Source organism: Streptomyces sp. CB01249 (assembly GCF_001905735.1).
Classification (GTDB): domain Bacteria; phylum Actinomycetota; class Actinomycetes; order Streptomycetales; family Streptomycetaceae; genus Streptomyces.
On sequence record NZ_LISW01000006.1, the window covers coordinates 178,589 to 235,431 of the forward strand.

Below are 56,843 nucleotides of genomic sequence, written 5' to 3' on the forward strand. Positions count from 1 at the left end.
CGGGCCTGCTTCGACCGGTTCCAGGAGAAGTTCACCGAGCCGTACCCCTTCGACTCCTACGACCAGGCATTCGTCCCCGAGTTCAACGCCGGCGCCATGGAGAACCCCGGACTCGTCACCTTCCGCGACGAGTTCATCTACCGCTCCGCCGTCACCGACACCGAACGCCAGACCCGCGGCATGGTCATCGCCCACGAGATGGCCCACATGTGGTTCGGCGACCTCGTCACCCTCGCCTGGTGGGACGACATCTGGCTCAACGAGTCCTTCGCCGAGTACATGGGCTACCAGACCCTCGCCGAAGCCACCCGGTTCACCGACACCTGGGTCGACTTCGGCGTCGCCCGCAAGGGCTGGGGATACGACGCCGACCAGCGCCCCTCCACCCACCCCGTCGCCCCCGACCCGGCCGACGTCCCCGACACCGCCTCCGCGCTCCTCAACTTCGACGGCATCTCCTACGCCAAGGGCGCCTCCGCCCTGCGCCAGCTCGTCGCCTGGCTCGGCGAGAAGGACTTCCTCGCGGGCATCAACACCCACTTCGCCCGCCACAAGTTCGGCAACGCCACCCTCGCCGACTTCATCGACAACCTCGCCTCGGCCACCGACCGGGACGTCCACGCCTGGGCCGAACAGTGGCTCCGCACCACCGGCGTCGACACCCTCGCCGCGCACACCACCGAGGCCGACACCACCTGGTCGCTCACCGTCGACCACCGGGGCACCCGCCCCCACCGCATCAGCGTCGGCGTCTACGACCACAGCCTCGACACCCAGCACGGGCCCACCCCCCTCGTCCTGCGCGAACGCTTCGACGCCGGCATCCCCGAGGAAGCCCCCGTCACCCGCCCCGGCCGCCGCCCCGCCCTCGTCGTCCCCAACGACGAAGACCTCACCTACGCCAAGATCCGGCTCGACCCGCACTCCTGGAACACCGTCCTGGACAGCCTCTCCGGCATCCCCGACGCCCTCACCCGCGCCGTCGTCTGGAACGCCGCCCGCGACATGGTCCGCGACGGCGACCTCGCCCCCAGCACCTACCTCGAAGCCGCCCGCGCCCACCTCCCGTACGAGACCGACCTCGCCCTCCTCCAAGGCGTCCTCGCCTTCGCGGACACCCAGGTCGCCGGCCGCTACACCGCCCCCGAGGACCGGCCCGCCGCCCTCGCCACGATCACCTCCCTCTGCCGCGACCTCATCCGCCGCACCGAGGACGGCACCCACCCCGGACTGCGCCTCACCGCCGTCCGCCACCTCATCGACGCCGCCACCCAGCCCGACACCATCCAGGGCTGGCTCGCCGACGACACCGTCCCCGGCGGACCCGAACTCGACCCCGAACTCCGCTGGCGCATCCTCACCCGCCTCGCCGTCCTCGGCGCCACCGACGACGCCGCCATCGACGCCGCCCTGGAGGACGACCCCAGCGCCACCGGCCAGGAAGGCGCCGCCCGCTGCCGCGCCGCCCTCCCCACCCCCGAGGCCAAGGCCGCCGCCTGGGACGCGATGTTCCACGACGACAGCCTCTCCAACTACCTCTTCACGGCCACCGCCCAGGGCTTCTGGCAACCCGAACAGACCGACCTCGTACGGGCATACGTGCCCCGCTTCTACCCCGAGGCCGCCCAGCTCGCCGCCCGCCGCGGCGCCGCCATCGCCGAAGCCGCCGGGCGCTACGCCTTCCCCGCCCACGCCGTCGACGCCGACAGCCTCCGCACCGGCGAGGAAGCCCTGGCCGACCCCGCCCTCACCCCGGCCCTCCGCCGCAAGCTCATCGACCAGATCGACGACCTGCGCCGCGCCCTGCACGTACGCGACGCCAACTGACCCCACCCGCACCACCCGTGCCCGGCCCGCCCCTCACCACGAGGGGCGCGCCGGGCACGGCCATACCACCCCGGCCCCCGACACCGCGCCCCCATCCGCACCCCATCACCCTTTCGAGTTCAGATCACCCGGTCCCCGGCCGCGCCCCCCGAAACCCGGACAAGCTGGCACGCACACCTATGCCCGCCCCCGTCCCCGCGCGCCCGAAGGACCCCCGACCCATGCCCGTACCGCCCCTCGCCGGGTCCACCACCGGACCCGACGCCCTGCGCCCCCTCCTCGACACCGTCCTCACCGCCCTCACCGAAGGCGCCCGACGCCGCGACGGCCCCCTCCCCGCAGGCGGACCCGACACCGTCACCCCCCGCACCCGCACCGCCCTCACCCCCCTCATCCCGGACCAGGGCACCGGCGCCCACGACGCCCTCGCCACCCTCGTCCAAGCCCTCACCGAAGGCGCCGCCGACCCCGCCGACCCCCTCTGCGCCGCCCACCTCCACACCCCGCCCCTCGCCCTCGCGGCCGCCGCCGACCTCGCCGCCTCCGCCCTCAACCCCTCCATGGACTCCTGGGACCAGGCCCCCGCCGCCTCCACCCTCGAAGCCGACACCACCGCCGCACTCGCCGCCGAGGTCTACCCCGGCCACCCCGCACCCGACGCCCTCATCACCACCGGCGGCACCGAGGCCAACCAACTCGGCCTCCTCCTCGCCCGCGAACGCCACGGCCCCGTCCAGACCATCACCGGCGCCAACGCCCACCACAGCTTCACCCGCGCCGCCTGGCTCCTCGGCCTCCCCGAACCCCTCACCGTGCCCGCCCCCACCGGCACCATCGACCTCCACGCCCTCCACGACACCCTCGCCCGCAACCACGGACAGGGCCCCCTCCTCGTCACCGCCACCGCCGGCACCACCGACACCGGCCAGATCGACCCCCTCACCGACATCGCCGACCTCTGCGCCCACCACGGCGCCGAACTCCACATCGACGCGGCCTACGGCGGACCCCTCCTCTTCAGCCCCGCCCACCGCCCCCTCCTCGACGGCCTCGACCGCGCCGACAGCGTCACCCTCGACCTCCACAAACTCGGCTGGCAGCCCGCCTCCGCCGGCATCCTCGCCGTCCCCGACCGCCACCACCTCCACGCCCTCCACCACCAAGCCCCCTACCTCAACGCCGACGACGACACCGAAGCCGGCCTCCCCGACCTCCTCGGCCGCTCCCTGCGCACCACCCGCCGTCCCGACGTCCTCAAGATCGCCGTCACCCTCCGCGCCCTCGGCCGCACCGGACTCGCCGACCTCATCGACCGCACCTGCGCCGCCGCCCACACCCTCGCCGACCTCATCACCGCCACCCCCGGCCTCGAACTCCACCACCGCCCCACCATCAGCACCGTCCTCTTCCGCCCCACCGACGCCGACGACCACACCGTCGCCACCGTCCGCCGCACCCTCCTCACCCGAGGCCACGCCGTACTCGGCCGCACCCACACCCACGGCCGCCTCTGGCTCAAGGCCACCCTCCTCAACCCCCACACCACCCCCGACGACCTCCAACGCCTCCTCACCCTCGTCACCCACCTCACCGCCGAACTCAAGGAAGGCAGCACCCTCCGATGACCGCCGCCCCGGCCACCCCCGACCCCCTCCGCACCCACGACCTCGTCGGCATCGGCATCGGCCCCTTCAACCTCTCCCTCGCCGCCCTCGCCCACGGCCTCCCCACCCCCCTCACCACCGCCTTCTACGAACAGCGCCCCGCCTTCCACTGGCACCCCGGACTCCTCATCGAAGGCGCCACCCTCCAAGTCCCCTTCCTCGCCGACCTCGTCACCCTCGCCGACCCCACCAGCCCCTGGAGCTTCCTCAACTACCAACGCACCCAGGACCGCCTCTACCCCTTCTACTTCGCCGAGCGCTTCCACATCCACCGCGCCGAATACGACGCCTACTGCCGCTGGGTCAGCACACAACTCCCCGGACTCCACTTCGGCCACCAGGTCGACGCCATCCGCTGGGACCCCCAGAACGCCCGCTTCGACGTCGACCACACCCAGCTCGACGCCCACGGCGAAGCCGAATCACTCGGCCGCACCCACACCCGCCACATCGCCCTCGGCGTCGGCACCGAACCCCACATCCCCGAACCCCTCAAACCCCTCACCGACACCGGCAACGCCCCCGTCATCCACTCCGCCGACTACCTCCACCACCGCGACCGCCTCCTCCAGGCCCGCCACATCACCGTCATCGGCTCGGGACAGTCCGGCGCCGAGATCTTCCTCGACCTCCTCCGCGCCCGCCCCACCGGCAACGAAGGCCTCCACTGGCTCGCCCGCACCCCCGCCTTCGCACCCATGGAGTACTCGAAACTCGGCCTCGAACACTTCACCCCCGACTACACCCGCTACTTCCACGCCCTCCCCGAAACCGTCCGCGACACCCTCGTCCCCCAGCAATGGCAACTCCACAAGGGCATCGACCACGACACCATCGCCGCCATCCACGACGAGCTCTACCGCCGCACCCTCCACGGCGGCTGGCCCGACGCCACCCTCACCCCCGGCGTCAGCGTCCGCACCGCCGGACGCGTCGCCAACACCCGCGTCGAACTCCACCTCGAACACACCCAGCAATCCACCCGCACCCGCCTCACCACCGACGCCGTCGTCCTCGCCACCGGCTACCGCGAACGCCCCCTCGACACCCTCCTCCACCACCTCGCCCCCCACCTCCGCCGCGACACCGCAGGCCGCCCCCGCGTCGACGCCCACCACCGCCTCGACCTCGGCCCCGCCGTCACCGGCCACATCTACGTACAGAACGCCGAACGCCACACCCACGGCGTCGGCGCCCCCGACCTCGGCCTCGCCGCCTGGCGCAGCGCCACCATCCTCAACGACCTCACCGGCACCACCCCGTACCCCCTCCCCAAACGCACCGCCTTCACCACCTTCGGCCTCACCCAGCCCGCCATCCCCACCCAGCAACCCACCCTCGTCCCCCTCGCCCACCCCTGACCAAAAAAAGGCGGCCGCCCCACCTCCCCGACCAAGGGGAGGCGGAACGACCGCCCTCGCCGAACCCGCGCCTAGAACACCGGCACGCCGTCCCGCGTCAGCTTCCAGTCCACCGAAGCGAACTCCGCCGGATCCACCGAACCCTTCGCCTGCACCCAGGCGATGATCGTGTTCCGGATCTCCTCCGAATTCGCCCACAGCTGCTTCGCCGCCGGAACATGCGGGAAATTGCCGCCACCGCTCGCCCGGTAGTTGTTCACCGCCAGCACGAACTGCGCCTTCGGATCGATCGGCTTCCCCTCGAACGACAGATTCACGATCCGCGAACCCACCGGCTTCGCGATGTCGATCTCATACGTCAGACCCGACACCGCGTCGTAGTTGTAGTCCGGCGTGCTGTCCGCATTCGTCAGCTTCTCCGGATCCACCGGAGCACCCGCCGCCGTCTGCACGTAGTACTTCGCCGAGAACTCCAGGTACTCCAGGACCTGCGCACCCGTCACCAGACGCGCCTCCAGCGTGTTCTCGAACGGATACAGACCCGCCGCGTCCTTGATCGTCACGTTCCCGGCCGGAATCCGCGCCGTACGCGAGAAGCACGACGCCTGCGACAGCACCGGAAGCTCCGCGTACTCACCACCCGCCAGCGCCGCCTTCACCGTCTCCGCCTGCACGACGTTGATCAGATCGATGATCGGCTCGTCCTTCCACGCCGCCTCCGCCGTGGTCATCTCCGACGCCGCCGTACCGATCACCTGATTGACGTACGCCACGACCTTCTTGTGCTCGTCCGCCAACAGCCTCGTGATCTTCCGGTCCTCCGCCGCCGTGTTCGAGTTCAGCACCCGCGAACCGGCCTTCTCGACCACCCAGCGGCCCTTCTCCCACACCACCTCGAAGTCGAACAGCGTCAGCCGCTGCCCCCACTTCAACGGCTCCGAGAGCACGACCTTCTTCCCCGTCTCCTTGTTCTCCACGAAGTACTCGGGAATCTCCAGGTGCGCGTGACCCACCAGAATCGCGTCGATCCCCGGCACCTGCTCCGCCACCAGACCCGCCGCGTTCTCCACATACGGAATCTGGTCCCCGTACGACGACGTCCCGCTGTTCCCCGAATGCGCCGACACGATCACCACATCCGCGCCCATCGAACGCAGCCGCGGCACATACTTCGCCGCCTGCTCCTCCAGACCCGGGAACACCATCTTCCCGCTCACGTTCGCCTTGTCCCAGATCGCGATCCCCGGGTTCGTCAGCCCCAGAATCGCCACCTTCACATCACGCCCGTGCGGCGTCCGCAGCTTCTTGATCACATACGGCGCGAACGCCGGCCGCAACGTCTTCGCGTCCAGCGCGTTCGCCCCGAGCAGCGGGAAGTCACACTGCTCCTCGAACTTCCGCAGCACCGGAATCCCGTAGTTGAACTCGTGGTTCCCCAACGCCGCCGCGTCATAGCCGATCGCGTTCATCGCCTGCGCCATCGGATGCACCGGACCGCGCTTCGCCGTGATCGGGTCGATCTTCGCGTAGTAGTACGAAAGCTGCGTGCCCTGGATCGTGTCACCCGCGTCGATCATCAGGGTGTTGTGACGGCCCTTCTCACGCCGCACCTGCTCCACCAGCGTCGAGATCTTCGCCAGACCGACGTCGTTGTGGTCCTTGTCATCGAACTCGGCATCCGTGAAGTAGTCCCAGTTGAAGACGTTCCCGTGCAGGTCCGTCGTCCCCATCACGGTGAACGAGTACCGCTTCTGCGGACGCCCGTGACCATGACCGTGCCCACGCCCGTGCGCCTGGGCGGGCGACGCGCCGCCACCCACCACCACCGCACCCGCGCCGGCCGCGGCCGATGTCCCCAGGAACGTCCTTCGGTTCAGCGGCATCTCGTCTCCCACATTTCGGTTCACTTGGTGCGAAGTTCTGTCGTACGCCGTCCAACAACGCGCGTAGATAATCACCCACGCACCACCTCCGGCAACACCCCCGGCAGGTTTCCGTTCCATGACCACACATCGACAGGACGGCGTCCGCCCACGAACACCCCCACTGTCACACCCGGATGCCACAGTGGACCCATGACCGAGCCCGCGCAGCCCTTCGGCACCCCCGACCAGCCCCGCATCGCCGTCCGAGGCGAAGCCCGCCTCGAAGTCGACCCCGAAATCGCCCGCCTCTCCCTCACCGTCACCGCCCGCGGCAAGGACCGCCGCGCCGCCCTCGAAGACCTCACCCGGCGCAACGCCACCGTCCTCGAACTCGCCCGCACCTACGGAGACGCCGTCGAGAAGATCGAGACCGGCGCGCTCTCCATCCACCCCGAACTCGTCCACCGCGGCCGCGACGAGAAGATCCGCGCCTACCACGGACGCGTCTACATCACCGCCGTCCTCAACGACTTCACCGCACTCGGCGAATTCATCACCCGCGTCGGCGACCTGGAGATGACCCAGGTCAACGGACCCTGGTGGGCCCTGCGCCCCACCTCGCCCGCGCACGGCGAGGCCCGCCGCCAGGCCGTCCGCGAAGCCGTCCAGCGCGCCCGCGAGTACGCCGGAGCGCTCGGCTCGGAGCTCGCCGCCCTGGTCGAACTCGCCGACATAGGCGCGGAGAACGCCGCCCCGCCGGTCGCGTTCGCCAGGACCGGCGGCTACGGCGCCCCGCCCCAGGCGCCCGGTGCCGCCGCCGGAGGCCCGCCCGCCATCGACCTCGAACCGCAGCGGCAGACCGTGTACGCGCAGGTGAACGCCCGCTTCACCATGACCCCGCCGAAACTCTGAATTACCGCCCACGGGGACACCGGCGCGTGCTCATCCGAGCACGCCGCCGCACAATTCAACACTTGTCAATAACCCTTCATGCAAAGGTGGTTGGACAGTCATACAGAGCCAATTACCTACCCATAGGTAAGGTCTAGGCTCGAACCATGCGCCGAGCCAAAATCGTTTGCACCCTGGGACCCGCAACCGACTCATACGACCAGATCAAGGCCCTGGTAGAGGCGGGAATGGACATCGCCCGCCTCAACCTCAGCCACGGCAGTTACGCCGAACACGAAGAGCGCTATCAACGCGTGCGCAAAGCCTCCGACGAGGCGCACCGCAGCGTCGGAGTCCTCGCCGACCTTCAAGGCCCGAAGATCCGCCTCGGACGCTTCCGCGAAGGACCCGTACTCCTTGAACGCGGCGACGACTTCACCATCACCGTCGAGCCGATGGAGGGCGACCGCAACGGCTGCGGCACGACGTACGACGGCCTCGCCGCGGACGTCACCCCCGGTGAGCGCATCCTGATCGACGACGGCCGCGTCACCCTGGAGGTCATCGAGGTCGACGGCCCCCGCGTCCGCACCACCGTGGTCGAGGGCGGCATGGTCTCCGACCACAAGGGCCTCAACCTCCCCGGTGTCGCCGTCTCTGTCCCCGCGCTGTCCGAGAAGGACATCGAGGACCTGCGCTGGGCCATCCGCACGGGCGCCGACATCATCGCCCTCTCCTTCGTCCGCAGCGGCCGCGACATCGAGGACGTCCACCGCGTCATGGACGAGGAGGGCCGCCGCCTCCCCGTCATCGCCAAGGTCGAGAAGCCGCAAGCCGTCGAGAACATCGAGGACATCGTCGCCGCGTTCGACGGCATCATGGTCGCCCGCGGCGACCTGGGCGTCGAAATGCCGCTGGAGCAGGTGCCGATCGTCCAGAAGCGCGCGGTCAAGCTCGCCAAGCGCAACGCGAAGCCGGTCATCGTGGCGACGCAGATGCTCGACTCGATGATCGACAACTCCCGGCCCACCCGCGCCGAGGCGTCCGACGTCGCGAACGCGATCATCGACGGCACGGACGCGGTGATGCTCTCCGGCGAGACGAGCGTCGGCAAGTACGCGATCGAGACGGTCCGCACGATGGCCCGCATCGTGGAAGCGGCCGAGGAGGACATCCTCGCGAAGGGGCTGCCGCCGCTGACGGAGCGCAACAAGCCCCGCACCCAGGGCGGCGCGGTGGCCCGCGCGGCGGCGGAGATGGGCGACTTCCTCGGCGCGAAGTTCCTGGTGGCCTTCACGCAGAGCGGCGACACGGTGAAGCGGTTGTCGCGTTACCGCTCCCCGATCCCGCTTCTGGCCTTCACCCCGGACCCGGCGACGCGTTCGCAGCTCAACCTGACCTGGGGCGTCGAAACGTTCCTGGGTCCGCACGTGGACTCCACGGACGCGATGGTCGCCCAGGTGGACGAGGAGCTCCTGAAGATCGGCCGCTGCCAGAAGGGCGACGTCGTGGTCATCACGGCGGGCTCCCCGCCGGGTGTCGCGGGCTCCACGAATCTGGTGCGCGTGCACCACATCGGCGAGGACGACAGCCCGAAGTAGGGTTGTTCGCTCAGTATTTTGGCCCGACGTGTGCATCCATGAGGGCTACGGATGCCCGTCGGGCGACGGAGATGTTGAACGGGGCGCTGCCCCGGGCGAGCGTGGTCCACTCGACGCCTACGGCGGTGAGCGTGTCGCTGAAGAGCTTGCGGATGTCGTCCGATTTGTTGCTGAAGAAGTACCGGGGGTACTCGTAGCGCTTCCGTTCGCCTCCGACGAGGCGGGTGGTCCAGTTGGTGATGCGGCATCCGTCGGAGTGGAACAGGCCGCGGATGAACTCCCATCGGTGAGCATCGACGATGCTCTGTTGCCATGGTTCAAGAGCGATGGTGCGATCGTGCTTCCTGCCGACGCCGTGTTGGGGGAACAGGCACGGCCAGTGCTTGCTGAAGCAGGTGACGTTCTGACAACCCGGACGCTGCACGCGGAACACTTTGTTGGCGGGCCGAATGGCCTGCATGGCTTCGGCGCAGGCGTCGATGAGACCGGGCCAGGCGTCGGCACAAGCGATGCGAAGGAAGTACACGCCGCGCTTGGCCGAACTGATCCAGCCGTCTCCGAGGTAGAGGCCCAGTAGATACGAGTACGAGGCCGGATCTTCGGGCGGCCGGGGTGTCTCACCACACCGGGGACAGTCGCGACCGCGTGCGTATTCGAGGGGTTCTATTCGGACGAGCCAGGACCGGATGGCGGCTCGGGAAATGCCGGTCTGCTTGCTCACAGCGTTCAGGCTGAGACCCTGATCGAGGAGGTTCAGCGCGTGCCGGCGCGTCTCAATGTCGTACACATGGCCGAGCTTGAAGAAGTCTTCGGCCTCGGTGGCGGAATCGGCATCGGAGTCACACGATCATGTGAATCCGGGCCGTTCTCATGCGACCTTAGAATCGAAGGAAAAGTGCCCCAGGTGGGATTCGAACCCACACTTTCGGCTGTTTGAGAGCCGCCTCTCTAACCAGTTGGAGTACTGGGGCCTTAGAAAGGAAGGGCCGTGAGCGCCCTGTGTAGTGACACCATACCGTAGCTAGGTAGGCTCATGGAGAGCCGTATGCCCTGAACGAGGAGCCCCGTGACCACCCCCGAGTCGCCCCAGCCCGTCGCCGATGACGACAAGTCGCACGTTCCGCCGCTGACGACCCGTGTCGTCATCGCCGAGGACGAGGCACTCATCCGCCTCGACCTCAAAGAGATGCTCGAAGAGGAGGGGTACTCCGTCGTCGGGGAGGCCGGGGACGGGCAGCAGGCCGTGGAGCTGGCGCGGGAGCACAAGCCGGACCTGGTCATCCTCGATGTGAAGATGCCGGTCCTCGACGGGATCTCCGCCGCCGAGAAGATCGCCGAGGAGTCCATCGCCCCGGTCCTCATGCTCACCGCCTTCTCGCAGCGCGACCTCGTGGAGCGGGCCCGGGACGCCGGGGCCATGGCGTACCTCGTGAAGCCGTTCAGCAAGAGCGACGTCGTCCCGGCGATCGAGATGGCCGTGTCCCGGTTCTCCGAGCTGAAGGCCCTGGAGAACGAGGTCGCCGACCTCGCCCAGCGGCTGGAGACGCGGAAGCTGGTGGACCGGGCGAAGAGCATCCTCCAGACGGACTACGGGCTCTCCGAGCCGGAGGCGTTCCGGTGGATCCAGAAGACGTCCATGGACCGCCGGCTGTCGATGCAGCAGCTCGCCGAGGCCCTCATCGAGGACGCCGAGGAGAAGAAGAAGGCCGCCGAGTAGGCCCCGTACAGCACAGGAAAGGCCCGCGCCACCGAGGCGCGGGCCTTTCTCGTGCGCGTAAGGGCTCAGTCCTCGCCCAGGTACGCCTTGCGGACGGACTCGTCGTGGAGGAGGTCCGCCCCGGTGCCGGAGAGGACGATCTTGCCGATCTCCATGACGTGGCCCTGGTCCGCCAGTGACAGCGCGGCCTGGGCGTTCTGCTCGACCAGGAGGATCGTCGTACCGGAGGCACGGAGTTCCACGATGGTCTCCATGATCTTCTGCATCATGATCGGCGAGAGCCCCATGGAGGGCTCGTCCAGCATGAGCAGCTTGGGCTGGGACATCAGCGCCCTGCCCATGGCGAGCATCTGCTGCTCGCCGCCGGAGAGCGTCCCGGCGGCCTGCTTCCGGCGTTCCCCGAGGATGGGGAAGAGGTCGTAGGCGCGCTGGACGTCCTTCTCGATGCCCGCCTTGTCGTTGCGGAGGTACGCGCCGAGCAGCAGGTTCTCCGCGATCGTCAGCCGGGGGAAGATGTGGCGGCCCTCGGGGGAGTGGGCGAGGCCCAGGGAGACGATCTTGTGCGCGGGGATGTTGGTGAGCGGTTTGCCCTCGAAGAGGACGCGTCCGGCGAGGGGTTTGAGCAGCCCGGAGAGGGTGCGCAGGGTGGTGGTCTTGCCGGCGCCGTTGGTGCCGATGAGGGTGACCACCTGGCCGGCCTCGACGGTGAACGAGATGCCCTTGACGGCTTCGATCTTGCCGTAGGCGACGCGGAGGTCCTCGACCTCCAGCAGTGCGGTCATCGGTTGTCCTCCTCTTCCGTGCTCGTGGTGGTGGCGGCGCTCGCCTCGGCCTTCTCGACCTCGGCGACCTCGTCGGCGCCGGGGGCGCCTTCGAAGGGGGTGCCGAGGTAGGCGGCGATGACGCGCTCGTCGCTCTGGACCTCGGACGCGGTGCCCTCGACCAGCTTCTCGCCCTGGACGAGGCAGGCGACGCGGTCGCAGAGGTTGAAGATGAAGCGCATGTCGTGCTCGATGACGAGGACGGCGATGCCCTGGTCCCGGATCGCGAAGATGAGCTCTTCGGTGACGCGGGTCTCCTGCGGGTTCATGCCGGCGGTGGGCTCGTCCAGGAGGAGGAGTCCGGGGTCGCTGGCGAGGGCGCGGGCGATCTCCAGCTTGCGCTGGTCTCCGTAGGGGAGGTTGCGCGCGAGGTGGTCGGCCTTGTCCTGGAGGCCGATGAACTCCAGGAGCTCCATGGCGCGTTCGCGGCTGGAGTTCTCCGCGGCCCGGTAGCCGGGCAGGTGGAGCAGCGCCGACCAGAGGCCTTCCTTGGTCCGGGTGTGGCGTCCGACGAGGACGTTCTCCAGGACGGTCATGTTGGCGAAGAGCCGGATGTTCTGGAAGGTGCGGGCGATGCCGGCCTTGGTGACGAGGTGGGGCTTGGGCGGCAGGACGGTGCCCTTGTAGCTGACCTTGCCCTCGGTGGGGACGTACAGGCCGGTGAGGCAGTTGAAGAAGGTGGTCTTGCCGGCGCCGTTGGGGCCGATGAGGCCGACGATCTCGCCGCTGTTGACCTGGAGGTCGACGTCGCGGACGGCGGTGAGGCCGCCGAAGCGCATGGTGACCCCGCTGGCGTCCAGGACGGTCGTCCCGGTGGCGGTTTCGGTGGTGGTGGTCATGGTGTTACGCCCCCGCCTTGGCGATGCCGGCGTCCGTCTCGTCGGACTTCCGGGGTGTGGGCACGTCGAGCTGGTCGTTCTCGTGGAATTCGAGCTGCTTCCTGCGGTCGGCGACCAGGCCCTCGGGCCGGAAGCGCATCAGGAGGACGAGCGCGATCCCGAAGAGGAACAGCTGGTAGTCCTGCATGAACTGGAGCTTCGCCGGGATGAGGTAGAGCAGTGCGGCGCCGACGAAGGGTCCGCTGAGGGTTCCCATGCCGCCGAGGATGACGGCGGCGAGGAGGAACGCGGAGTTCGGCGGCACGGAGCCGGCGAACTGGTACTGCTCGGGCGTCACGGTGTAGTTGACGTGGGCCTGTACGGTGCCGGCGAGGCCGGCCAGCGTGGCGCCGAGGGCGAAGGCGAGCAGCTTGAGCCGGAAGGCGTTGATGCCCATGGCGGTGGCGGCGGTCTCGTCCTCGCGGATGGCGACCCAGGCGCGGCCGATGCGGGATTCCCCGGAGCGGCGGAAGACGAGCACGACGACGGCGGTGAAGACGAGCATCAGCAGGTAGTAGTTGGCCGGCCTGCTGAGGGTGAAGGGCCCGATGTCGTGGCTGAGGGCGAAGTCGATCCCGAACAGGTTGAGGTCCGGGATGCTGGGAATGCCCTGGGAGCCGTTGGTGAGGTCGGGGCCGCTGTTGCCGTTGAGGGCGTTGACGGTGACGCGGAAGATCTCTCCGAAGCCGAGGGTGACGATGGCGAGGTAGTCGCCGCGCAGCCGCAGGGTCGGGGCGCCAATGAGGACGCCGAAGATCATCGAGACGACCGCTCCGGTGAGGACGGCGGCCCAGAAGGGGAATTTGACGCCGATCGCGGAGAGGGGTGCGCCGGAGACGAGCGCGGCGGTGTAGGCGCCGACGCCGAGGAAGGCGACGTAGCCGAGGTCGAGGAGGCCGGCGAGGCCGACGACGACGTTGAGGCCCAGGGCGACGGTGGCGAAGATGAGGATGTTGACGCCGATGAGGGCGTACTCCGCGGTGTCCTGGGTGAAGGGGAAGCAGAGGGCCGCGACGAGGGCGGCCGCGAGGGTGACGTTGCGGTGCTTGGTGGTCAGCGCGGTGAGCCGGGCGATGAGTCCGGCGCGGTTGAGTGCGGTGACGGCGAAGCCCGCGGTGATGAGGAAGCCGATGAACTGTTCGGAGTCCTCGGTGGGGATGTCGATCCCGTAGGTGAAGACGTAGAGCCCGAGGCCGAAGGCGACCGCGATGATGATGATCTCGGCCCAGCCGGGGAGGGCCTTGGCGCGGGGCGCCGAGGGGGCGGCGAGGCTGTTGCGGAAGCGCTGCCAGGCGTTCGGCGCGGGGCCGTCGTCGGTGAGCGGGACGTCGTAGGGGAGGGCGAGGGAGGCGATGACGGCGACGAGTGCGCCGATGCCGCTGACCCAGGCTCCCGGTTCGAGGTTGACGACGCCGCCGAGCTCGTAGGAGATGGCGCCCATGGCGTAGCCGGTGGTGCCGAAGGTGGCGAGCGCCAGGAGGCGGACGGGGCTGTGGGTGCCGGCGGGGGAGAGCCAGCGCAGTCCGGGGATGCCGTAGCCGGTGAGGGCGAAGAGCAGGGTGAGGATCGCGCCGGTGAGGGTGAGGACCTGGAGGCCGCCGGGGTAGCCGGTGACGGTGAGGTCGCCGGGGAACTCGGAGGTCCAGGTCCAGGGGAGGAACGTGCCGGCGAGGGCGGCCGCGGCGCCGGCGAAGGTGGCGATGCGGGCGGCGGGGGCGGGGAGGGGGAGCAGTGCGGTGGTCATCCGTATCACGCCCTGTCCGCGACGCGTTCGCCGAGCAGGCCCTGGGGCCGCAGCAGCAGGACGATGATGAGGAGGGCGAAGGCCCACACGTCCTTCCAGGCGCCGCCGCCGAAGAGCTCCATGCCGGGGACGTCGCTCATGTAGCCGGTGGCGAGGGATTCGGCGACGCCGAGGACGACGCCGCCGAGCATGGCGCCGTAGATGTTGCCGATGCCGCCGAGGACGGCGGCGGTGAACGCCTTGAGGCCCATGAGGAAGCCCATGCGGAAGCCGATCTGGCCGTTCTTGAGCCCGTAGGCGACGGCGGCGACGGCGGCGAACGCGGCACCGATGGCGAAGGCCATGACGATGATGCGGTCGGTGTTGATGCCCATGAGCTTGGCGGTGTCGGGGTCCTGCGAGGTGGCCTGCATGCCGCGGCCGGCCCGGGTCTTGGAGACGAAGAGCCCGAGGGCGATCATGCAGACGGGGGCGGAGATGAGGACGAAGAGGTCACCGCGCTGGACGTGGGCACCGAAGAGTTCGAAGGCGTTGCCCTTGAACTGCGGGAACGGGTGGTCCTTGGTGGCGTCGGGGTACCACTTCCAGATGGCCTGCTGGAGCGCCAGGGAGAGCCCGATCGCGGTGATCAGCGGGGCGAGCCGGGGGGCGTTGCGCAGGGGCCGGTACGCGAAGCGTTCGGCGGCGACGCTGACGGCGACGGAGCATATGACGCCGCCGATGATCATGAGGGGGACGATAGCGAGGAGGTTGGAGCCGGCCGGCATCCAGAGGTACACGGTGAGAGCTCCGAAGCCTCCGATCATGAAGATCTCGCCGTGGGCGAAGTTGATGAGCTGGATGATTCCGTAGACCATCGTGTAGCCGATCGCGATGAGTCCGTACATCGCGCCGAGGATGAGTCCATTGGCCAGCTGTTGCGGCAGTTCGTGCACCGCAGGGCCTCCGTGGAGTGGTTCGGATATGGCACCGCGCGGGAGTGCTCGTAGCGCTCCCGCGCGGTCTGGGGTCGGTCGGGGCGTGCCCGGGAGTTACGGCTTGTAGGCCTCGCTGAGCTTGGAGACCCACTTGCCGCCGTCGACCTGGTAGGCGGTCATCATGGTGTTGGTGGTGTCGCCGAACTCGTCGAAGGAGACCGGACCGGTGACGCCGTCGAACTTGACCTTGCTCATGGCGGCGAGCACCTTGGCGCGGGCGTCGTCGGGGAGCTTGCCGTCGTTCTCGGAGACGGCGAGCTTGACGGCCTCGATGATGGCCCAGGTGGCGTCGTAGGTGCCGCCCCCGTAGGCCTCGTAGGCGTCCTTGTAGCCGGCGGTCTTGTAGTCCGCGATGAACTTCTTGGCGGAGTCGAGCTCCTCGACGGGCTTGCCGACGGAGGTCGCGATGTCGCCCTGGGACTTCTTGTTGAGCTTGATGAAGTCGGCGCTGTACATGCCGTCGCCGCCCATGAGCGGGATCTGGACGCTGTCCTTGAGCTGCTGGCTCAGGGGTGCGCCGGCGGGGTACTCACCGCCGTAGTAGACGGCCTTGGCGCCGGACTTCTTGACCTTGGTGACGACGGCGTTGAAGTCGCGGTCGTCGGGGTTGACGTGGTCGGAGCCCACGATCTTGCCGCCGAGGTCGGTGAAGGTCGCCTTGAAGGAGGCGGCGAGACCGGCGCCGTAGGGCTTCTGGTCGTCGATGAGGTAGACCTGCTTGATCTTCGCGTTGTTGTACAGGTACTTCGCGGCGAAGGCGCCCTGGATCTGGTCCGTGGTGGCGGTGCGGAAGTAGGTGGCGAAGGGGCGCTTCTTGTCGCCGGTCTTCCAGTTGTCGCCCTGGGTCAGCTCGGTGCCGGTGTTGGCGGGGGAGACCTGGGTGAGGCCGGCGTCGTTGAGCGGCTTCTGCATCGACTGGGCGACGCCGGAGTTCAGCGGGCCGACGACACCGACGACCTTCTTGTTGTCGATGAACTTCGTGGCGTTCTGCTGGCCGACGGAGGGCTGGGCCTGGTCGTCGAGCGGCTGCACCTCGAAGGTGATGCCGGGGACCGTCTTGTCCTTGTTCGCCGTTTTGGCGGCGAGGTCGGCGGAGTTCTTGATGCCGAGGCCGAGGGCGGAGAGGTCACCGGTGAGCGGTGCGTCGACGCCGATGACGACGGTCGTGTTGCCGCTGCCGCTGTTGCCGTCGCTCTTGTTGTCGTCGTCGCGCGACCCGCAGGCGGTGAGCGTCAGTGCACCGGTGGTGAGCACTGTGGTGAGGATGAGCAAAGAACGGTGTCGCACGAAAGGTCCTTTCCCTGGCGCGGCCTCCTCGCTTGAGGTGCCGTGTCGTTCGCCGGGCCGTACTGGGTTGGTACAGGGCCGTGCTTGCAGACGCGCCCGGCGGCGCGGTGACTGGCCGTGACTCTAAGGGCAGTGGTGGGGGTCGGGAGGGGTGCCGGCCAAGGATGTGACTGTCTTGTTATGCCCTTGAGCAAGGCTTGAGGTGGCTGGGCGGACATGTACGGCTTTTTACCGGACCGTGAAGTGACCGCAATGTGAGAACGCGCAGCTCTGCTAAGGGGCTTGAGGTGATCTTGCTGCTGTCGCCCGGCGGGGGCCCGGTGCGGGGGTGCGGGGGCATGCCGGAGGGCCCGGTGGCGTCGGGGCCGGGCTGATCGCGTCGCGGAGGGGCGCGCCACCTCGGGCGTTGGTTACGCTGCGTTACGGTGGTGGGGGTGCGGCGACGCGGTGTGGTGGTGGGGGTGGGTGAGGTGTGGGCAGCTGAGTGGGCCATGGAACGGGGCGTCGGGTCAAGGGGGTTGACGCCGTGTGCCGCTCAATTTCCTTGATCATGGCGGTGGTTGTGCCCGGATATGCCGCTGCCCGGCCGTTTTGGGTCACGGCCGGGCAGGGGTGGTGGAGCGTGGCGCGGGGTCAGGACGCTTCGGGTGCGGGGGCCTCGCGCAGCAGGCAGGTGAGGCGCGCGGTGCAGACCCGCTTGCCCTGCTCGTCGGTGATGGCGATCTCGTACGTGGCGGTGGTGCGTCCCCGGTGCACGGGGGTGGCGGTGCCGGTGACGAGGCCGCTTCGTACCCCTCGGTGATGGGTGCAGTTCAGGTCGACGCCGACGGCGAACTTGGACGGGCCGCCGTGCAGCATCGATCCGACGGAGCCCAGGGTCTCGGCGAGGACGGCGGAGGCGCCGCCGTGCAGGAGTCCGTACGGCTGGGTGTTGCCCTCGACCGGCATGGTGCCGACGACGCGCTCGGCGGAGGCTTCGAGGATGCGGACGCCCATGCGCTCGCCGAGGTGGCCGGCGGAGAAGAGGGCGGGCAGGTCGACGCCGAGCGCGGCGTACTCGTCGATGATCTCCTGGGGGAACGTGGGTGTGGTGTGCTCGCCCATGGGTCCGCCTTTCGTCTCGGTGCGGTGCTCGTATGCGTCGTTCTTATCAGACGCCTGAGCGGGCGCTTAGCTCGCGGGCTCGAAGCGCACCACGACGGACTTGGAGGCGGGGGTGTTGCTGGTGTCGGCGGTGGAGTCGAGGGGGACCAGCACATTGGTCTCCGGGTAGTACGCGGCGGCGCAGCCCCGGGCGGTGGGGTAGTGGACGACGCGGAAGCCGGGGGCGCGGCGCTCCACGCCGTCCTTCCACTCGCTGACGAGGTCGGTGTAGGACCCGTCGGGCAGCCCGAGGGCTTGTGCGTCCTGCGGGTGTACGAGGACGACGCGGCGGCCGCCCTTGATGCCCCGGTAGCGGTCGTCGAGGCCGTAGATCGTGGTGTTGTACTGGTCGTGGGAGCGCAGGGTCTGGAGCAGCAGCCGGCCCTCGGGGAGCTCGGGGAACTCGACCGGTGCGGCGGTGAAGTTGGCCTTCCCGGTGGCGGTGGGGAAGCGGCGGGAGTCGCGGGGGCCGTGCGGGAGGGTGAAGCCGCCGGGGTGGGCGATGCGGGCGTTGAAGTTCTCGAAGCCGGGGACGACGCGGGAGATGCGGTCCCGGATCGTGGCGTAGTCCTTCTCGAACTCCTCCCAGGGGGTGGCGGATTCGGGGCCGAGGACGGCGCGGGCGAGGCGGGCGACGATGGCGGGTTCGGAGAGCAGGTGCGGGCTCGCGGGGGTGAGGTTGCCGCGCGAGGCGTGGACCTTGCTCATGGAGTCCTCGACGGTGACGAACTGCTTGCCGCCCGCCTGGACGTCCTTGTCGGTACGGCCGAGGGTGGGCAGGATCAGCGCGCGGGCGCCGGTGACGGCGTGGGAGCGGTTGAGCTTGGTGGAGACGTGGACGGTGAGGCGCGCGTTGCGCATGGCGGCCTCGGTGACGTCGGTGTCGGGGGTGGCGGCGACGAAGTTGCCGCCCATCGCGAAGAAGACCTTGGCCTCGCCGTCGCGCAGGGCGCGGATCGCGCGGACCACGTCGTAGCCGTGGTGGCGCGGTGAGGTGATCCCGAACTCCTTGTCGAGGGCGTCGAGGAAGGCGGGCGCGGGCCGTTCGAAGATGCCCATGGTGCGGTCGCCCTGGACGTTGGAGTGGCCGCGCACGGGGCAGACTCCGGCGCCGGGGCGGCCGATGTTGCCGCGCAGCAGGAGGAAGTTGACGACCTCGCGGATGGTCGGCACGGAGTGCTTGTGCTGGGTGAGGCCCATGGCCCAGCAGACGACGGTGCGCTCCGATTCCAGGACCATCGCGAGGGCCTGCTCGACGGCGGCGCGGTCGAGTCCGGTCGCGGCGAGCGTCGCGTCCCAGTCCGCCTCGGCCGCGGCGGCGGCGAACTCCTCGTAGCCGTGGGTGTGTTCGGTGACGAACGCCTGGTCGACGGCGCCCTCGGTCTCCAGGATCAGTTTGTTCAGGAGGCGGAAGAGGGCCTGGTCGCCGCCGATCCGGATCTGGAGGAAGAGGTCGTTCAGCGGGGTGCCCTTGAGCATGCCCTGCGGGGTCTGCGGGTTCTTGAAGCGTTCGAGGCCGGCCTCGGGCAGCGGGTTGACCGAGATGATCTTCGCGCCGGCCGCCTTGGCCTGCCCCAGGGCGGAGAGCATCCGGGGGTGGTTGGTGCCGGGGTTCTGCCCGGCGATGATGATCAGGTCGGCGTGGTGCAGGTCCTCCAGGGACACCGAGCCCTTGCCGACGCCGATCGTCTCGGTGAGCGCGGAGCCCGAGGACTCGTGGCACATGTTGGAGCAGTCCGGCAGGTTGTTGGTGCCGAACTCGCGGGCGAAGAGCTGGAGGAGGAACGCGGCCTCGTTGCTGGTGCGCCCGGAGGTGTAGAAGACGGCCTCGTCGGGGGAGGCGAGGGCGCCCAGCTCCTCGGCCATGATCTCGAAGGCCCGCTCCCAGGTGATGGCCTCGTAGCGGTCGGCGCCCTCGGGCAGGTGGACGGGCTGGGTGACACGGCCCTGCTGGCCGAGCCAGTAGCCGCTGCGCCCGGCGAGGTCGGAGACGGGGTGCTCGGCGAAGAAGTCCGGGGTGACCCGGCGGAGCGTGGCCTCCTCGGCGACGGCCTTGACGCCGTTCTCGCAGAACTCGGCGGTGTGCCGCTTGTCGCCCTCGGGCCAGGCGCAGCCGGGGCAGTCGAAGCCGTCCTTCTGGTTGACCTTGAGGAGGGTCTGCGCGGTGCGGCGCAGGCCCATCTGCTGCTGGGCGACGCGCAGGCTCTGGGCGACGGCGGGCAGCCCGGCGGCGGAGTGCTGGGCCGGTCCGACCCGGGGGGCGTCCTGGACGGGGTCTCCTGCGGGCGGCTTGCTGGCCATGGTGCTCCCCTTCGAGCCGGCTGCGGGCCCCCGGGAGGTGTCCCGCGGGTCCGCCGTGTGTGTTTCCTTCTCCCTGTCGATCCTGGCACGCGTTCCGGGCCGGGTGCCCGGTGAGGCGTCGCGGGCGGTGGCCGGTCCGGATTGTCAGTGGTCCGTGGCAGGATCGGGGTGTGGCTGAGACGGCATCGAAGAAGACGGCAGACAACCGACCGCGCCTGCTCCTCATGGACGGGCACTCCCTGGCGTACCGGGCGTTCTTTGCGCTGCCCGCGGAGAATTTCACGACGGCTGCGGGTCAGCCGACGAACGCGGTGTACGGCTTCATGTCGATGCTCGCGAACACGTTGCGTGACGAGGCGCCGACGCACTTCGCGGTGGCGTTCGACGTGTCCCGCAAGACCTGGCGGGCGCAGGAGTTCCCCGAGTACAAGGCGAACCGGTCGAAGACCCCCGACGAGTTCAAGGGCCAGGTCGAGCTGATCGGCGAGCTGCTGGACGCGATGCACGCGGACCGGTTCGCGGTGGACGGCTTCGAGGCGGACGACGTCATCGCGACGCTGGCGACGCAGGCCGAGGCGGCCGGTTTCGAGGTCCTGATCGTCACGGGCGACCGCGATTCGTTCCAGCTGATCACGGACAACGTGACCGTGCTGTACCCCACCAAGGGCGTCTCCGAGCTGACCCGGTTCACCCCGGAGAAGGTCGTGGAGAAGTACGGCCTCACCCCCCGGCAGTATCCGGACTTCGCGGCGCTGCGCGGTGACCCGTCGGACAACCTTCCGAGCATCCCCAAGGTCGGCGAGAAGACCGCCGCGAAGTGGATCAACCAGTTCGGCTCGTTCGACGAGCTGATCGCGCGGGCCGACGAGGTCAAGGGCGTCGCCGGGCAGAATCTGCGCGACCACCTGGACGCGGTGAAGCTGAACCGCGTGCTGACCGAGATGGTGCGGGACGTGGAGCTGCCGAAGACCCCGGAGGGGCTGGAGCGCGCCCCGTACGACCGCACGGCGGTCACCGGCATCCTCGACATACTGGAGATCCGCAACCCGAGCCTGCGCGAGCGGCTGCTCGCGGTGGACCCGGGCGCGGCGGAGGCCGAGCCGCCCGCGCCCGCCGCCGGGATCGAGCTGGACGGGGCCGTGCTGTCCACCAGAGAGGTGGGCCCCTGGCTGGCGGAGCACGGCGCGCAGCCGCTGGGCGTCATGACGGTCGACACCTGGTCGCTCGGGGTGGGCACGGTCACCGAGATCGCGCTCGCCGCCGCCGACGGCGCGGCCGCCTGGCTGGACCCGGCGCAGCTGGACGAGGCCGACGAGCAGGCGTTCGCCGCCTGGGTCGCGGACCCGGCCCGGCCCAAGGTCATGCACAACGCGAAGAGCGCGATGCGGGTCTTCCCGGAGCACGGCTGGCACCTCGACGGCGTCACGATGGACACCGCCCTCGCCGCGTATCTGGTGAAGCCCGGCCGCCGCTCGTTCGCGCTGGACGCGCTGGCCGTGGAGTATTTGGGCCGCGAGCTGGCCCCGGCCGCGGCGGCCGACGGCCAGCTGGCGTTCGGCGCCGACGACCGGGCGGAGGCCGACGCCCTGATGGCGCAGGCCCGCGCGGTCCTGGATCTCGGTGACGCGTTCACGGAGCGGCTGAAGGAGGTCGGCGCGGCCGAGCTGCTGCACGACATGGAGCTCCCGACGTCGATCCTGCTCGCCCGCCTGGAGCGGCACGGCATCGCGGCGGACCGGGCCCATCTGGAAGGCATGGAGCAGCAGTTCGCCGGGGCCGTCCAGCAGGCGGTGAAGGAGGCGCACGCGTCGGTGGGCCGGGAGTTCAACCTCGGTTCGCCCAAGCAGCTCCAGGAGGTCCTGTTCGGCGAGCTGGGCCTGCCGAAGACCAAGAAGACCAAGACCGGTTACACGACGGACGCGGACGCGCTGGCCTGGCTGGCCGGTCAGACCGAGCACGAGCTGCCGGTCCTCATGCTCCGCCACCGCGAGCAGGCGAAGCTCCGGGTCACGGTCGAGGGCCTGGTGAAGACGATCGCGGCGGACGGCCGCATCCACACCACGTTCAACCAGACGGTGGCCGCGACCGGCCGCCTCTCCTCCACCGACCCGAATCTGCAGAACATCCCCGTCCGCACGGACGAGGGCCGGGCGATCCGCCGGGGCTTCGTCGTCGGCGAGGGCTTCGAGACGCTGATGACGGCCGACTACAGCCAGATCGAACTGCGCGTGATGGCCCACCTCTCCGAGGACGCGGGCCTGATCGAGGCGTTCACCTCCGGCGAGGACCTGCACACCACGGTCGCCTCGCAGGTCTTCGGGGTCGAGAAGACGGCGGTCGATCCGGAGATGCGGCGCAAGATCAAGGCGATGAGCTACGGCCTGGCGTACGGGCTGTCCGCCTTCGGTCTCTCCCAGCAGCTGAACATCGAGGCGGGCGAGGCCAGGGTCCTGATGGACACCTACTTCGAGCGGTTCGGCGGGGTGCGGGACTATCTGCGCCGCGTCGTGGAGGAGGCCCGGGCGACCGGTTACACGGAGACGATCTTCGGCCGCCGCCGCTATCTCCCCGACCTGAACAGCGACAACCGCCAGCGCCGCGAGACCGCCGAGCGGATGGCGCTCAACGCCCCGATCCAGGGCACCGCCGCCGACATCGTCAAGGTCGCCATGCTCCACGTCGACCGGGCGCTGACCGAGGCGGAGCTGAAGTCCCGGATGCTGCTCCAGGTGCACGACGAGATCGTGCTGGAGATCGCCGCGGGCGAGCGGGAGCAGGTCGAGGGCATCCTGCGCCACGAGATGTCCACGGCGGTGCAGTTGCGTGCCCCGCTGGACGTGTCGGTCGGCGTCGGCGGCGACTGGGAGTCAGCGGCCCACTGACCGCGGGTGGCCGGGGTCCGCGGGGGCCCCGGCCGGCTCCGCCTCCCGCCGCGCCGGCGACAGCCGCACCGCCGCCGCGTACAGCAGGAGCCCCGCCGCGAGACCGGCGCCCGCGCCGAAGCAGGCCGTCGGGATGATGTCCAGCGGCGTATCGATGTGCCCGTGGTACGCGTACCAGCGGGCGCACCGGTGGGCGGTGCCCAGCACGGCGCACATCCCGATCGAGGTGAACGCCCAGCCCCGGACCCGCGCGGTCAGCACCGGCACCGTGGCGGGCACCGGCCGGTCCCCGGTCCGCCGCAGCCCCGATGCCGTGAACCAGGCGAGCAGCAGCAGCGCCGGGGCGGACGTGCCGTACTGGACGAGCGTGAAGACGGGGTATCCGGCCACGCTGCCGTCGAGCCCGGGCACCAGCCGTACGCCCCACCGGTCGTGATGGGTGAAGGCGTCCCACACGACATGGGTGGCGGACCCGATCACCGCCGACACCACGAACCACGCGGCGTCCCGCGCCCCGAGTCCCCACCGCCCGGGGCCCGTCGGCGCCCCGCCGCCCCGCAGCCAGGCGTGCACCCGCCCCCGCCACCGCTCCGGCAGCAGCGCCACCAGCGGGTCGCGCAGCAGCAGCCACAGGCCGAGCGCCAGCGCGGTGATCAGGATGTCCACGGTGACGACACCCCACACCGCGTGGGTGACCTCGCCGAACTCCATCGCGCCCGGAATCACCGAGTCCGCGAAGTACGTCAGGTCGGGGGCGAACGAACCGGCGACCAGGGCCGAGGCGAGCAGCGCACCACGGCCCGTGCCGTCGCGCCGTATCCCCGGGAGCACGGCGGCGGCATGGCTGAGGGTGAAGGGCATGCGGGCAGTATGCGTGACCCGGAGGGGCAGTCCCGGGGTGGCCCGGCGGGCAGGAAGATCCGTCACGGGAATGTCCGCACGTGGACAACTTGTGTTCAGGAAGGTGAGAAAGCGGTAAGAACCGCCACGCCCGCTGTGTGCGCGCCGGAGGAGTTGCCGTAGGGTCGCCTGAGTCCAGGCGCAGGGGAGCGCCGACAGCGACGAGGGGGAGGGCCCACACACCATGGCAGCGCAATTCGGTCGCCGACTGTACAGAGGAGCGGCCACCACCGCCGTGGCTGCCGTGGCCGTGGCGGCGCTCTCCGCCTCGCAGGCCCCCGGCGCCCCGTCCCCGGTCGTCGCGGCGGACGGCGACCAGCCGGCCGCGGGCTCCTCGACCCCCGCGGACCAGGGCGGCGGCGTCTCCGGCGACTCGCCGTACTACACGGACCTGCCGCCGCTGAACACCCCGGACAAGCCGGGCAGTTCGGCCGACCTGCCGGTGACCGGCCCCGCCGAGTCCGGCATACCCGCCTCCGTCCTGGCGGCGTACAAGAAGGCCGAGCGGACCGTCGCGGGCACGGACGCGGCCTGCCGGCTGCCGTGGCAGCTGCTCGCCGCGATCGGCAAGGTCGAGTCCGGGCAGGCCAGGGGCGGCCGGGTCGACGCGCAGGGCACCACGCTCTCCCCGATCCTCGGCCCCGCCCTCGACGGCAACGGCTTCGCCCTGATCAAGGACACCGACAACGGCGCCTACGACGGGGACCGGACGCACGACCGGGCGGTCGGCCCGATGCAGTTCATCCCGTCCACCTGGGCGACCTGGGGCCAGGACGGCAACGGCGACGGCCGCAAGGACCCCAACAACGTCTACGACGCCGCGCTCGCCGCCGGGCGCTACCTCTGCGCCGGCGACCGCGACCTGTCGACCGCCGCAGACCTGGACCGGGCGGTCCTGAGCTACAACCACTCCGACGTGTACCTGCGTACGGTCCGCTCCTGGTTCACGTACTACAACCGCGGCACGCACGAGGTCCCCGACGGCACCGGCGTCCTCCCGACCGGCCCCACCAGCCGCAACCCCGGCCCCGGCCGGCCGGACGGCGGCCCGTCGAGCACCCCGTCCCCGACGCCCTCGCCGTCCGACACGCCGAAGCCGGGCACGTCCACCAAGCCCACGAAGCCCACCGAGCCGTCGGAGCCCAGCCCCGAGCCCTCGAAGCCGAAGCCCCCGACGCACACCCCGACCCCGGCGCCCACCCCGTCCCAGAAGGTGACGGCGCTTCAGAACGACGGCACCGGCACGCTGACCGCCACCGCCGGCGAGAAGTTCGACGGGACCGTCAAGGTGCGGGCGCACGACGCCCTCGGCAAGCCGGTCGCCAAGGCGCAGGTGACCTTCACCGTCGTCGGTGACACCGACGCCGCGTTCGACGGCGGCTTCAAGGCGGTCACGCTCGACACCGGGGCCGACGGCAAGGCGTCCTCGCCGGTGCTCCGCGCGGGCGAGAAGACCGGCGAGTTCACCGTGCGGGCCACCGTGAAGGGCACCTCGGTCGCCACCACCTTCAAGGCGACCGTCACCGCCCGTCAGGCCGACGCCATCGCCAGGACCGGCACCACCGAACTGACCGCCGTCGCCGGTGAGACCTTCGACGACATCACCGTCGCCGCCACCTACAAGGGCAAGGCCGCGGGCAAGGTCGCCGTCACCGCCACCATGATCACCGACGGTGACGACCCGGCCGTCAACGACAAGGGCCCGTACTGCACGGACGACGACGGCAACCCCGTCCGCACCATCGAGCTCACCACGGCCGCCGACGGCAGCCTGAAGCTCCCGAAGTTCTACGCGGACGGCCCGGCCGGCACGTACAAGCTGCGCCTCACCACCGAGGGCGGCGCCACGGTCACCATCGACCTGACCGTTGAGGAGCGCACGGCCTCCGCCGCCTCCTGACACCACGCCGCAGCCCCTCCGCCCGGCGGAGGGGCTGCGGCGTGCTCACTCCCGCTTCAGCCGCGCCTTCGTGAAGCGGGTCGCCTCCATCGTCGTCGGGTCCTCCGGCCACGGGTGCTTCGGATAGCGGCCGCGCAGTTCCGCCCGGACCGCCTTGTAGCCGTCGCGCCAGAACGACGCCAGGTCCGCCGTCACCGCCGCCGGCCGCCCGGCGGGGGAGAGCAGGTGCACCAGGACCGGAACACCCGCCACCTCCGGGGTCTCCTGGAGCCCGAACAGCTCCTGGAGCTTCACCGCGAGCACCGGCTGGTCCCCGCCGTACTCCACCCGGATCCGCGAACCGCTCGGCACCTCGATCCGCTCCGGCGCCAGCGCGTCCAGCCGGACCGCCTCGCCCGTCGCCCACGGCAGCAGCCTCCGCAGCGCCTGCCCCGCGTCGATCGCGGCCAGGTCCGAGCGCCGCCGCGCCCGGGACAGCTCGGGCTCCAGCCAGGCCCCCGGGTCCGCGAGCAGCGCCCCGTCCGACACGTCCGGCCACGGCTCGCCCAGCACCCGGTGCAGGAAGGCCAGCCGCTCCCGCAGCTGCCCCGCGTCCCGGCTCCACCGCAGCAGCCCCGGGCCCTCCCGCCGCAGCCCCTCGACCAGGGCCTCGCGGACCAGCGCCGGATCGGGCTGCTTCAGCGGGCGCGCGGCCAGCTCGACCGCCCCCAGCCGCTCCACCCGGCGGGCCACCACGTCCCGGCCGTCCCAGCGGACCTCCTCGCCCGCGAACCGCAGCGGCCCCGCCGCCAGGAGCGCGGTGTCCTCGTCGATGACGGCCGCCAGGCGCACCCGGGCCGACGCCGCGTGCGCGGGCCGGTCCGCGACCGCCACGGCCAGCCAGGGCGCCCCGCGCAGCCCGGAGCCCTCGCCCGGTTCCGCGCCCGTGCCCGACGCCATCAGGAACGCCCCGCCGCCCCGCGCCCGCGCCACCCGCTCCGGGAACGCCAGGGCCGCGACCAGCCCCACCGCCGCGTCGTCCGCGACGCTCCGGCCGGAACCTCCGTCGCCCTTCAGCGCGGACGACAGGCGCCGCACCTCCTGGCGCCAGCGCCCCGCGTAGGCGTCCTGGCCCCGGCGCGCGGTGCGCAGCGCGGCCGCCAGATCGTCCCCGTAGGCGCGCGGCGGTTCCTCGCTCAGCAGCGCCACCACCTCGGCGGCCCGGCGCCCGCCCACCTCGGCCGCCCCGTCCAGCAGCGCCCGGGCCAGCCGGGGGTGCAGCCCGAGCCGGGACATCCGCACGCCCCGCTCGGTGACCCGGCCGTCCGGCCCCACCGCGCCGACCGCGCCGAGGACCTCGCGCGCGGCGGCCATCGCCCCCTCCGGCGGCGCGTCGAGCAGCGCGAGCCCGGTCGCGTCCGGATCACCCCAGCAGGCCGCCTGGAGGGCGAACGCCGTCAGATCGGCCACCCTGATCTCGGGGGCGGGGAACCGGGCGAGCCGGCCGTCCTCGGCCCGGTCCCAGCAGCGGTACACCGTCCCCGGCGCCTCGCGCCCCGCCCGGCCCGCGCGCTGCCGGCCCGCCGCCTGCGACGCCCGTACGGTGGCCAGCGCGCTCAGCCCCCGGGCGTGATCGGTGCGCGGCTCCCGGGCGAGCCCCGAGTCGACCACCGTCCGCACCCCGGGGACCGTCAGCGACGACTCCGCCACCGAGGTCGCCAGGACCACCCGGCGCCCCTCCGAGGACCCGGCCAGCACCGCGTCCTGCACGGCCGCCGGGGCCCGCCCGTGCACCTGGAGCACCTCGGCTTCCACGCCCGCGAGTTGCCCGGCCACCCGGCCGATCTCGCCGACGCCGGGCAGGAAGCACAGCACGTCGCCGTCCCGCTCGGCGAGCGCCCGCCGCACCACCGAGGCGACATGGCTCAGCAGCGCCGGATCGACCCGCATCCCGTGCGGCGGCCGCACCGGCACCGACGGCGGGGCCCACACCACGTCCACCGGGTGCGACACGCCCTGCGCCTCGACCACCGGGGCGTCCCCGAGCAGCCGCGCCCAGCCCTCCGCGTCCGTCGTCGCGGACGCCGCCACCAGGCGCAGGTCCGGGCGGATCGCGGCGCGCACGTCCAGCAGGAACGCCGCCACCGTGTCCGCGTCGAGATGGCGCTCGTGGCACTCGTCGATGATCACCGCGTCCACCCCGGCCAGCTCCTGGTCGCGCTGCAACCGCTGGAGCAGCACGCCGGTGGTGACGACCTCCACCACGGTGTCCGGGCCCACCACCCGCTCGCCGCGCACGGTGAACCCGACGCGTTCTCCGGTCCGCTCGCCGAGCAGCCACGCCATGCGCCGGGCCGCCGCGCGGGCGGCGATCCGGCGCGGCTCGGCGACGACGACCCGGCGCACCGGGCCCTCCCCGGTCAGCCCGGCCAGGGCGAGCGGGACGAGGGTGGTCTTGCCGGTGCCGGGGGGTGCGCAGAGCACCGCGGTCCCGTGGTCGTCCAGCGCCTGCCGGAGGGCGGGGACGGCGGTGCGGACGGGCAGCCGGTCGAGGGCGTCGGTGCGGATCACGCCCCCAGTCTCGTACGGAGGGCGCCCGCGCCCCGAACCGGCCGGTGGCTCAGTCCCGTACGCAGACGAAGATCGCGGTACCCGGGATCAGGTTGCCGCGCAGCGGGGACCAGCCGCCCCACTCCTGGTCGTTCCAGGAGGGCCACTCCGGCTCGACCAGGTCCACCAGCCGGAAGCCGCCCGCGACCACGTCCCGGATCCGGTCGCCCAGCGTGCGGTGGTGCTCGACGTAGACCGCGTTGCCCTGCTCGTCCTGCTCGACGTAGGGGGTGCGGTCGAAGTAGGAGGCCGCCACCGACAGGCCCTCGGGGCCCGGCTCGTCCGGGAAGGCCCAGCGGACGGGGTGCGTCACGGAGAAGACCCAGCGACCGCCGGGGCGCAGCACCCGGCGGACCTCGCGGAAGACCTGGACCGGGTCGGCGACGAAGGGCACCGCGCCGTAGGCCGAGCAGGCCAGGTCGAAGGAGGCGTCGCGGAACGGCAGCCGCCCGGCGTCCGCCTCGACCAGCGGGACGTCCTCGCCGATGCGCAGGGCGTGCTGGAGCTGGCGGTGGGAGAGGTCCAGGGCGACGGGGCGGGCGCCCTGCGCGGCCAGCCAGCGGGAGCACTGCGCCGCGCCGGCGCCGATCTCCAGGACGTCGAGCCCCTTCAGCGCGGTGGCGGGGCCCAGCAGCCCGGCCGTCTCCTCGTCCAGGCCCTCGGGACCCCAGACGAAGCGGTCGTCGCCGAGGAAGGCGCCGTGGTCGCTCTGGTACTCGTCGGCGTTGCGGTCCCACCAGCCCCGGCTGGCCCGGCTGCTCTCGGCGGTCCCGGCGCTGCGGCGGGTCGCCTCGGGTTCGGCGGCGTACATCTCTTGGCTCATCGTGTCCGTCGTTGTAGTTTGCCTTCACCCCGTCGTACGCGGTACGTACCAAGGGGGCCTGCGCAGCGCTGCACCGGTGTGTCCGGACGTTGCCGGACACGATCTGGCCTCGGTGAACCCGAGTTGTGCCGGATATGGGGCTTTCCGCCCCTGGTGTCCGCCTTCGCGCATTGACCGTGCCCTGCTGCCCCCGTATGCTACAAGTTGCGCTGCGAGCCTGCGCTCCTCAGACCTAGCAGGCCGCGCTCGCATCTGTTGCTAGTCCCCTCGGTTCACGAGGCGCCTTCCGGTCACGGAATTGGCGCTTCCCGGGCTGTCCGGCTTAGGCAGAGGCGATACGGGCTTTCGGCGTAGCAGTACCTACGACTCACTGTCCGTACCGGAGCCCTTTCCCACATGACGAGCAGCACCGAGACCACCGCCACCACTCCGCAGGTTGCGGTCAACGACATCGGCGACGCGGACGCGTTCCTCGCGGCGATCGACGAGACGATCAAGTACTTCAACGACGGCGACATCGTTGACGGTGTCATCGTCAAGGTTGACCGGGACGAGGTTCTCCTCGACATCGGTTACAAGACCGAAGGTGTCATCCCGAGCCGCGAGCTCTCGATCAAGCACGACGTCGACCCGAACGAGGTCGTCAAGGTCGGTGACGAGATCGAGGCCCTGGTTCTCCAGAAGGAGGACAAGGAAGGCCGCCTGATCCTCTCGAAGAAGCGCGCTCAGTACGAGCGTGCCTGGGGCACCATCGAGAAGATCAAGGAAGAGGACGGCATCGTCACCGGTACCGTCATCGAGGTCGTCAAGGGTGGTCTCATCCTCGACATCGGCCTCCGTGGCTTCCTCCCGGCGTCGCTCGTCGAGATGCGTCGTGTCCGCGACCTCCAGCCGTACGTGGGCAAGGAGCTCGAGGCCAAGATCATCGAGCTGGACAAGAACCGCAACAACGTGGTCCTGTCCCGCCGTGCCTGGCTCGAGCAGACCCAGTCCGAGGTCCGCCAGACGTTCCTCACGACCCTCCAGAAGGGTCAGGTCCGCTCCGGCGTCGTCTCCTCGATCGTCAACTTCGGTGCCTTCGTGGACCTGGGCGGCGTCGACGGTCTGGTGCACGTCTCCGAGCTGTCCTGGAAGCACATCGACCACCCCTCCGAGGTTGTCGAGGTCGGCCAGGAGGTCACCGTCGAGGTCCTCGACGTCGACATGGACCGCGAGCGCGTCTCGCTGTCGCTCAAGGCGACGCAGGAAGACCCGTGGCAGCAGTTCGCCCGTACGCACCAGATCGGGCAGGTCGTCCCCGGTAAGGTCACCAAGCTCGTTCCGTTCGGTGCGTTCGTCCGCGTGGACGAGGGCATCGAGGGCCTGGTCCACATCTCCGAGCTGGCCGAGCGCCACGTGGAGATCCCGGAGCAGGTCGTCCAGGTCAACGACGAGATCTTCGTCAAGGTCATCGACATCGACCTCGAGCGCCGTCGCATCAGCCTCTCGCTGAAGCAGGCCAACGAGGCGTTCGGCGGCGACCCGGCCTCGGTCGAGTTCGACCCGACCCTGTACGGCATGGCCGCGTCCTACGACGACCAGGGCAACTACATCTACCCCGAGGGCTTCGACCCCGAGACCAACGACTGGCTCGAGGGCTTCGAGGCTCAGCGCGAGGTCTGGGAGACCCAGTACGCCGAGGCGCAGCAGCGCTTCGAGCAGCACCAGGCCCAGGTCATCAAGTCCCGCGAGGCCGACGAGGCCGCTGCCGCCGAGGGCGCTGCCGCCCCCGCCGGCAACGCCCCGGCTGCCTCGGGCGGCAGCGGCGGCGGCTCCTACTCCTCGGAGTCCGCGGACAACTCCGGCGCCCTGGCGTCGGACGAGGCCCTCGCCGCGCTCCGCGAGAAGCTGGCGGGCGGCCAGAGCTGACGCTCTGTCCCTCCGGCCGGTCATCGGCTGCGGTAGGTAAGTGACCGTGAGGCCCGCTCCCTTCGGGGAGCGGGCCTCACGTGTTTCCGGCGTGAAAGAGCGCGTACGGGGAATGACCGGGGTACCCCGGGGCGTTCTTCTCCAGGAACACAAGGAGGAGCGGTAACCGTGCCTGATCCGCAGAGTTTGTACGAATGGGAGCCGAAGGGCCTGGCTGTGGTCGACATGGCGCTCGCCCAGGAGTCGGCCGGCCTGGTCATGCTCTACCACTTCGAGGGCTACATCGACGCGGGTGAGACCGGCGAGCAGATCGTGGACGGCCTGCTCGAATCGCTGCCGCACCAGGTCGTGGCCCGCTTCGACCACGACCGCCTGATCGACTACCGCGCGCGGCGTCCGCTGCTGACGTTCAAGCGCGACCGCTGGGCGGCGTACGAGACGCCCGCCCTGGAGGTCCGCGTCGTCCAGGACGCCACGGGCGCGCCGTTCCTGCTGCTGTCCGGACCCGAACCCGACGTGGAGTGGGAGAGGTTCGCCGCCGCCGTCGAGGAGGTGGTCGAGCGTCTGGGCGTCCGCCTCGCGGTCAACTTCCACGGCATCCCGATGGGCGTCCCGCACACCCGCCCCGTCGGCATCACCCCGCACGGCAACCGCACCGACCTCACGCCCGGCCACCGCAGCCCCTTCGAGGAGGCGCAGGTCCCCGGCTCCGCCGAGGCGCTGGTCGAGTACCGCCTGATGGAAGCGGGCCACGACGTGCTCGGCGTCGCCGCCCACGTCCCGCACTACGTCGCCCGCTCCGCCTACCCGGACGCGGCGCTCACCGCGCTGGAGGCGATCACGGCCGCGACCGGCCTGGTCCTGCCGTCCGTCGCCCACGCCCTGCGCACCGAGGCGCACCGCACCCAGACGGAGATCGACCGCCAGATCGGCCAGGGCGACGAGGAACTGGTCTCGCTGGTCGAGGGACTTGAGCACCAGTACGACGCGGTCGCGGGCGCGGAGACCCGGGGCAACCTGGTCGCCGAACCGGCGGACCTGCCGTCGGCCGACGAGATCGGCCTCGAATTCGAGAAGTTCCTCGCCGAGCGCGAGGGCGACGTCTGAGCGCCGCCCCGTCCTCGTGCCCGCTGCCCGTGGCCCCGCCTGCCGGGGTCACGGGCAGCGGGCATTAGGCTGCCGGGCATGCTGAGAGTGGGCCTGACCGGGGGCATCGGAGCCGGTAAGAGCGAAGTGTCGCGGCTGCTCGTCGGGCACGGGGCCGTCCTGATCGACTCGGACCGCATCGCCCGTGAGGTGGTCGAGCCCGGCACCCCCGGACTCGCCGCCGTGGCCGAGGAGTTCGGCCCCGGCATCCTGGCCCCGGACGGCACCCTGGACCGGCCCGCGCTCGGCGCGATCGTCTTCGCCGACCCGGACCGCCTCGCCGCGCTCAACGCGATCGTCCACCCCCTGGTCCGCGACCGCTCCGCCGAACTGGAGAAGGCCGCCGGACCGGACTCCGTGGTCGTCCACGACGTCCCCCTCCTCACCGAGAACGGCCTCGCCCCTCTCTACGACCTGGTCATCGTGGTCGACGCCGCCCCGGAGACCCAGCTCGACCGGCTCGTCCGGCTGCGCGGCATGACCGAGGCGGACGCCCGCGCCCGGATGGCCGCCCAGGCCACCCGCGAGCAGCGGCGGGCCGTCGCCGACCTGGTCATCGACAACGACGGACCGGTGGAGGGGCTGGTGGCCCGGGTCCGCGAGGTCTGGGCGGAGCTGAGCCGCCGGGCGGCGGCGCAGGGCTGAGCCAGGGCCGCGCCACGAGGTCGTACCGGAATACCCGTGGCCGCCCCCGTGTTCACCTCGGGACGGACCAGGGAAGGATGCCACCGTGCCCGAGAGGACCCCGGAAACCGACGTCATCGACTTCCGTGCGGCCGAGCAACTGCTCGCTGCGCGCGATCCCCGGGGCGCCGTGCGGCTGCTCGACTCGGTGATCGCCGCCCACCCCGAGAACACCGCCGCCCGGCTGCTGCGCGCCCGCGCCTTCTTCGCGGCGGCGCAACTGCGCCCCGCCGAGCTGGAATTCGAGCTGGTGCTGGAGCGCGAACCGGACAACGCCTTCGCGCACTTCGCCCTCGCCCGCACCTTCGAGCGCTCCGGCCACCCCGAGCGCGCCACCCGCCACTTCCGGCTGGCGGCCGCGCTCGACCCGAAGCCGGAGTACCTGCGCGCCGCCCGCTTCGACAGCTAGGGCGCACCCGGCGGAGGGCCCTTGCCGCCGCGCGGGCCGTGGTCGGGGTCGTACGGCGGGATCGAGCGGCCCGGCTGGTAGTGCGCGCCCTGGCGCATCCGGTGCACGACCACGCACAGGTCCACCAGGACCAGGACGAGCAGCACCCCGCAGACGGCGGCCCAGCCGGTGCGGCCGTTCACGGCGAAGGCCGTCACCCCGAAGACGGCCCAGGCCAGGCCCCATAGACTCAGCCAGAGCCGCATCCGCAGCGGACTGCGGGCGGTCGTCGGTTCATTGCCGGTACGCATGGCATCGCCTCCCTACCAGCATGGACCCACGGCCGGACAGGTGCGGCGCGAGAGGGCGGGGGCCGACGGTGACCGGTACGACGACAGGGGCGGACCTCGCGATGCGCAGGTCCAAGGTGCGCGGGTGCCTGCTGGGCGGGGCAATCGGGGACGCCCTGGGCAACCCGGTCGAATTCCTGTCGCTCGCGGGCATCCGGCGCGCGCACGGCGAGCAGGGCGTACGCGGCATGACCCCGGACGACGAAGGGGTCGTCGGCCGGATCACGGACGACACCCAGATGACGCTGTTCACCGCCGAAGGGCTGATCCGGGCGCACTCCCGCGCCATGGCCAAGGGCATCGGCGGCGCCGAGACGGGCATCGTCAGGAACGCGTACCTGCGCTGGCTGGACACCCAGAACCACCCGGCGCCGCCCGCCGCCCCGGCCGAGCACCCCGTCCGCAACGGATGGCTCAGGCAGCAGCCCTGGCTCTACGCCCAGCGGGCCCCCGGGAACGCCTGCCTGAGCGGCCTCACCGCAAGCCACATCCCGGACCCGAGGGGCCAGGTCGGTGAGCCCGGCCCGGTCAACACCGGCTCCAAGGGCTGCGGCACCGTCATGCGGTCCGCGCCCTTCGGCCTGACCGGCGAGGACCCGGCCACCGGCTTCGGGCTCGCCGCCCGGTGCGCGCAGATCACCCACGGCCACCCCACCGGCGCCCTGGCGGCCGGGGCGCTCGCGGCGATCGTCGGATACCTCCTGGAGGGCGACTCGCTGCCCGGTGCCGTGCTGCGGGCCATGGACCTGCTCGCCCGGCACCGGGGCCACGAGGAGACCACCGCCGCCCTGCGCGCGGCCGTCGATCTGGCCGCGCGGGGCGGGCCGAGCGCAGAGAAGGTGGAGTCGCTGGGCCAGGGCTGGGTGGCGGAAGAGGCGCTGGCCATCGCGGTGTACTGCGCGCTCGTCCTGCCCCGCGCGGACCAGGTCGCCGAGGCCCTGCTGCTCTCGGTCAACCACTCCGGCGACAGCGACTCCACCGGCGCGGTCTGCGGCAACCTGCTGGGCGCCCACCACGGCGACACCCGCCTCCCTCCGCACTGGCTGGTGCTGACGGAGGGACGCGGGGTGATCGCCGAGGTGGCCGACGACCTGTGCCTGGAGTTCGCGCACGCCGTCGAGTGGCCGCAGGACCGCTACCCGGGCTGCTGAGTCAGTCGGTCAGCAGCTTCGCCCGCAGCGCCGCCACGGTCGCCCCGTCGAGCTTCAGCCCCTCACGTACGTACGTGTCGAAGTCGCCGTAGATCTGGTCCACCTCGGCGTACGCGGCGCGCAGCCAGCTCAGCTCCACGGCCTTCGGGTCGCCGGTGTACTGGTTGCTGGCCAGGAAGTCCGCCTCGACCGTGGCCCGGGGGACGCCGAGCAGGGTGAGCAGGACGGCCGTGCCCCAGCCGGTGCGGTCCTTGCCCGCGCTGCAGTGGAAGACCGTGGCGCCGGAGGTGTTGGAGGCGACGGCCGTGACGAGGTCGTGGAAGGCGTAGTCCGCGCCCACGAAGTTGACCATGAACGGGTAGCCGATGGACTGGCCGAGGTCCGAGGAGCCGGAGAAGAGCCCGGCGGCGATGGCCTCCGCCAGGGTCATCAGGGCCGAGTCGTGGAAGCGGATGCCGTGGGCGAGCGAGACGACGTCCGCGACCTGGTAGCGCACCCCGGCGGGCAGCCGGTCCGGGTCGTCGTGGCGCTCCTGGGCGTTGCGCAGGTCCACGTCGAGCGTGAGTTTCTGGGAGACCAGCCGCTGCTGGTCGGCGTCGGTGAGGCCGCTCAGCTTGTTGGAGCGGTAGACCAGGCCCGGCCGCACCCAGTGCCCGTCCGTGGTGCGGTAGCCGCCGATGTCCCGGAAGTTGCGGGCGGAGGCCAGGCCGAGCGAGCGGTCGGCGACGACGAGCGGGCTGCCGCTGTCCGGGACCAGCCGGAAGTACCAGCGCCCGGCCTCCGGGAGCGTGCCCGGGGCGACGGTCAGCGAGCCGGTGCCGGGGGCGGTGCCGAGTGCGGTGCCGGTGGTGGCGTCGGGCGAGGTGACGGCGGTGACGGTCACCGATCCGGCGGGGGAGGCCCAGGACAGGGTGTGGCCGCCGTCGGCGGTGCGGGTGGCGGTGGCCGCCGTGAACGGGACGGCGGACTGCGCGGCGGCGGCCGAAGCGGTCGCGGGCGGTGCGGCGAGGGCGGCCGGGGCCATGACCGTACCGGTGAGAAGGGCGGTGGCGAGGACGGCTCCGGCGATGCGGTGCGTACGCATGGTGCTCCTTGTCGTGACCCTGCGGGGCAGGGGAGGCGTCAGGAGGTCGGGGTGGCGGTGCACGGGGTGGTGCCGCAGACATTGATGACCCGGCCGGTGGTCAGGAAGGTGGCCTTCTGCTGACGTGCGGCGGACGAGTTGCGGGGATCTTCGTGCGGGTCGTGCCCGTACGCCGGTCCGGCGGGCGGGGTGTTGGTCACCGGGGGCGTGGGCGTACCGCTGTCCCACACGGTCATCGCCGAGCCCCGGTAGGGCAGTTGGTGCGGGCCGATGCGCCGGATGCCCCAGTACGGGACGGCGTCCGGGCTGCGGCCCGGGGCGAGCGCGGGGGTGAGCAGCCGGGCGCCGATGGTGCGCGCCTCCACGTCGGCCGCCGCGTTCGCGACCTGGTGGTCGCCGTACGCGAGGTGCATCAGGATCTGGTGGCGGTCGGTGAGGTGGTTGGCGTACGCGTCGGTCTCGCCCCGGTCCCAGACCATCTGGAAGAGCTGGAGGACCAGTTGCTGGTGCAGCTTGTCCGGGTAGGCGGCGTCCAGGACCTGCTGGAACGGGGCGAAGTCGGCGCTGCGGTTGAGCAGCAGGCCGTAGTTCATGCCGGTGACGCCGAGCACCCCGCGCCGGATGTCGGTGGAGGCGGCGACGAGCGCACCGCCGAGGATGCCGCCCTGGCTGTTCCCGTCGTACGCGAGTCCGTGCCGGGTGTCCACGAGCGGGCGCCCGTCGGCGGTGCGGAACGCCGGGTCGGTGGTCAGGCCCTGGGCGTGGATCAGGGCGCGGCCGAGGAACAGGGCGTTCAGCATGCCCTGTTCGCTGCGCTCGGGGACGGCCGGGAAGAGGCTCGGATCGGCGAGCGCGGCGACCACGACGGGGATGTCGTCCTTGGCCATGCCGATCCAGTCCGTCGCGCAGAACGTGAAGTCGTGCTCGGCGGCCATGTCCCGGACGTTGCCCGCGCCGACCTCGTTGCGTGAGCCGAGCAGCCCGTGCCCGTACAGCGAGGGGTGCGACGGGCTGCGGAAGGCGGCGCGCGGGATCTCGCAGCGGAACGCGGCGGTCTGGGCGCTGCCCGGGAGCGCGCGCGGGGTGCCGTTCCGGTCGCGGTTCAGCACCGCGCCGGGCGGCCCGCCGGGCGCGTCCAGATAGCCCGGGACGGTGATCTCGCCGGTGACCTCCCGGGCGATCCGGGCGTCCTGCTCCTGGGTGAAGTCGGTGACCCCGGTGACCGTGAAGGCGGGCGAGCGGTCGCCGAGCCTGCGGAACGCGTCGTCGCGGATCGTGAACAGGTCGCCGGTGAGGCTGCGCGTCGAGGCGACCGTGAAGTCCCAGGCGAGGTGGAGCCCCTGGGAGGAGACGCCCGCCCGGCGCAGCGCGGACAGCGCGGGCCGCAGCCGGTCCTGGCGGGCGCGCAGCGGATCGTGGGCGGGCAGCCGCTTCCCGGCGACGGCGGCGAAGGGGGCGGCGGCCGGAATCGTACGGCCCGACCCGTCCTTGAGGTGGCGCAGCGCCACGGCGTAGTGGTGGCCGTCCTCGAAGTTGCGGGCCGGGTGGATCAGCAGGGCCCGGCGCGCGGGGTCGGTGGCGTTGCTGTCCGGCTCGGCCCAGTACGGCCACCGCTCACCGGTCGTGGTGTCGAGCAGGACGAGGGGCGCGTCCCGGTCCAGGGAGCGGCCGATGTCGGTGAGCGGGGCCGCGCCGGTCCGGGCCAGGTCGAGCCCCGGGACCTGGGCGATCAGTGTGGAGCCGGGGGAGAAGCCGTCGGACCGGTTCCAGGCGGCCGGGTCGACGGCCTGCCCGGTCGCGGGCCGGGGCAGCACCGAGGCGTCGAAGGCCACCCGGCGGCCCGTGTCGGTGCGCGGGTCCGGCCGGGTGTACCAGTCGTTGGGGAACGGCAGCAGGCACTCGGCGGGTGCCAGCGGGTCGCAGCTCCGCGCCGGGGAGGGGTCCGCCGGGGCCGCTTGGGCGGGCGGGGCGAGGAGCGCGGCCGTGCCGAGCGCCACCGCGAGCAGTCCGGCGAGCATCCGCTGCCGCACGGCTCAGCTCCCCTGGAGGTGGGCGCCGATGATGCGCGCGTAGGCGGCCTCGCCCCGCTGGTTCGGGTGCAGCGGGGCGGCCGACGCGGTCGGCACGTATCCCTCGACCCACTTGTCGGACGGGGCCTGGCAGGCGTCGTGGCCCTTGCTCGGCGTGGCGACGTCGATGTACTCGGCGCCGTGCGCGGCGCTCTGCTCGGCGATCACCGCGTTCATCCGGTTGACGCTGCCCTGGAGGAAGTCCGCGTCGACCGGCAGCACCGGCTGCAAGGGCCAGCAGCCGCCCGGCTTGATGTAGAGCCCGTAGCCCGTCACGAGGACCCTGGCCTGCGGCGAGCGCTGGTGGATTCCGTCCAGTACGGCTCCGAGGCGCGGCGCGAAGGCGTCGATCCGCTGCGCCACCTGGTCGACCCCGCCCTCGGTCAGCTTCTCCTTGCACGGGGTCGCGGTCGGGTCGAGCTGCATGCAGTCCTGCGCGATGCCGACGAGCCCGGCGTCGTTGCCGCCGATGGTGAGGGTCACCAGGTCGGTGTCGGCGCGCAGCGCGTCGAACTGGGGCGCCGCCGAGCCCATCGGCACGTCGAGCAGCGACAGCGACTGCTTCTCCGTCATGTGCTTGGACTGCGCCCCGCTGCACGTGACGTCGCGCAGCGAGGCACCGATGCTCGCCGCCAGCTCGTGCGCGTAGTTGTGGGTGGAACGGCCGCAGGCCAGCGGTCCGGTGATGCCCGGGATGAGCGGGCCCGAGGCCATCGAGTCGCCGAGGGCCACGTACTGCACGGGGTCGTCGGCGCTCGCCGCCCAGGCGCCGGAGGCGGTGGTGCCCACGGCCAGGGAGGCCAGGGCGGCGGCGGTGGCGGCTCCTCTGACCGTACGACAGAACGTCTTGTTCCGGGACGAGTTCATGACGACCTCCGGTGCGCTATGAGTGGGGGCATGGCGGGTGTCGCCGGTCATCATGCAGACTCGAACGCCGTCGTTTAACTGGTGGGTAACGCAGACTTCGCCGGGGGCTTTTGTGACGCGTGACAAAGAACGGGCCGCAGGGCAGCGGCCGTTGGCCATCGCCGGACGTCCGGTGGCGGTACGGTTACGGGCCCGCGTCCCCGCCCTGACCACCCGGGTGGTCGCCCGTCTTCTCAGTGACCTCCCGGTCTACGCGGAGCTGCCGCACGAGGAGATCGCGGGCGACATCGCGGACATCGTCCAGCACAATCTGCGGCTCTTCGCGGACGTCCTCGAACACCGCAGGGCCGCCACCGACGGCGAACTCGCCCAGCAGCGCGACTCGGCGGCCCAGCGCGCCGAGGAGGGCGTGCCGCTGGACGCCATCCTCACCGCCTACCAGGTCGGCGTCGCGATGTGCTGGGAGGAGACCGCGCAGGACGCCGGGCCCGGGGACCTGCCCGCCGTGCTGGAGATCATGGACCGCATCCTCGTCCTCCAGCAGCAGCTGACCTCCGCGGTGAGCGGCGCCTATCTGGAGGCCCGGCAGATCCTGGACAGCCAGGAGCACGGCGGCCGGCACGCCCTGATGGCCGCGCTGCTGACCGGTGAGGACCTGGACGGCTTCACCCGCCGCACCGGCCTGCGCCCGGCCGCCCGCTATCTGACGATGACGCTCGCGCTGGCCCCGCACCCGGACGAGACGGGGGCGGGACCGGCGCGGGGGGCGGGTGCGGGCGTGGCCGCCCGGCGGAAGATACGGCGCATCCGGACGACCCTCGACCGGTTCGCCGGGACGCCCGCGCTGACCGCCCTGGACGCGTCCGGCGGGACCGTGCTGCTGCCCGTCGCGGAGCCGCCGCGGTGGGACGGGCCCGGCGGGCTGTGCGACCTGATCGCCGAGGCGACCCGGGCGGCGGGGGTACCCGTCACGGCCGCCGCCGAGACCGCCGCGCCGGACGGGGTGCCCGCGGCGGTGGCCCGTAACGGGGAGATCGTGGACCTGGTGGCCCGGACCGGCCGGGCCCCCGGCCTCTACCGGCTGGCCGATGTGCTCCTGGAGTACCAGCTGAGCAGGCCCAGCGAGGCGCTGCGCGGGCTCGCGGGGCTGCTGAGCCCGCTGGACGCCAAGCCGGAGCTGCTGCACACGCTGGAGACGTACCTCGCACACGGCCTCGACCGCCGGGCCGCGGCGGCGGCGCTGCACGTCCACCCCAACACCGTCGACTACCGCATCCGCCGCATCGACCGCCTCACCGGCCTCTCCCCGGCCCGCCCCGCCGACCTCCAGCACCTGAGCGCCGCCCTCGTCGCGCGCCGCTCCGTGTGAGGAGCGGGAACGAGCGCCCCCGTACGGTCGTTCGGTGGGTATGAGCGGACAACTGGTGCGTGAGGGTTACTCAGGGGCCGGGCCGGGCGCGATCACCCCGGACGGCTGCGCGGTCGAGCTGTACACCCGGCTGCCCGTGGGCGACGAACCGGACGTGATCGAGGCGGCCGTCCCCGCCGGTGCGCACATCCTGGAACTGGGCTGCGGGGTGGGCCGGGTGACGCATCCGCTGATCGAGCGCGGCTTCCGGATCACGGCGGTGGACGAGTCCCCGCAGATGCTGGAGCGGGTGCGCGGCGCGCGGACGGTGTGCTCCCCGATCGAGTCCCTGGACCTCGGCGAGGAGACCTTCGACGTCGTCATGCTCGCCTCGTTCCTCGTCCACGCGGGCGACCCCGGGGTGCGCGACGGGCTGCTGCGGACCTGCCGCCGTTACGTACGCGACGGGGGCGTGGTGCTCCTCCAGCGCGAGGGGGCGGACTACCACGGCGGGCTCCCGCGCGAGCGCGTCGACCCCGCCGGTCACACCGTGCGCATCGTCTCCTCGGAGCCGGTCGGCGACGGGGTGCGCTCGGTGCGCGCGGAGTACGAGTTCGCCGACGCCCGGTGGACGCAGACCTTCCGGTCCCGGCCGCTGACGGAGGAGGAGTTCGAAGGGCACTTGGGCGCGGCCGGGCTGAAGGTGGACCGCTGTCTCACGGACGACGGCGTCTGGGTGCGGGCCGTGCCGGTGTAGCGGCCGCCCGGGCGGTCAGTGGATGGTGCTGAAGCTGCGCCAGGGGCGCGCGTTCGGCGCGTTGACGTCCGAGAACGTCGTGGCGACGTACGTCGTGCCCTTGCCGGTGCAGTCGGTCGTCCGGTACAGCACGATGTCGACCAGCGTCTCGTTGGCCACCGCCTTCGCGCCCGCCGGGGCGAGCCGGTGGCAGCCCTTGACCGAGGGGCTGTTCACCTCGACCACGGCGTCCCGCTCGGTGGTGTAGATGACCGGGCCGACCGCGGTCCGGCCGAGGCCCGAACAGCCTGCGACGGTGAGGGTCAGGAACACGGCCTGGGCGGCGATGCCGAGCCGGCGGCGTCGGCGGTCGATCACGGGCATGGGCGGATCCTCGTCTGTCTCGTCACCACGCACACCGCGGGTGTACGTGCCGGTGCCGCTCACCCTGCCCGCTTCCCCGGGCCCCGGCATCCGGGAAGCGGCCGGGCGGGGGAGCACGACCGCACCCGGCGTACCCGCGGACGCTCGACCCCGAGCGGAACCGGGCATACCGTGGTATTAGCGCACGAATGAGGTGCGAGGCCGAGAGCCGGGGATGTCCGGCTGGCAGGGGGCCGTCATGGTCCAGGACCTCTTGATCGCGGTGGTCGCGGCAGCGGCGGTGGGCGCGCTGTACCTGGCGGCGGCCGCCAGGGTCGTCAGGCAGTACGAACGGGGCGTGGTCCTCAGACTGGGCCGGCTCCGCGACGAGGTGCGCCCGCCGGGCTTCACGATGGTGCTGCCGGGCGTCGACCGGCTGCGCAAGGTCAACATGCAGATCGTGACCATGCCCGTGCCGGCCCAGGACGGGATCACCCGGGACAACGTCACGGTCCGGGTGGACGCCGTCATCTACTTCAAGGTCGTCGACCCGGCGAGCGCGGTCGTGGAGGTCGAGGACTACCGCTTCGCGGTCTCGCAGATGGCGCAGACGTCCTTGCGTTCCATCATCGGCAAGAGCGATCTGGACGACCTCCTGTCCAACCGCGAGAAGCTGAACCAGGGCCTGGAGCTGATGATCGACAGCCCCGCGGTCGGCTGGGGCGTCCAGATCGACCGGGTCGAGATCAAGGACGTCTCGCTGCCGGAGACCATGAAACGCTCCATGGCCCGCCAGGCCGAGGCCGACCGTGAGCGGCGCGCCCGGGTCATCAACGCGGACGCGGAACTCCAGGCGTCCAAGAAGCTGGCCGAGGCGGCGTCGGAGATGTCCACCCAGCCCGCCGCGCTCCAGCTGCGACTGCTCCAGACCGTGGTGGCCGTGGCGGCCGAGAAGAACTCCACCCTGGTGCTGCCGTTCCCGGTGGAGCTGCTGCGGTTCCTGGAACGGGCCCAGCAGGGGGCGCCGGGGGCGCCCGCCCCCGAGGTCGCGCAGACGCCGGACGCCGGGGCGCGAGTGGAGCCGGCGGGTCCCGGTGCGTCCGCCCCGGAGGGTGCGCGGCCCCCGGACTCCGGTGCGTCCGCTCCGGAGGGCGAGCTGCCTTCGGACTCCGGTGCGTCCGCCTCGGACAGTGCGCGGCCCCCGGACTCCGAGGCGCCGGACCCGCGTCCGGCCGTCTCCTCGAAGCCGTACGCCCACCACTGACCGCTCCGCGCGGTCGCTGCCCGGCCGCCGCCCGACCCGTACGAGCTGCGGGAACGGCGGCGGCCGGGCCTCGCCGGAGCCCGTTGTCAGAGCCCCCGCCTAGACTCGCGGAGCAGTGGGATCAGTCCGGGCCGTCCGTGCTGACCAGGGACGAAGCGCGTGAGGGGAGGGACCGGTGAGCACCGCACCGCCGCCGCAGGACGCGGACGACAGCCGTCTGCTGCGCTGCGCCGCCGTCTTCCTGCCCGGTACGCCGCCGCGCCGCGGCCGCGTCGCCTTCTGGGACCCGCTCGACGCCCCGCTGCCCGGGACCGAAGGTGCCCGGAGAGAGGAGATCACGGTCGTCCGGCCGTACGGCGCCGGGGGAGAGGTCCGCCCGCAGGCCGTGCCCGCGCTCCTGCTCACCGTCGCCGACGCCCTGCCCCTGCTCGCCCGCGCCCGCCACCTGCGCTCCGCCCACCCGGCCACCCGCGCCTGGGGCGCCGCCGCCCTCCACGCGCTGCACCTGGTGGTCGGCGGCCGCATGCTCCCCGGGCTGACGGCCGACGACCACGACGCCTGGCGGGCGGGCCCGCGCGACGCCGGGGACGTCGCCCACCTGCGCGCGGTGGCCGCCGCCCTGCCCTGGGAGGGGCACGCCGTCCCGCTGCCCGGCCCGACCCCGCCCCGGCTGCCCGACCCCGAGGCGCTGATCGGCGCCTTCCTCGACGCCGTCGCCGACACGCTGCCCCGGACGCCCGCCGCCGCGTTCGCCATGGGCGCCCCCTTCGCGGCGGCCGAGCCCCAGCATCTGCCCGGTGCCCGTGACTGGGCCGTCGAGGTCGCCTCGGGCCTGGACGCCGGAGTCCGGGTCTCGCTCCGCCTGGACCTCTCCGCGTACGAGCTCTTCGACACGACCGGTCCCGACGAGACGGCGCGCACCCCCGAGCGGCACGCCGCGGCCGCCGTCACCCAGGTGCACAGCCTCGCCGACCCCACCTACGTGGTCGACGCCGCCGCCCTGTGGGCCGGAGAGGCGGGCGAGCCGTTCGGGCCCCGGGCCCGGGTCGACACCGCGCTCGCCCTGCGCCGCGCGGCCCGCGTCTGGGCCCCGCTCGAACGGCTCCTGGACCAGCCGGTCCCCGACGTGCTGGCCCTCGGCGAGGACGAGCTGCACGAGCTGCTGGGCGTCGCCGGGAGCCGCCTCGCCGCCGCCGGGGTGAGCGTCCACTGGCCCAGGGAGCTGGCCCGCACCCTCACCGCCGCGGCCGTGGTCAGGCCCGCGCCCGGCACGGCCACGGACGGCACCGCGTTCTTCGACGCCGAACAGCTCTTCGCGTTCGACTGGCAGCTCTCGCTCGGCGACCAGCGGCTCACCGAGGCCGAGATGGACGTGCTCGCCGAGGCCCACCGCCCCGTGGTGCGGCTGCGGGACCAGTGGGTCGTCGTGGACCCCGCGCTCGTCCGCAAGGCCCGCAAACGGGAGCTGGGCCTGCTCGACCCGGTGGACGCCCTGGCCGTCGCCCTGACCGGCAGCGCCGAGGTGGACGGCGAGCAGGTCGAGGCGGTGCCCGCCGGGGCGCTCGCGGAGCTGCGCACCCGCCTCCTCACCGACGACGCCCCGCTCGCCCCGCCGCCCGGACTCCACGCCACGCTCCGGGACTACCAACTGCGCGGGCTGGCCTGGCTGGACCGGATGACCTCCCTCGGCCTCGGCGGCTGCCTCGCCGACGACATGGGCCTCGGCAAGACGATCACCCTGATCGCCCTCCACCTCCACCGCGCCCACCCCGCGCCCACACTCGTCATCTGCCCCGCCTCCCTGCTGGGCAACTGGCACCGCGAGATCAACCGCTTCGCCCCCGGCGTCCCCGTGCGCAGATTCCACGGCACCGGCCGCAGCCTCACCGGGGCGGACCGGGGCTTCGTCCTCACCACGTACGGCACGATGCGCTCCAGCGCCGCCGAGCTGGCCGCCCACGGCTGGGGCCTGGTCGTCGCCGACGAGGCGCAGCACGTCAAGAACCCGCACTCGTCCACCGCGAAGGCTCTGCGCACCATCCCGTCCCCGGCGCGCGTCGCCCTCACCGGCACCCCGGTGGAGAACAACCTCTCCGAGCTGTGGGCGCTGCTCGACTGGACCACGCCCGGACTGCTCGGCCCGCTCAAGGCGTTCCGGGCCCGCCACGCCCGGATCGTGGAGAACACCGGCACGGCGGCGGGACTCGGCAACGACGAGGCGGTGGAGCGGCTGTCCCGGCTCGTGCGGCCGTTCCTGCTGCGCCGCAAGAAGTCCGACCCCGGGATCGCGCCCGAGCTGCCGCCCAAGACGGAGACCGACCACCCCGTCTTCCTCACCCGCGAGCAGGCCACGCTGTACGAGGCCACGGTGCGCGAGACCATGGCGTACATCGAGGCGTCCGAGGGCATCGCCCGGCGCGGCCTGATCATGAAGCTGCTGGCCTCGCTCAAGCAGATCTGCAACCACCCCGCGCAGTATCTGAAGGAGGACGCCGCCCGGCTCACCGGACGCTCCGGAAAGCTCGCCCTCCTGGACGAACTGCTCGACACGATCCTCGCCGAGGACGGCTCCGTGCTGGTCTTCACCCAGTACGTGACGATGGCCCGGCTGCTGTCCGCCCATCTGACCGCCCGCGCGATCCCCTGCCAGCTCCTCCACGGCGGTACGCCGGTGCCCGAGCGGGAACGGATGGTGGACCGCTTCCAGTCCGGTGAGGTCCCGGTCTTCCTGCTCTCCCTCAAGGCGGCGGGCACCGGGCTCAACCTCACCCGGGCCGCCCATGTCATCCACTACGACCGCTGGTGGAATCCGGCGGTCGAGGAGCAGGCCACGGACCGGGCCTACCGCATCGGCCAGACCCAGCCCGTCCAGGTGCACCGGCTGATCGCCGAGGGCACGGTGGAGGACCGGATCGGCGAGATGCTGCTCGCCAAGCGGGCCCTAGCCGACGCCGTCCTCGGCAGCGGCGAGAGCGCGCTCACCGAGCTGAGCGACCGCGACCTGGCCGACCTCGTCTCCCTCCGGAGGCCGTCATGAGCCCCGCCCCCCGCCGCACCGGCGCCCCCCGCCCCACCACCGGACCGCTCGCCGCCCGCCGGGACGCCGGCCGCCCCGGCGCCCGCTCCCGCCCCGGCCCCGACGACCTGCGGCGCACCTTCGAGGCCGTCCCGGCGCGCACCTCCGGGGAGGGCGAGCCGTTCGCGGAGAGCTGGTGGGGCCGGGCCTGGGTGGCGGCCCTGGAATCCCTGTCGATGGACGGCCCGCGCCTCGCCCGGGGGCGGGACTACGCGGACGGCGGCCACGTCGCCGCGATCACCGTCACCCCGGGGCACGTCGTCGCGTACGTGCACGGCAGCCGCCCCCGCCCGTACCGCGCGGAGCTGCGGCTGCGCACCTTCCCCGACCCCGACTGGGACACCCTGCTCGACGCGGTCGCCGCCCGCCCCGGCCACCTCGCCGCGCTCCTCGCCAAGGAGATGCCGCACTCCCTGGCCGACACGGCGACCGACGCCGGGATGACCCTGCTGCCCGTCCCCGGCGACCTCGACCCCGCCTGCACCTGCCCCGACCGGGGCCGGCCCTGCAAGCACGTCGCCGCCCTCAGCTACCAGATGGCCCTCCTGCTGGACACCGACCCCTTCGTCCTGCTCCTGCTGCGCGGCCGGGGCGAGCGCGAACTCCTCGAAGAGCTGGCCCGGCGCAACGCCGCGCACTCCGCCCGCGAGCGGCCCCCCGCCCCCGACACCCCGTCCGTCTCCGCCGAAGAGGCGCTGGCCGGCCGCTTCCTGCCCCCGCTGCCCGCGCCCTTCCCCGTCGACCCGCACCCGGGCCGCCCGCCCGCCTACCCGGTCCTCCCCGGCGCCCGGGACCCGCTCGCCCTGGACCAGCTCGCCACCGACGCGGCGGCCCGCGCCCACGCCCTGCTGACCACCGGCCACGACCCGCTCGCCGGGCTCACCACCTGGCAGGACGCCGTCCGTCTCGCCGCCGCCGGACCCACCGCGGGGCTCACCGCGACGACCCGCGCCCTCTACCGGGAGCTGGCCTCCGCCACCGGCCGCAACACCACGGACCTGGCCCGCGCCGTGGCCGCCTGGCGGCAGGGCGAGGCCGAGGGGCTGGCGGTCCTGGAGACCCCGTGGGACCCCCCGGCCGGCCCGTTCGACCGTGCCCGCCCGGCCCTCGCCGCCGCCGGCTTCCCCCGCTTCCAGCCCTGGCGCAACCACCTCACGCACCCCGGCGGCGCCCTCCAGCTCCGCTTCGGCCGCGACGGCCGCTGGTACGGCTACGAGTCGGACCCGGGCCAGGACGAGTGGTGGCCGCGCGCCGCCCCCGACCACGACCCGGTCGGCGCGCTCCTGGAGCTGACCGGCGGCAGCTGAGGGGCCCGCCCGCTGCTCAGCCGCCGTACCCGGGCGGCAGCACCGCGTCGACCACGGCGGCGGCGAATCCGGCCGGTACGGGCTCGTTCCTGAGCACCGCCCGCACCCACACGGCCCCGGCGATCAGGTCGAGCAGCAGCTTCGGGTCGGCCCCCGGGGGCAGCTCCCCGCGTGCGGCGGCCCGGGCGAACACCGGCTGCTCGCGAGCGAACCGGTCCGCGAAGAAGTCCCGGGCCAGCGCGGCGAGTTCGTCGTCGGCCAGCCCCGTCCCCGAGGCCAGGGCCCGCACGACCGCCCGCGTCCGTACGCCGGTGATCAGGGCGGCCACCTGCTCGGTGAGCGCGATCAGGTCCCCGCGCAGCGAACCGGTGTCGGGTACGTCGATGTCCAGCACCCGGGCCCGGAGCAGCGCCGCCCGCAGCAGCGCCGCCTTCGACGGCCACCAGCGGTAGATCGTCGTCTTGTTGACCCCCGCCTCCTGGGCGACGGCCTCGATCGTGAGCCCCGCGTACCCGCGCTCGGCGAGCAGCCGCAGCGTGGCGTCGAAGATCGCCTCGGCGGCGCGGGGCCCCTTCTCGGGGCGGGGGTGCGGGGCAGGGGCGGACATGGCGGCTCCGGGGAAAAGTGCAACGCAACGTTGCGTTGCATTATAGGCTGCGGCCGATCGTCGGCACACAACACGCAGGGGGATGCCATGAAGCACCACGACAGGGTTTCCGGAGCGGTGACCTGGGGGCTGCTGGCCGCCTGGGCAGCCAACGACCTGGAGGAGATCGCCACCATGGCGGGCTGGCTCCGGACCGCGCGGCCGAGGCTGAAGGAGCGCCTGCCGTGGGTGCCCGACCGGGTGTGGGACCGGGCTGACCTCTCGCAGCGCGAGGTGAACACGGCCATCGGCCTGATGGGCGTGCTCATCGCGGCGGCCGCCGCCGACGGGGCGCGCACGGGCGGCCGCAGCCCCTTCTTCCGTACCGTCCTGGCCGGATTCGGGCTCCACGGGGTGGTGCACCTCGCGCAGTCGGCGGCGTACGGCGGCTACACCCCGGGCGTGGCCACCTCGCCGACCGTCGTCATCCCGTACTCGCTCTGGGCACTGCGCCGACTGCGGGCGGCGGGCATCCCGGTCGGCGGCGCCCGCGAGGCGGCGGCCGGACTGGCGCTCCTCCCGGCCGCCGTGGCGGGCGCGCACGCGGCGGCCAGGGTGCTGGCCCGGCCCCGTACGACCGGCGCGTGAAACGCCTGGGCCGGACCTGTCGAGCCGGTTCTCACAAGCCGGCCCTCGCAAGTCGGTCCTCGGAAGCCGGACTCAGAAGTCCGCCGTCAGCCGCTCCTCCAGCCGCCCCACCGAGTCCTGGGCGTACTCCTTCTCGTACGCGTCGCGGATGCGCTCGATCTGGCGGCCGCGCAGCCGGGCCTCGGAGGCCGGGTAGAGCAGGGTCAGCTCGTAGCTGCGCTCGCGCTCGATGACGCCGTGGGAGTCGCGCCACTGACCCCGGCCGTCCTGGATGGTCAGCCCGTTCGGGAAGCGCGGGGTGACCTCCTCGTCGATGAAGGCGAGGAACTGCCGGTCGGTCACCACCGGCCCGCCGTCCGGGCGTTCGGTGCCGAAGAGCAGCCGGGTCTCGATGTAGTCCTTCCCCAGCACGGCCCCCGCCACCGCCGGGCGCGGCTCCGGCGAGGCGCCCGAGCCGAGCGTCGCGTACGCGACGGGAGTGCCCACCGCCAGGACGGCGAGCCCCGCCGTGGCGGCGACGAGCGCGGTCCGGCGGCGCGGACGGCGACTGTCGGGGGAACCGGCCGGCTCGCTCGCGGCGGCGGTGCGGGACAGGAGAGGCATGGCGGAGCCCTTCGATCCGGATACGGGAGAGGCGCGGAAGCGCGGGCCTCACTGTCGCAAGCGGGCCCCGGCCGAGGGCGGCGGAAGCGGGGCGTCACCGGGATTCCACCCGATCGGGCGGGCGTGCACCGGCGCGCGCAGGGGCACCGGCCGTACCGAAAAACCTTTGGCCCAGGGATCGTTGGCGCTGCTAGCTTCCTGGACGTGGCGAAACTCAATCAGATCATCGCAGTGGAGAAGGGCGTCAAGTCCAAGGCACACCAGGACCTGACGGCGGCACATCACGGCCTCCAGAAGGTCGGACTCCTGGCCGGGATCTCCCGGACCTACCAGCCGAAGGACGAGGAGGGCGAGCAGCTGCCGCCCGAGTCGACGCCGGTGCAGGTCAAGGCCGAGGACGTGCTGCGGGAGACCGCGAAGACGCTCACCCGCCTCTTCGACGTGACCGCCACGAAGGACTGGGCGAACTGCACGGCCCGCGCCGACGTCACGGTCGACGGCCGCGTCCTGGTGAGCGACGTACCGGTGTCCTACCTGCTCTTCCTGGAGAAGCAGCTCATCGACGTCAACACCTTCGTCCGCAAGCTGCCGGTGCTCGACGCCTCCGAGGCGTGGGCCCAGGACCCGTCCACCGACGCGTGGAAGACCGAGCCGGTCCGCACCCTGCGCACCAAGAAGGTGCCCCGCAACCACGTGAAGGCGGAGGCCACCGAGAAGCACCCGGCGCAGGTCGAGGTGTACTACGAGGACGTGCCGATCGGCTACTGGACGACCGTGAAGTTCTCCGGGGCGCTGCCCGCGCGCCGGGTCAACGAACTGCTCGACCGGGTCGAGAAGCTGCAGCAGGCCGTCAAGTTCGCCCGCGAGGAGGCCAACGGCGCGGACGTCACGGACCAGAGGGTGGGTGACGCCGTCTTCGGTTACCTCTTCGGGTGACCGACCATGGATTCCCCGGCGGCCGTCGAAGCCGTCGGGGTGCGCGAGGAGCGCAAAGCTGAAACTGAAGTTTGTCGTGACGAAGCGGACTCCGGTGGAGACCGTGATCAATCTCAGACTCTCGCTCCAGGCTCAGCATGCGCCGCCTATCGCCGGATCAGACGGGCCCGTGCCCGTGGGCGTCGAGATGCCGGTTCGACTCCGGCCCGTGGAGCTTCGGTCCGCGGTCGTCTAAAGGCAGGACGCGACGACATAAAACTGATACGGGACCTTAAACGTGCCGGCGTGCCATGCAGGCGGCATCACAGGGCTCGGGGGCCGGCTACGCCCCCGGGCCCGCTCCTCATTCGGCGCGGACTCACTGCCGGTACCCCGCCAGGAACCGCCCGATCCGGCTGATCGCGGCGTCGAGGTCGTCCGCGTGCGGCAGGGTGAGGATGCGGAAGTGGTCGGGGCGCGGGTAGTTGAAGCCGGTGCCCTGCACGACCTGGATCTTCTCGCGCAGCAGCAGGTCCAGCACGAACTTCTCGTCGTCCGCGATCGGGTGCACCTTCGGGTCGATGCGCGGGAAGGCGTACAGCGCGCCCTTCGGCTTCACACAGGACACGCCCGGGATCTCGTTCAGCTTCTGCCAGGCCCGGTCGCGCTGCTCGTACAGCCTGCCCCCGGGCACCACCAGGTCCCGGATCGACTGCCGGCCGCCGAGCGCGGCCTGAATGGCGTACTGGGCGGGGGCGTTGGGGCACAGCCGCATCGAGGCCAGCATCGTCAGCCCCTCCAGATAGCTGCGGGCGTGCTGCTTGGGGCCCGACACCACCATCCAGCCGGAGCGGAACCCGGCCACCCGGTACGTCTTCGAGAGCCCGCTGAAGGTGAGGCAGACCAGGTCCGGGGCGAGCACCGCCACGCTGTGGTGCTCGGCGTCGTCGTAGAGGATCTGGTCGTAGATCTCGTCGGCGAACACCATCAGACCGTGCCTGCGGGCCAGGTCGAGGATGGCCTCAAGGACCTCGCGCGGATAGACGGCGCCGGTCGGGTTGTTGGGGTTGATGATCACGACGGCGCGGGTGCGGTCGGTGATCTTCGAGGCCATGTCGGCGACGTCCGGGTTCCAGTCGGACGCCTCGTCGCAGGTGTAGTGCACGGCCTTCCCGCCGGCCAGCGTCGTGACCGCCGTCCACAGCGGGTAGTCCGGGGACGGGATCAGCACCTCGTCGCCGTCCTCCAGGAGCCCCTGGACGGCCATCGAGATGAGCTCGGAGACGCCGTTGCCGAGGAAGACGTCGTCCACGCCGACCTCGGTCAGGCCCATCGCTTGGTAGCGCTGCACCACGGCGCGCCGGGCGGACAGGACGCCGCGCGAATCCGTGTAGCCGTGGGCCTGCGGGAGCATCCGGATCATGTCCTGGACGATCTCCTCCGGCGCCTCGAAGCCGAAGAGGGCCGGGTTGCCCGTGTTGAGCCGGAGCACGCTGTGGCCCGCCTCCTCCAGGGCGTTGGCGTGCTCGATGACGGGGCCCCGGATCTCGTAGCAGACCTCGTTGAGCTTGCTGGACTGGCGGAATTCCATGCGGTGCCTCCCCGACCCGATTGCGATACTTGGTTTTACCAAGCTCGGGCTTGGAAAGTCCAACAACATGTCTAGACTGCGTCGCATGCCACGTCAGACACAGCCGGCCACCCGCCCGGCCCGCCGCCGGAGTTACGACCAGTTCTGCGCCGGCGCCCGCGCCCTGGACGCGGTCGGCGACCGGTGGACCCTGCTGATCGTCCGTGAACTGCTGGCCGGTCCCCGCCGCTACACCGATCTCCACGCCGACCTGCCGGGCGTCAGCACGGACGTCCTGGCGTCCCGGCTCAAGGACATGGAGCAGGGCGGCCTCGTCACCCGCCGCAAGCTCCCGCCCCCGGCCGCCGCCACGGTCTACGCGCTCACCGCGCGCGGCCACGGACTGCTGCCGGTCCTCGCCGCGCTCGCCGAGTGGGGCGCTCCCGCGCTGGCCGAGCGACGCCCCACGGACGCGGTCCGGGCGCACTGGTTCGCGCTCCCGCTGCTGAGCGCCCTGAAGGGGGCGGCCACGGGCGTGCTCGATGTCCGGCTGGACGAGGGCGAGTTCCACATCCGTACGGGCGAGGTGGCGGCCGGTGAGCCGGTGTACGGGGACGGGCCCGCCGCCGACGCCGACGCGCGCATCGTCCTCGACGCGGAGCTGTGCCTCGCCCTCGGGCGCGGCGAGCCGACGTTCGCGGAGGCGGTCGGGGACGGCCGGATCGAGGTGTACGGGGACGGCGCGCTGGCCGAGGAGCTGCGCGGCGCCTGACGGCCGGCCGGGCTGGGCCGGATGCCGGTGGCGTGATTCCAGCGGTCCTCTTCCGGGTAGCGTCCGGGTATTTGAGATGTCCGTGACACCCGAGACAGGAGAGAGCCATGGGGAACGGCGTACAGCGGGTGCGGCAGAACCGGCTGGGCAGGGCGTTCGTCGTCGCGGGGTGCGTGGCGGCGCTCGCGTTCGTGCCGACGGCGGCCGGTGCCACGCCCGGCAGCGGGGTGACCGCGACCGTCGTGGCCAAGGGCACCTCGGCGGGCAAGCTGAAGGTGAAGGCGCCGAAGGGCCGGGCGGACGTCACCTTCCGCACGATCACCATCGAGCCGGGCGGCTCCACCGGCTGGCACACCCACAGCGGCCAGCTGATCGCCGTCGTGAAGTCCGGCACGCTGACCCGCACCCTGGACGACTGCTCGGTCGAGGTGTCCCCGGCCGGCACCTCGTTCATCGAGCCGTCGGGCAAGAAGCACCGCCACATCGGCCGCAATCTGGGCACCGAGCCGGTGGTCCTCTGGGTGACGTATCTGCTGCCCGAGGGCAGCGAACTCTCGGACGACGCCGACGCGGTGGACTGCGGGCCGGGGAAGTGACACCACCCGGGGACACCGCCCGCCGAAGTCAGCGGGCGAGTGTCTCCCCGTACGCGCCGAGCCCGGCGATCACCAGCCCGTCGCGGAGGGTCAGCACCTCGTAGACCCGGCCGCCGATCTGGTTGCGGTAGTCGATCACCAGCGTGTCGACGCTCGCCCGGACGTCCATCACCTCGAACTCCAGGTCCGGGATGAGTTCGAGCCCGCGCTTCCAGTACGCCCGCAGGGCGTCCTTGCCGCGTACGGTCCCGGAGGGGTCGCCGGTGAACCGCGCGATCATCGGGGAGCTGAAGGTCACGTCCTCGTGATAGTGCGTCAGGATGCGTTCCAGGTCGTGGGAGTTCCAGTCGTCCTGCCAGCGCGCTGCGAACTCACGGGCGAATTCAAGATCCATGGCCACGACCGTAATCCTCGCGGCGGATTCCGGCGGCGGTATTCCGGCATCCGGCCACCCGGCGGGACGCGCGATGATGGACCGGTGCGATTCGAAGCGATCACCCGGGACCGGCTGACGGACGCGCTCGCCGCGCACGCCGACTCGCTGGAACCGGCCGACGGCGGGCCCTGGCTGAAGATCGCCGTCGACGGCGCCCCTGCCGCCCGCCCCGCCGACCTGGCCGAATCCGTCGCCGAGGCGCTGCGCCTCCGGGGCCGCGCCGTGCTCCCCGTCCCCACCGCCGGATTCCTGCGGCCCGCGAGCCTGCGGTACGAGTACGGGAAACAGGACCCGGACTCGTACTTCGGCAGCTGGTTCGACACCGGCGCCCTGTGGCGCGAGGTGTTCGGCCCTCTGGAACCGGGCGGCAGCGGACGGGTGCTGCCCGACCTGTGGGACCCGGCGACGGACCGGGCCACCCGCAGCCCGTACCAGCCGCTGCCGGAGGGCGGGGTGCTGATCCTGCACGGCCCGCTGCTGCTCGGGCACTGGTTCCCCTTCGACCTCGCCGTCCACCTGCGCCTCTCGGCGGGCGCGCTGCGGCGGCGCACGGCGGAGGACGAGCTGTGGACCCTGCCCGCCTTCGAGCGGTACGAGGACGAGGTGGCGCCCGCCGACAACGCGGACGCGGTGGTGCGCGCGGATGACCCGGGGCACCTGGCGTGGACGGGGCTGCGGTGAGGCGTGCGGGTCCGGGTCCCGCTACTCGCCCGGCAACGGCGGCCGCCCGCCCACCGTCGCGACGGCCTCCGCCCCCGCCCGGCACCCCGCCGCCGCGGCCGCCGCGTCGTCCGCGCCCGCCAGCCGCGCCGCGAGGAAGCCGCCGGTGAACGCGTCGCCCGCCCCGGTCGAGTCCACGGCCCGGCCGGCCCTCGCCGCCGGGACCAGGCCGGTCACCGTGCCCCCGGCGGCGAGCAGCGCCCCGCCCTCGCCGAGCGTCACGACGACCCGGCGGTCGGGCATGCTCAACTTGGCGGCCGCGTCCGCCGGTTCCGGCAGGCCGGTGAGCAGCCGGGCCTCGTCCGCGTTGGGCAGCAGCAGGTCCGCCCGCTCGGTCAGGGCGAGGAACCGGTCGACGCCGAGACCGGCCAGGAAGCCCGCCGACGCGGGGTCCACGCTCACCGGAACCTTCCGCCGTACGGCCTCCCGCAGGGCGAGCAGGGCCGTCACCCGGCTCGTATCGGCGAACAGCAGATAGCCCGACAGGTGGAGGTGGGCGACCCCGTCGAGCAGCGCGGGCGACCAGTCATCGGGGGAGAGCCGCAGCACCGCGCCGCTGTCGGTGAGGAAGGTGCGCTCGGCGGCGGCGTCCACCAGGGCCACGACGGTCGCGGTCGGCGCTTCCTCGTCCACCGCGAGCAGCCCGCGCACCCCCGCCCGCCGCAGCAGACCGCGGTGCCAGTCCGCCGAGTCGGCGCCCACCCGGGCCAGCAGCCGCACGTCCCGGCAGCCCGCGCGCGCCGCCCAGCAGGCCACGTTGGCCCCCGCGCCGCCCGCCCGGGTCCGGATCACGGCGGCGGTGTCCGTGCCGTGGGCCAGCGCCGAGCCGTGCCGGGCCACCACATCGGTGACCACGTCCCCGACGACGAGGAGGCCGCCGCTCACCGCGCCGTCCAGGCCGTCGCGATACGGGCGGCGAGCGCCACATTGCCCCGGACCGCGGCGAGATTGGCCTCCAGCGAGGCGCCCCCGGTGTGCCGCACCAGCCGGTCCAGCAGGAACGGCGTGACCGCCTGCCCCGTGACCCCCTGCTCCCGGCAGGCCACCAGCGCCTCGGCGAGCACCCGGTCGTGCAGCCCGGGGTCCAGCTGCTCGTCCTCCGGTACGGGGTTGGCCACGATCAGCGCCGCCTCGGGGCCGCCCAGCGCGTCCTGGGCGCGCATCACCTCGGCGACCTCCTCGGGCGAGGTCACCGTCCAGTCGACCGGCTCGCCCGAACCGCTCAGGTAGAACCCGGGGAACGTGTCCGTGCCGTAGCCGAGCACCCCGACCCCCAGCGTCTCAAGGCGTTGCAGTGTGGCGGGCACGTCCAGTATCGACTTCACGCCCGCGCAGACCACGGTGATCCCCGTACGCCCCAGCAGCCGCAGGTCCGCCGACTCGTCCTGCGTCTCGGTCCAGCCCCGGTGCACCCCGCCCAGCCCGCCGGTCGCGAAGACCCGCAGCCCGGCCCGGGCCGCCAGGAAGGCGGTCGCCGACACGGTCGTCGCCCCGCTCGCCCCGGCCGCCAGTGCCGGGGCGAGGTCGCGGTGGCCCAGCTTGCGCATCCCCGGGTCCTCGGCCACCCGTTCCAGCTCGGCCTTGTCCAGACCGACCCTGGCCCGCCCGTCCAGCACCGCCACCGTCGCGGGCACGGCCCCGGCGGACCGCACGAGCCCCTCCAGCTCCCCGGCGACCCGCAGATTGCGGGGGCGGGGCAGGCCGTGGGCGATGATCGTCGACTCCAGGGCGACGACCGGCCGGTGCGCGGCGAGGGCGGCCCGCACCTCGGCGGAGAGGACCGGCGCGTAGGGGGTGGCGTCGAGGGGCGCGTTGAGTGACATGTCCACATCCCTGGCGCGGGTGGGCGGCACTCAAACGTCGCTGGGCCCGCCCCGGCCCGGCGGGTGGCGCGAAACCGCCCGTCGGTGGCCGCGCACGAGGGCGCTAGGGTCGCCCCATGCCCTCCGCGACCGGTCAACCCGCCTCCTCCGTACGTGACTTCTACGACGACCTCGCCTCCGACTACGACCTCATGTACGCCGACTGGCAGGCGAGCATCGAGCGCCAGGCCGCCGCGCTGTCGGACCTGATCACCACCGCGCTCGGCGCGGGCGCCCCGTACGACGTGCTGGACTGCGCCTGCGGCATCGGCACCCAGGCGCTCGGTCTCGCCACGCTCGGACACCGGGTCACCGGCAGCGACCTGAGCCCCGCCGCCGCTGCCCGCGCCGCGAAGGAGGCGGCCGCGCGCGGCCTGGACCTGCGCACCACGGCCGCCGACATGACGCGGCTGCCCTTCGGTGACCGCTCCTTCGACGTCGTCGTGTGCGCCGACAACTCGCTGCCGCACCTGCTCACCCCGGAAGCGGTGGAGGCGGCGCTCGGCGAGATGCGCAGGGTGCTCCGCCCCGGCGGCGTACTCCTGGTCTCCACCCGGCCCTACGACCGGCTGCGCCGCGAGCGGCCCGCGTCCACACCGCCGCAGGTCAGGGAGGAGACCGGCGGCCGGGTCGTCACCTTCCAGCTGTGGCACTGGCGCCCGGACGGCGAGCGCTACGACCTGGAGCACTTCCAGCTGCACCCCGCGGCGGACGGGGGCGCGGCCTGGGACGTGCGCACGCGCCGCACCTCGTACTGGGCGCTCGGGCAGGACCAGCTCACCGGATTCGCCCGGCGGGCCGGTCTCACGGAGCCCGCCTGGCACGAGCCGGAGGCCACGGGCTTCTTCCAGCCGGTGCTGGTCGCGCACCGGCCGGACACGGACCCGGACCCCGCCTGACGGCACCGCTCAGAACAGCGGCTCCGGCAGCACCCCTTCCAGCGCCAGCAGCTGCCGCTTGGTCTCCAGACCGCCGCCGAAGCCGCCTATCCCGCCGTCGCTCTCCACCACCCGGTGGCACGGCACCACCACGGGCAGCGGGTTGGACCCCATCGCCGCGCCCACCGCCTGGGCCGCGCCCGGCTGTCCGACCCGCTCGGCCAGCTCCCCGTAACCGGCGACCGCCCCGTACGGCACGCCCCGGGCCAGCTCCTGGAGCACCTGGCGGTTGAAGCCGGCGGTCAGCGACCAGTCCAGGCCGAGCGAGAACTCCCGCAGCGTCCC

General features: G+C 72.3%; 48 protein-coding genes and 1 tRNA gene (2 of these 49 running past the window's edge). 24 read left to right on the forward strand and 25 right to left on the reverse strand.

Annotation, left to right across the window (positions count from 1 at the left end; genetic code table 11):
- The 3 genes from pepN to AMK18_RS25680 form a co-directional block, all read left to right on the forward strand.
- Window positions 1–1,827, forward strand: partial view of an aminopeptidase N gene (pepN, locus tag AMK18_RS25670; RefSeq protein ID WP_073864656.1) — the 3' portion only. The gene continues 675 nt to the left of window position 1, outside the view; 1,827 of the gene's 2,502 nt are visible here — the last part of the coding sequence; its start codon lies off the left edge, out of view; it ends in the stop codon at window positions 1,825–1,827.
- Window positions 1,828–2,048: 221 nt separating this feature from the next.
- Entirely contained in the window at window positions 2,049–3,452 is a 1,404-nt protein-coding gene (locus AMK18_RS25675) for a pyridoxal phosphate-dependent decarboxylase family protein (protein WP_073864657.1), read from the forward strand.
- The gene (locus AMK18_RS25680; RefSeq protein ID WP_073864658.1) at window positions 3,449–4,852 is read left to right on the forward strand and encodes a lysine N(6)-hydroxylase/L-ornithine N(5)-oxygenase family protein; all 1,404 of its coding nucleotides are present in this window, start codon (window positions 3,449–3,451) and stop codon (window positions 4,850–4,852) included. Before AMK18_RS25675 ends, AMK18_RS25680 begins: the two co-directional genes overlap by 4 nt.
- A gap of 71 nt (window positions 4,853–4,923) precedes the next feature.
- Here the strand turns inward: AMK18_RS25680 and AMK18_RS25685 are convergent, their stop codons facing one another.
- Window positions 4,924–6,735 (reverse strand): bifunctional metallophosphatase/5'-nucleotidase, encoded by a 1,812-nt coding sequence (locus AMK18_RS25685; protein ID WP_073864659.1) that lies wholly within the window; start codon window positions 6,733–6,735, stop codon window positions 4,924–4,926.
- Window positions 6,736–6,927: 192 nt separating this feature from the next.
- On the opposite strand from AMK18_RS25685, the gene AMK18_RS25690 reads away from it, so the two are divergent.
- Both AMK18_RS25690 and pyk read left to right on the forward strand, forming a co-directional pair.
- Complete coding sequence (locus AMK18_RS25690; RefSeq protein ID WP_073864660.1) at window positions 6,928–7,629, forward strand: SIMPL domain-containing protein; 702 nt, start codon at window positions 6,928–6,930, stop codon at window positions 7,627–7,629.
- Window positions 7,630–7,775: 146 nt separating this feature from the next.
- Window positions 7,776–9,209: a pyruvate kinase gene (gene pyk, locus AMK18_RS25695; protein WP_073864661.1), complete on the forward strand. Its 1,434-nt coding sequence runs from the start codon at window positions 7,776–7,778 to the stop codon at window positions 9,207–9,209.
- Window positions 9,210–9,219: 10 nt separating this feature from the next.
- Here pyk and AMK18_RS25700 read toward each other — a convergent pair whose 3' ends face one another.
- Window positions 9,220–9,996 (reverse strand): helix-turn-helix domain-containing protein, encoded by a 777-nt coding sequence (locus AMK18_RS25700; RefSeq protein ID WP_073864662.1) that lies wholly within the window; start codon window positions 9,994–9,996, stop codon window positions 9,220–9,222.
- A gap of 109 nt (window positions 9,997–10,105) precedes the next feature.
- Window positions 10,106–10,180 (reverse strand) — tRNA-Leu (locus tag AMK18_RS25705).
- Window positions 10,181–10,275: 95 nt separating this feature from the next.
- On the opposite strand from AMK18_RS25705, the gene AMK18_RS25710 reads away from it, so the two are divergent.
- On the forward strand, window positions 10,276–10,926 hold the full coding sequence (locus tag AMK18_RS25710) for an ANTAR domain-containing response regulator (protein WP_018104545.1): 651 nt from the start codon (window positions 10,276–10,278) through the stop codon (window positions 10,924–10,926).
- Between the two features lie 65 nt (window positions 10,927–10,991).
- Here the strand turns inward: AMK18_RS25710 and AMK18_RS25715 are convergent, their stop codons facing one another.
- The 7 genes from AMK18_RS25715 to AMK18_RS25745 form a co-directional block, all read right to left on the reverse strand.
- Window positions 10,992–11,708 (reverse strand): ABC transporter ATP-binding protein, encoded by a 717-nt coding sequence (locus tag AMK18_RS25715; RefSeq protein ID WP_073864663.1) that lies wholly within the window; start codon window positions 11,706–11,708, stop codon window positions 10,992–10,994.
- On the reverse strand, window positions 11,705–12,586 hold the full coding sequence (locus tag AMK18_RS25720) for an ABC transporter ATP-binding protein (protein ID WP_018104547.1): 882 nt from the start codon (window positions 12,584–12,586) through the stop codon (window positions 11,705–11,707). Before AMK18_RS25720 ends, AMK18_RS25715 begins: the two co-directional genes overlap by 4 nt.
- Before the next feature lie 4 nt (window positions 12,587–12,590).
- Window positions 12,591–14,369: a branched-chain amino acid ABC transporter permease gene (locus tag AMK18_RS25725; RefSeq protein ID WP_073864664.1), complete on the reverse strand. Its 1,779-nt coding sequence runs from the start codon at window positions 14,367–14,369 to the stop codon at window positions 12,591–12,593.
- A gap of 5 nt (window positions 14,370–14,374) precedes the next feature.
- Entirely contained in the window at window positions 14,375–15,304 is a 930-nt protein-coding gene (locus tag AMK18_RS25730; protein ID WP_073864665.1) for a branched-chain amino acid ABC transporter permease, read from the reverse strand.
- Between the two features lie 96 nt (window positions 15,305–15,400).
- The gene (locus AMK18_RS25735) at window positions 15,401–16,618 is read right to left on the reverse strand and encodes a branched-chain amino acid ABC transporter substrate-binding protein (RefSeq protein ID WP_018104550.1); all 1,218 of its coding nucleotides are present in this window, start codon (window positions 16,616–16,618) and stop codon (window positions 15,401–15,403) included.
- Between the two features lie 648 nt (window positions 16,619–17,266).
- Window positions 17,267–17,737 (reverse strand): PaaI family thioesterase, encoded by a 471-nt coding sequence (locus AMK18_RS25740; RefSeq protein WP_018104551.1) that lies wholly within the window; start codon window positions 17,735–17,737, stop codon window positions 17,267–17,269.
- A gap of 66 nt (window positions 17,738–17,803) precedes the next feature.
- Window positions 17,804–20,077: an FdhF/YdeP family oxidoreductase gene (locus AMK18_RS25745; protein WP_073864666.1), complete on the reverse strand. Its 2,274-nt coding sequence runs from the start codon at window positions 20,075–20,077 to the stop codon at window positions 17,804–17,806.
- A gap of 170 nt (window positions 20,078–20,247) precedes the next feature.
- Between AMK18_RS25745 and polA the strand changes: the two genes are divergently transcribed.
- The gene (polA, locus tag AMK18_RS25750; RefSeq protein WP_073864667.1) at window positions 20,248–22,959 is read left to right on the forward strand and encodes a DNA polymerase I; all 2,712 of its coding nucleotides are present in this window, start codon (window positions 20,248–20,250) and stop codon (window positions 22,957–22,959) included.
- Here the strand turns inward: polA and AMK18_RS25755 are convergent.
- Window positions 22,945–23,820: a DUF4184 family protein gene (locus AMK18_RS25755; RefSeq protein WP_073864668.1), complete on the reverse strand. Its 876-nt coding sequence runs from the start codon at window positions 23,818–23,820 to the stop codon at window positions 22,945–22,947. The genes polA and AMK18_RS25755 overlap by 15 nt on opposite strands.
- 223 nt (window positions 23,821–24,043) lie before the next feature.
- Here AMK18_RS25755 and AMK18_RS25760 point away from each other — a divergent pair, with 223 nt between their 5' ends.
- Complete coding sequence (locus tag AMK18_RS25760; RefSeq protein WP_073864669.1) at window positions 24,044–25,759, forward strand: lytic transglycosylase domain-containing protein; 1,716 nt, start codon at window positions 24,044–24,046, stop codon at window positions 25,757–25,759.
- Between the two features lie 45 nt (window positions 25,760–25,804).
- Here AMK18_RS25760 and hrpB read toward each other — a convergent pair whose 3' ends face one another.
- Entirely contained in the window at window positions 25,805–28,309 is a 2,505-nt protein-coding gene (gene hrpB / locus AMK18_RS25765) for an ATP-dependent helicase HrpB (RefSeq protein ID WP_073864670.1), read from the reverse strand.
- A gap of 49 nt (window positions 28,310–28,358) precedes the next feature.
- Window positions 28,359–29,171: a class I SAM-dependent methyltransferase gene (locus AMK18_RS25770; protein ID WP_037786287.1), complete on the reverse strand. Its 813-nt coding sequence runs from the start codon at window positions 29,169–29,171 to the stop codon at window positions 28,359–28,361.
- 396 nt (window positions 29,172–29,567) lie between these two features.
- Here AMK18_RS25770 and rpsA point away from each other — a divergent pair, with 396 nt between their 5' ends.
- From rpsA to AMK18_RS25790, 4 genes are all read left to right on the forward strand, one after another.
- Window positions 29,568–31,079, forward strand: a complete 1,512-nt coding sequence (gene rpsA / locus AMK18_RS25775) for a 30S ribosomal protein S1 (RefSeq protein WP_018104558.1) — start codon at window positions 29,568–29,570, stop codon at window positions 31,077–31,079.
- Window positions 31,080–31,247: 168 nt separating this feature from the next.
- Window positions 31,248–32,186 (forward strand): PAC2 family protein, encoded by a 939-nt coding sequence (locus AMK18_RS25780; protein ID WP_073864671.1) that lies wholly within the window; start codon window positions 31,248–31,250, stop codon window positions 32,184–32,186.
- 78 nt (window positions 32,187–32,264) lie between these two features.
- Window positions 32,265–32,870 carry a dephospho-CoA kinase gene (coaE, locus tag AMK18_RS25785; protein ID WP_073864672.1) on the forward strand — a complete coding sequence of 202 codons (606 nt, stop codon included), beginning with the start codon at window positions 32,265–32,267 and terminating at the stop codon, window positions 32,868–32,870.
- Between the two features lie 85 nt (window positions 32,871–32,955).
- The gene (locus AMK18_RS25790; RefSeq protein WP_018104561.1) at window positions 32,956–33,318 is read left to right on the forward strand and encodes a tetratricopeptide repeat protein; all 363 of its coding nucleotides are present in this window, start codon (window positions 32,956–32,958) and stop codon (window positions 33,316–33,318) included.
- Here the strand turns inward: AMK18_RS25790 and AMK18_RS25795 are convergent.
- Complete coding sequence (locus tag AMK18_RS25795; protein WP_073864673.1) at window positions 33,315–33,608, reverse strand: DUF6343 family protein; 294 nt, start codon at window positions 33,606–33,608, stop codon at window positions 33,315–33,317. The genes AMK18_RS25790 and AMK18_RS25795 overlap by 4 nt on opposite strands.
- 101 nt (window positions 33,609–33,709) lie before the next feature.
- On the opposite strand from AMK18_RS25795, the gene AMK18_RS25800 reads away from it, so the two are divergent.
- Window positions 33,710–34,798 carry an ADP-ribosylglycohydrolase family protein gene (locus tag AMK18_RS25800; protein ID WP_073864674.1) on the forward strand — a complete coding sequence of 363 codons (1,089 nt, stop codon included), beginning with the start codon at window positions 33,710–33,712 and terminating at the stop codon, window positions 34,796–34,798.
- 1 nt (window position 34,799) lies between these two features.
- Here AMK18_RS25800 and AMK18_RS25805 read toward each other — a convergent pair whose 3' ends face one another.
- The 3 genes from AMK18_RS25805 to AMK18_RS25815 are packed head-to-tail and all read right to left on the reverse strand — an operon-like array spanning window position 34,800 to window position 38,818.
- Entirely contained in the window at window positions 34,800–35,882 is a 1,083-nt protein-coding gene (locus AMK18_RS25805; protein WP_073864675.1) for a tyrosine-protein phosphatase, read from the reverse strand.
- A gap of 38 nt (window positions 35,883–35,920) precedes the next feature.
- A complete protein-coding gene (locus tag AMK18_RS25810) occupies window positions 35,921–37,912 on the reverse strand; it encodes a hypothetical protein (RefSeq protein ID WP_073864676.1) in 1,992 nt (663 codons plus the stop codon).
- A 3-nt stretch (window positions 37,913–37,915) separates the two neighbouring features.
- The gene (locus AMK18_RS25815; RefSeq protein ID WP_018104566.1) at window positions 37,916–38,818 is read right to left on the reverse strand and encodes an SGNH/GDSL hydrolase family protein; all 903 of its coding nucleotides are present in this window, start codon (window positions 38,816–38,818) and stop codon (window positions 37,916–37,918) included.
- A 151-nt stretch (window positions 38,819–38,969) separates the two neighbouring features.
- Here AMK18_RS25815 and AMK18_RS25820 point away from each other — a divergent pair, with 151 nt between their 5' ends.
- Entirely contained in the window at window positions 38,970–40,187 is a 1,218-nt protein-coding gene (locus AMK18_RS25820; protein WP_018104567.1) for a PucR family transcriptional regulator, read from the forward strand.
- A 40-nt stretch (window positions 40,188–40,227) separates the two neighbouring features.
- Window positions 40,228–40,923, forward strand: a complete 696-nt coding sequence (locus AMK18_RS25825) for a class I SAM-dependent methyltransferase (RefSeq protein ID WP_073864677.1) — start codon at window positions 40,228–40,230, stop codon at window positions 40,921–40,923.
- Window positions 40,924–40,938: 15 nt separating this feature from the next.
- On the opposite strand, the gene AMK18_RS25830 is transcribed toward AMK18_RS25825, so the two are convergent.
- On the reverse strand, window positions 40,939–41,286 hold the full coding sequence (locus AMK18_RS25830) for a hypothetical protein (RefSeq protein WP_026171718.1): 348 nt from the start codon (window positions 41,284–41,286) through the stop codon (window positions 40,939–40,941).
- Between the two features lie 238 nt (window positions 41,287–41,524).
- Between AMK18_RS25830 and AMK18_RS25835 the strand changes: the two genes are divergently transcribed.
- From AMK18_RS25835 to AMK18_RS25845, 3 genes are all read left to right on the forward strand, one after another.
- Complete coding sequence (locus AMK18_RS25835; protein ID WP_073864789.1) at window positions 41,525–42,529, forward strand: slipin family protein; 1,005 nt, start codon at window positions 41,525–41,527, stop codon at window positions 42,527–42,529.
- A 175-nt stretch (window positions 42,530–42,704) separates the two neighbouring features.
- Window positions 42,705–45,566 carry a DEAD/DEAH box helicase gene (locus AMK18_RS25840; RefSeq protein WP_073864678.1) on the forward strand — a complete coding sequence of 954 codons (2,862 nt, stop codon included), beginning with the start codon at window positions 42,705–42,707 and terminating at the stop codon, window positions 45,564–45,566.
- Window positions 45,563–46,912 (forward strand): SWIM zinc finger family protein, encoded by a 1,350-nt coding sequence (locus AMK18_RS25845; protein WP_073864679.1) that lies wholly within the window; start codon window positions 45,563–45,565, stop codon window positions 46,910–46,912. The genes AMK18_RS25840 and AMK18_RS25845 overlap by 4 nt, the downstream gene beginning before the upstream one ends.
- Before the next feature lie 16 nt (window positions 46,913–46,928).
- On the opposite strand, the gene AMK18_RS25850 is transcribed toward AMK18_RS25845, so the two are convergent.
- Window positions 46,929–47,519, reverse strand: coding sequence for a TetR/AcrR family transcriptional regulator (locus AMK18_RS25850; protein ID WP_073864680.1), 591 nt, complete (start codon window positions 47,517–47,519; stop codon window positions 46,929–46,931).
- A 117-nt stretch (window positions 47,520–47,636) separates the two neighbouring features.
- Between AMK18_RS25850 and AMK18_RS25855 the strand changes: the two genes are divergently transcribed.
- A complete protein-coding gene (locus tag AMK18_RS25855; protein WP_018104574.1) occupies window positions 47,637–48,146 on the forward strand; it encodes an HXXEE domain-containing protein in 510 nt (169 codons plus the stop codon).
- Between the two features lie 72 nt (window positions 48,147–48,218).
- Here AMK18_RS25855 and AMK18_RS25860 read toward each other — a convergent pair whose 3' ends face one another.
- Window positions 48,219–48,749, reverse strand: coding sequence for a DUF3574 domain-containing protein (locus AMK18_RS25860; RefSeq protein WP_073864681.1), 531 nt, complete (start codon window positions 48,747–48,749; stop codon window positions 48,219–48,221).
- 204 nt (window positions 48,750–48,953) lie between these two features.
- On the opposite strand from AMK18_RS25860, the gene AMK18_RS25865 reads away from it, so the two are divergent.
- Window positions 48,954–49,685, forward strand: coding sequence for a DUF7873 family protein (locus AMK18_RS25865; RefSeq protein WP_018104576.1), 732 nt, complete (start codon window positions 48,954–48,956; stop codon window positions 49,683–49,685).
- Between the two features lie 358 nt (window positions 49,686–50,043).
- Here AMK18_RS25865 and AMK18_RS25870 read toward each other — a convergent pair whose 3' ends face one another.
- Window positions 50,044–51,255 carry a pyridoxal phosphate-dependent aminotransferase gene (locus AMK18_RS25870; RefSeq protein WP_018104578.1) on the reverse strand — a complete coding sequence of 404 codons (1,212 nt, stop codon included), beginning with the start codon at window positions 51,253–51,255 and terminating at the stop codon, window positions 50,044–50,046.
- An 85-nt stretch (window positions 51,256–51,340) separates the two neighbouring features.
- On the opposite strand from AMK18_RS25870, the gene AMK18_RS25875 reads away from it, so the two are divergent.
- Together AMK18_RS25875 and AMK18_RS25880 are read left to right on the forward strand one after the other, a co-directional pair.
- Window positions 51,341–52,006: a winged helix-turn-helix transcriptional regulator gene (locus AMK18_RS25875; protein WP_018104579.1), complete on the forward strand. Its 666-nt coding sequence runs from the start codon at window positions 51,341–51,343 to the stop codon at window positions 52,004–52,006.
- Between the two features lie 107 nt (window positions 52,007–52,113).
- On the forward strand, window positions 52,114–52,602 hold the full coding sequence (locus AMK18_RS25880) for a cupin domain-containing protein (RefSeq protein ID WP_018104580.1): 489 nt from the start codon (window positions 52,114–52,116) through the stop codon (window positions 52,600–52,602).
- A 28-nt stretch (window positions 52,603–52,630) separates the two neighbouring features.
- On the opposite strand, the gene AMK18_RS25885 is transcribed toward AMK18_RS25880, so the two are convergent.
- Window positions 52,631–52,996, reverse strand: coding sequence for a nuclear transport factor 2 family protein (locus tag AMK18_RS25885; protein ID WP_073864790.1), 366 nt, complete (start codon window positions 52,994–52,996; stop codon window positions 52,631–52,633).
- A gap of 84 nt (window positions 52,997–53,080) precedes the next feature.
- Here AMK18_RS25885 and AMK18_RS25890 point away from each other — a divergent pair, with 84 nt between their 5' ends.
- A complete protein-coding gene (locus AMK18_RS25890) occupies window positions 53,081–53,719 on the forward strand; it encodes a uridine kinase (protein ID WP_073864682.1) in 639 nt (212 codons plus the stop codon).
- Window positions 53,720–53,740: 21 nt separating this feature from the next.
- On the opposite strand, the gene AMK18_RS25895 is transcribed toward AMK18_RS25890, so the two are convergent.
- On the reverse strand, window positions 53,741–54,643 hold the full coding sequence (locus AMK18_RS25895) for a carbohydrate kinase family protein (protein WP_073864683.1): 903 nt from the start codon (window positions 54,641–54,643) through the stop codon (window positions 53,741–53,743).
- Entirely contained in the window at window positions 54,640–55,581 is a 942-nt protein-coding gene (locus tag AMK18_RS25900; RefSeq protein WP_073864684.1) for a pseudouridine-5'-phosphate glycosidase, read from the reverse strand. The genes AMK18_RS25895 and AMK18_RS25900 overlap by 4 nt, the downstream gene beginning before the upstream one ends.
- A gap of 116 nt (window positions 55,582–55,697) precedes the next feature.
- On the opposite strand from AMK18_RS25900, the gene AMK18_RS25905 reads away from it, so the two are divergent.
- Window positions 55,698–56,519: a class I SAM-dependent methyltransferase gene (locus AMK18_RS25905; protein WP_073864685.1), complete on the forward strand. Its 822-nt coding sequence runs from the start codon at window positions 55,698–55,700 to the stop codon at window positions 56,517–56,519.
- A 9-nt stretch (window positions 56,520–56,528) separates the two neighbouring features.
- Here the strand turns inward: AMK18_RS25905 and AMK18_RS25910 are convergent, their stop codons facing one another.
- Window positions 56,529–56,843 carry the 3' portion of a methylated-DNA--[protein]-cysteine S-methyltransferase gene (locus tag AMK18_RS25910; protein WP_073864686.1) on the reverse strand. It continues 228 nt past the right edge of the window, so 315 of the gene's 543 nt are visible here — the last part of the coding sequence; its start codon lies off the right edge, out of view — the gene reads right to left on this strand; the stop codon is at window positions 56,529–56,531.

What these genes read in the sequence shown, in the direction of transcription:
- AMK18_RS25870 (WP_018104578.1), bottom strand. Translation starts at nt 51,255, where the DNA reads ATGGAATTCCGCCAGTCCAGCAAGCTCAACGAGGTCTGCTACGAGATC.
- rpsA (WP_018104558.1), top strand. Translation starts at nt 29,568, where the DNA reads ATGACGAGCAGCACCGAGACCACCGCCACCACTCCGCAGGTTGCGGTC.
- AMK18_RS25905 (WP_073864685.1), top strand. Translation starts at nt 55,698, where the DNA reads ATGCCCTCCGCGACCGGTCAACCCGCCTCCTCCGTACGTGACTTCTAC.
- AMK18_RS25885 (WP_073864790.1), bottom strand. Translation starts at nt 52,996, where the DNA reads ATGGATCTTGAATTCGCCCGTGAGTTCGCAGCGCGCTGGCAGGACGAC.
- AMK18_RS25815 (WP_018104566.1), bottom strand. Translation starts at nt 38,818, where the DNA reads ATGAACTCGTCCCGGAACAAGACGTTCTGTCGTACGGTCAGAGGAGCC.
- AMK18_RS25740 (WP_018104551.1), bottom strand. Translation starts at nt 17,737, where the DNA reads ATGGGCGAGCACACCACACCCACGTTCCCCCAGGAGATCATCGACGAG.
- AMK18_RS25725 (WP_073864664.1), bottom strand. Translation starts at nt 14,369, where the DNA reads ATGACCACCGCACTGCTCCCCCTCCCCGCCCCCGCCGCCCGCATCGCC.
- AMK18_RS25875 (WP_018104579.1), top strand. Translation starts at nt 51,341, where the DNA reads ATGCCACGTCAGACACAGCCGGCCACCCGCCCGGCCCGCCGCCGGAGT.
- AMK18_RS25860 (WP_073864681.1), bottom strand. Translation starts at nt 48,749, where the DNA reads ATGCCTCTCCTGTCCCGCACCGCCGCCGCGAGCGAGCCGGCCGGTTCC.
- AMK18_RS25850 (WP_073864680.1), bottom strand. Translation starts at nt 47,519, where the DNA reads ATGTCCGCCCCTGCCCCGCACCCCCGCCCCGAGAAGGGGCCCCGCGCC.
- AMK18_RS25745 (WP_073864666.1), bottom strand. Translation starts at nt 20,077, where the DNA reads ATGGCCAGCAAGCCGCCCGCAGGAGACCCCGTCCAGGACGCCCCCCGG.
- AMK18_RS25715 (WP_073864663.1), bottom strand. Translation starts at nt 11,708, where the DNA reads ATGACCGCACTGCTGGAGGTCGAGGACCTCCGCGTCGCCTACGGCAAG.
- AMK18_RS25805 (WP_073864675.1), bottom strand. Translation starts at nt 35,882, where the DNA reads ATGCGTACGCACCGCATCGCCGGAGCCGTCCTCGCCACCGCCCTTCTC.
- AMK18_RS25845 (WP_073864679.1), top strand. Translation starts at nt 45,563, where the DNA reads ATGAGCCCCGCCCCCCGCCGCACCGGCGCCCCCCGCCCCACCACCGGA.
- AMK18_RS25690 (WP_073864660.1), top strand. Translation starts at nt 6,928, where the DNA reads ATGACCGAGCCCGCGCAGCCCTTCGGCACCCCCGACCAGCCCCGCATC.
- AMK18_RS25680 (WP_073864658.1), top strand. Translation starts at nt 3,449, where the DNA reads ATGACCGCCGCCCCGGCCACCCCCGACCCCCTCCGCACCCACGACCTC.
- AMK18_RS25675 (WP_073864657.1), top strand. Translation starts at nt 2,049, where the DNA reads ATGCCCGTACCGCCCCTCGCCGGGTCCACCACCGGACCCGACGCCCTG.
- AMK18_RS25880 (WP_018104580.1), top strand. Translation starts at nt 52,114, where the DNA reads ATGGGGAACGGCGTACAGCGGGTGCGGCAGAACCGGCTGGGCAGGGCG.
- AMK18_RS25720 (WP_018104547.1), bottom strand. Translation starts at nt 12,586, where the DNA reads ATGACCACCACCACCGAAACCGCCACCGGGACGACCGTCCTGGACGCC.
- AMK18_RS25825 (WP_073864677.1), top strand. Translation starts at nt 40,228, where the DNA reads ATGAGCGGACAACTGGTGCGTGAGGGTTACTCAGGGGCCGGGCCGGGC.
- AMK18_RS25685 (WP_073864659.1), bottom strand. Translation starts at nt 6,735, where the DNA reads ATGCCGCTGAACCGAAGGACGTTCCTGGGGACATCGGCCGCGGCCGGC.
- coaE (WP_073864672.1), top strand. Translation starts at nt 32,265, where the DNA reads ATGCTGAGAGTGGGCCTGACCGGGGGCATCGGAGCCGGTAAGAGCGAA.
- AMK18_RS25830 (WP_026171718.1), bottom strand. Translation starts at nt 41,286, where the DNA reads ATGCCCGTGATCGACCGCCGACGCCGCCGGCTCGGCATCGCCGCCCAG.
- AMK18_RS25800 (WP_073864674.1), top strand. Translation starts at nt 33,710, where the DNA reads ATGCGCAGGTCCAAGGTGCGCGGGTGCCTGCTGGGCGGGGCAATCGGG.
- AMK18_RS25835 (WP_073864789.1), top strand. Translation starts at nt 41,525, where the DNA reads ATGGTCCAGGACCTCTTGATCGCGGTGGTCGCGGCAGCGGCGGTGGGC.
- AMK18_RS25755 (WP_073864668.1), bottom strand. Translation starts at nt 23,820, where the DNA reads ATGCCCTTCACCCTCAGCCATGCCGCCGCCGTGCTCCCGGGGATACGG.
- pyk (WP_073864661.1), top strand. Translation starts at nt 7,776, where the DNA reads ATGCGCCGAGCCAAAATCGTTTGCACCCTGGGACCCGCAACCGACTCA.
- AMK18_RS25795 (WP_073864673.1), bottom strand. Translation starts at nt 33,608, where the DNA reads ATGCGTACCGGCAATGAACCGACGACCGCCCGCAGTCCGCTGCGGATG.
- AMK18_RS25760 (WP_073864669.1), top strand. Translation starts at nt 24,044, where the DNA reads ATGGCAGCGCAATTCGGTCGCCGACTGTACAGAGGAGCGGCCACCACC.
- AMK18_RS25900 (WP_073864684.1), bottom strand. Translation starts at nt 55,581, where the DNA reads ATGTCACTCAACGCGCCCCTCGACGCCACCCCCTACGCGCCGGTCCTC.
- AMK18_RS25770 (WP_037786287.1), bottom strand. Translation starts at nt 29,171, where the DNA reads ATGAGCCAAGAGATGTACGCCGCCGAACCCGAGGCGACCCGCCGCAGC.